A 40,517-nucleotide genomic window follows, 5' to 3' on the forward strand; every position below is an offset into this window, starting at 1 on the left:
GCTGGCCCGCATCGCCCAGCGCTACAACGCCGGCGGCGTGGTCGTCGCCAAGACCGACCTGCCGGCGGGCGGTCTGGATCTCGGCCGTCCGCTGGCGGTCGAGGTGACCCACTACACCCCCGACGGCGCGCGGGACCAGCAGACGGTCAACGTGAAGGCCGACATGGCCGACCGGGCCGGCGACTTCCTGACGCGCGCGACGACCTTCGTGTCGGCCGCCATCGACGAGTCCTACCGCCGCGACAACACCGTGGCGAGCGGCCCGGAGCAGGCGACGCTGGTGCGCGTGCCGCTGGCCAGCCTCAACGACTGGGTGGAGACGCGCAAGCGGCTGGGCATGGTCAACGCCGTGACCCGCACCGACGTGCTGTCGATCAGCCGCTACGAGGCGTTGGTCGCGCTGACCCACCGGGGCGACGTGGAGCGGCTGCGCCAGGCGCTGGCCCGCCGCGATCTCGGCCTCGCCCGCACCGGGGCGGTCGCAGCACCGGTTCCGGTGCCCGTTCCGGGCCAGCCGCTCCCGCCGGTCGCGCCCACGCCGGAATGGCAGCTCCAGGTGCTGGCGAAGGGCGCCGGGGCGTCGTCCCTGGCACAGCCCGCCGCCGTTTCGCCGGCATCCGTCCCGGCGTCTCCGTCCGCCTTCTCGCCGGCCACCGCCGCGCCGTCGGCCTATCCCGGCGTGGCGCCGGCCCCGGTCGGCGCGCCGCAGGCGGCACCGGGGGCGCCGCCGCGCATTTTGGGCACGCTGCCGGCAGGCACGGCGCGCCCGTGACGGTAGAGGGCGTGACGGCGTTACAGACGGGCCGGTACCGGCCCTTGACGGGGCGCCGGCGCAAGGGACAACGGCAGAAGGCACCGCGGTGAGCATCCCGAACATCATCACCTTCGGCCGCATCCTGGTGGTGCCGGTCGCCGTCTATTTCATCCTGGCCGGGGAGCTGGGGGTCGCCTTCTGGCTGTTCGTCGGGGCGGGGGTGTCCGACGCCGTGGACGGCGCGGTGGCCCGCATGTTCCGCGCCCGCACGGTGCTCGGCGCCTATCTCGACCCGATCGCCGACAAGGCGCTGCTGGTCAGCGTCTACGTCTCGCTGGGCCATATCGGCGTGCTGCCGCTGTGGCTGGTCATCCTGGTGGTCTTCCGCGACCTGATGATCATCGGCGGGGTGATGCTGCTCTACACGCTGAAGGAGTCGCTGGCCATGCAGCCGCTCTACGTCAGCAAGATCAACACGGCGGTGCAGCTTGCCCTGGCGGCGGCGGTGCTGGCCCCGTCGGGGCTGGGGCTGCCCGACTTCCACTTGTTCGGGTGGGAGTTGGTGCCGCTGCTCATCTGGGCCTGCGCCGGAACCACGGTGCTGTCCGGGCTGGCCTACGTCTACCGCGGCGGTCTTCTGTTCAGCCGGCACGGAGGGGTGCCGTGACGGCGGGCAAGCAGATCCGCTTCTGGCTGATCGGCCTTGGCCTGTTCGTGTTGGTCCTTTGGTTGCTGTCCGGCATGCTGCTGCCCTTCGTGGTGGGGCTGGCGGTCGCCTATCTGCTGGACCCGGTGGTCGACCGGGTGGAACGATGGCGCCTGCCGCGCTGGCTGGCGACGACGCTGGTGCTGCTGTCCTTCGTCCTGGTTCTGGTGCTGATGGTCCTGCTGTTGCTGCCGCTGGTGCAGGCCCAGGTCTCTCACCTGATCGAGGTGCTTCCGAACTACGCCAACGCGGCGCGGGACCGGCTGCTGCCGATGCTGGACCGGCTGGTGCATCGCCTGTCGCCGGAGGATGTGGAGCGGCTGCGCGGTGCCGCCGGCAACTACGCCGGCGACGTCGTCGGCTGGGTCGGCAGGATGCTGAAGCACATCCTGTCCAGCGGTCTGGCGCTGTTCGACGTGCTATCCGTGATGTTCATCACGCCCATCGTAGCCTTCTACCTGATGCGCGACTGGGACATCCTGGTCGCCAAGGTGAACGGCTGGCTGCCCCTGCACCACGCCGCGACCATCCGGGAGCAGGCGCGCGAGGTCGATGAGACGCTGGCCGGATTCGTCCGCGGGCAGGCGCTGGTCTGCCTCGTGCTCGGGGTGTTCTACGCGGTGGCGCTGTCGCTGGCGGGGCTGGATTTCGGGCTGGTGATCGGGCTGATGGCGGGGCTCCTGTCCTTCATCCCCTATGTCGGCTCGCTGTTCGGATTCGTGTCGAGCACCGGGCTGGCCCTGCTGCAGTTCGACGACCCATGGCGGGTCGCCTTCGTCATCGCGATCTTCCTGTTCGGGCAGGCGGTGGAGGGCAACGTCCTGACGCCGAAGCTGGTGGGCGAGAAGGTCGGGCTGCACGCGGTCTGGGTGATCTTCGCCCTGCTGGCCGGCGGGTCGCTGTTCGGTTTCGTCGGCGTCCTGCTGGCGGTTCCGGTGGCGGCGGTGATCGGGGTGCTGACACGCTTCGCGTTGGGGCGCTATCTTGAGAGCCCCTACTACCGCGGTACCCCTTCCTGATGGCTCCCGCCTCATGACCCTTGCGGCTCAGATACCGCTCGACCTCGGACACCGCGCCGCCATGGGCTGCGAGGATTTCCTCGTGGCGCCCAGCAACGCCGAGGCGGTGGCGTGGCTCGACCGCTGGCCGTCCTGGCCGGCGCCGGCCCTGACGCTGTATGGGCCGGACGGTTGTGGCAAGACCCATCTGGGCCATGTCTGGCGGGCGCGCAGCCACGCCCCCATCGCCATGGGCGAGACCCTGGACCAGATCGACCCGCACGCCCTGCTGGCCCGCGCCAACGCCGTGGTGGTGGAGGACGCGGACCGGGTGACCGGCGCGCCGGCGCGGGAGGAGGCGCTGTTCCACCTCTACAACCTCGCCCGCGACTCGGGCGGGCATCTGCTCCTGCTGTCGCGCCGCCCGCCGTCACGCTGGCGGATGAAGCTGGCCGACTTGCGCTCCCGCATCAAGGCGGCCCCCGCGGTTGGGGTGGATGCGCCGGACGACGCCCTGCTCGCCGCCGTGCTGGTCAAGCTGTTCGCCGACCGCCAGTTGCGGCCGGGCATGGACCTCATCACCTATCTGCTGACCCGGATGGAGCGGTCGCTGGAGGCGGCGGGGCGGGTGGTCGCGGCGCTTGACCGCGCCTCGCTGGCCGCGCACCGTCCCCTGACCGTGCCGCTGGCCCGCGAGGTGCTGGCCGGTCTGGAGGCCGGGAAGGGAGGGGACGAGGATGGATCTGGAAATCGCCGGACGCCGCGCCATCGTGTGCGCAGCCAGCAAGGGACTGGGTAAGGCCTGCGCCATGGCGCTGGCGCGCGAAGGGGTGCAGGTCACCATCACCGCGCGCGGCCGCGACCTGCTGGAGGCGGCCGCGGAGGAGATCCGCAAGGAGACCGGCGCCACCGTGATCACCGCCGCCGGCGACATCGCGACGGAGGAGGGGCGCGCCGCCGCTCTGGCCGCCTGTCCGGAGCCCGACATCCTCGTCAACAACGCGGGCGGCCCGCCGCCGGGCGACTTCCGTGATTGGGAGCGCGACGACTGGATCCGCGCCGTCGAGGCCAACATGCTGGCCCCGATCTTCCTCATCAAGGCGACGGTGGACGGCATGATCGGCCGCCGCTTCGGGCGGATCGTCAACGTCACCTCGGCGGCGGTGAAGGCGCCGATCCCGATCCTCGGCCTGTCCAACGGGGCGCGGGCGGGGCTGACCGGTTTCGTCGCCGGGCTGTCGCGCCAGACCGTGCGGCACAACGTAACGATCAACAACCTGCTGCCCGGCCCCTTCGAGACCGACCGCCTGCGCGCCACCATGGAAGGCGGGGCCAAGGCCAACAACCGCAGCCTGGACGAGGAGATGGACGTCCGCCGCGCCGGCAACCCGTCCGGCCGCTTCGGCGATCCGGCGGAGTTTGGTGCGGCCTGCGCCTTCCTCTGCTCCGCCCACGCCGGTTTCATGACCGGGCAGAACGTGCTGCTGGACGGCGGCGCCTATGCGGGGACGCTGTAGGCCGCTTGTGGCGGTGTCGGTTTAGCAACGCTTGCCCTCACCAGAACACCGGCCCGTCGCGGAAAGCCTTCCACAGCCCCGGCAGCGCCTTGCGGCGCTTGTCGGCCTGCTTGGCGAGCCAGCGGGTGGTCGCATCGGCGGCGGACCGCTGCTCCGGCCGATCGGCCGACAGGTGGCGCAGAAGATCGCCGGCCACCGCGGCGTCGTGCTCGGCGTCCAGAGCGCTCAGCAGGGCGTCGAGCGCGGCGATGAAGGGCACTGTTGCGGTTTCGGCGTAGAGGCCGCGGAAGAACTCCGCCGTGTGGCGCAGCTTGCGCAGGCGGCGGCGCAGCCGGTCGCGCGCCGCGGCGTCGGCACCCTCCAGGTCGCGCCCCGCCTTCGACGCCCCCGCCTTCAATACCTTGGCGTGCTGGGCGGCCATCCAGGGGCCGGACAACTCGGCCATCGGGCGGTCGAGCTGGGTGCGGACCTCCGGTGCGGCACCGGATTGCCACGCCCCGTCCTCCAGCCAGGCGCCGAGCGCCAGGATCAGCCCGGTGCAGCGCGGCGACTGGATGGCCTCCACCGCCGCCAGCGCGGGCGCTCGACGGGCTTCCCGCACCGCGGCGGTCAGCGCAGCGATTCCGTCGGCCGGGGACTTCTCCGTTGCCGCGAAGGGCGCGATCCCGTGGGAAAGCAGCACGTCCCAATCACGGGCGGGGCCGAGCTGGCGGGAAAACCAGCGGATGTCGTTCCCTGCGCGGCAGCCGTCCGGCACACCGGCCAGGGGACGGAACAGACGGATGGCGGTGCGCAGGCGGCGCAGCGCGACGCGCATCTGATGCAGCCCCTCCACGTCGCCTCCGGCCAGGGCGCAGGCCTCGTTGGAGAGCAGCAGGCGCAGACCGTGCCGCACGATGTGGCGATAGGCCTCGGCCACCGTGGTGACCGGGGTGAGGCCCAGCGGTTCCGGCAGGGCGGGGGCGGGCAGGCGTCCGGTGACGAGGCGATCGCCGATCTCCGCCTTGCTCTCCGTCCCGATGCGAACCGGAACGCGGCGCTGGAGCGCCAGCGCGAGGTCGAACAGGCGGCCGATGCGGCCCGATTTCAGCTCAAGCTCGACCTCGCTGATGCGGGCGCAGGCGTTGCCGGCGGTGATCTGGCCCTCGTCCACCGCCACCTCGATGGAGGTCAGGGCGTCCGGACGGATGAGCAGGGTGGTGCGCCGGAACTCCGTCGTGAATTGCGGAACCAGCGCCGCCCGCGCGTCCTCCGGCACCAGGGCAGCCACGCCCTCGGCTTCGAGGGGCGTCATGTCGGGGGCGGCCGTGGGGATGGTCCAATCCCACTTCTTGCGGATGGCCACGGCGGCCGAATCGCCGGGGGTGGCGGCGTTGAGGGTCTTCAGCGTCTGCACGAAGCGGTCGCCGTCCTGCCGCACCCGCAGGGCCACGCCCCCCAGGAACAAGCGCCGGTCCGGCGTGTCGTAATAGACGGTCCGCAGGTTGCGGACGGCCGGAGCACCTTCCGCCGCGCCCTTCAGGGCGGACAGGTCTGCAACGCGGGAAAGATCACGCGGGTCGAGGTGGAGCTTCATCTCCACCTCGCGCATAGCGGACACCGCGGCGGTTGCACCCGGAGGCGCGTTGTTCTGGGGCGCGGAAGACACGGGGGGCGACTCCTGCTCGGTTCCGGGCCTGCTCGGTTCGGGGTTGAAATACCCCATTTGGCAATAGGGCGTTAAGAGAGTTTCCGCGGCAGGATGAAATCGGTCAGCCGTCCCGCCCCGCTGTCCAGGTCGGCCCAGCGGGAGGCTTCGAACAGAAGAACCGCGCAGGCGCCGGTCGGAAACTTCTCCGCCAGCGCCGCGCGGTGCCGTTCCTCGCCGCTGCCGGTCAGCGCGCGGGCGAGGTCGTGGAGGTCCGGGTTGTGGGCGACCAGCATCAGCGACGACACAGAGTCGGGTGCGTCGCGCAGCCGTTCCAGAAGGACCCGCGCTCCGCACAGGTAGAGGCCGCGCTCGCGCTCCACAGGGATGTCCGGCGCGTCCATCACCTCCAGCAGCCGGTCGGCGGTGTCCGCCGCGCGCCGGGCGGTGGAGCACAGCACCAGCCCGATGCGCGCTCCGCGGTCCTTCAATTCGTGGCCGACCAGCCGGGCCGCCTTCCTGCCCCGCGGCGCCAGCGGGCGGTCGTGGTCGTCCAGGGAAGGGTCGTCCCACGCGGACTTGCCGTGGCGCATGAGATACAGGGTCTTCATCGAGGCTATCCCTTCCTGTCCGGATCGCGGCCCGGCGGGATGCGCGGGGGGTGCGACTGTTTTCGCAGCGGTATTATCGTGACGGCAGTATTATGCTGTCTGACCCAAAACCGTAACGTAGTTGGGGTAGGTTGCTTGGCCCACCGACCGCGGCGGGCGGTCCGGCCCGACCGGACTGTAGCGGCACCACCCATCACGCAAAAGCCCGAGGCTGCTGTGACCGAACTTCAGGACTTGGAAGCGACCTGCATTGAAGCGGACGCGCCGGAGCGCTTCATCAACCGCGAACTGTCGTGGCTGGCCTTCAACCAGCGCGTCCTGGATGAGGCGTCCAACCCGAACCACCCGCTGCTTGAGCGGTTGAGGTTCCTGTCGATCTCGTCCAGCAACCTCGACGAATTCTACATGGTCCGCGTCGCCGGCCTGAAGGGGCAGGTGGCCGCGGGGGTGAAGACCCCCAGCGCCGAGAACCTGACCCCGGCCCAGCAGCTCACCGCGGTGAACCAGCGCATCGTCGAGCTGATGAACGCGCAGCAGACCATGTGGCGCAGCCTGAAGCAGGACCTGCGCGAGGCCGGCATCATGGTGGTCGGCGCCGAGGACCTGACCGAGGGGGAGAAGGACTGGCTGGAGGCCAAGTTCCTCGACGACATCTTCCCCATCCTGACACCCATCGCCGTGGACCCGGCGCACCCGTTCCCCTTCCTGCCCAACCTGGGCTTCTCGCTGGCGCTGCAACTGCACGAGCCGGTGAAGGGGCGGCACCTCGACGCGCTGGTCCCGCTGCCGGCGCAACTCGACCGCTTCATCCGCCTGCCGGGCTCGGAGATCCGCTTCATCCAGCTGGAAAAGCTGGTGATGCTGTTCATCGACCGGCTGTTCCCGCCGTTCCAGGTGAAGGCCCACGGCGTCTTCCGCGTCCTGCGCGACAGCGAGATGGAAATCGAGGAGGAGGCGGAGGATCTGGTCCGCACCTTCGAAAGCGCGCTGAAGCGCCGCCGCCGCGGCAGCGTCATCCGGCTGGCGACGGACGCCGGCATGGCCGCCGACCTGCGCGAGTTCCTGCGCCACGAGCTGCGCGTGTCGAACGACGACGTGTTCGTGCTGGACGGGCTGATCGGTCTGTCGGACACCCGCCAGCTCATCGTCGACGAGCGGCCCGATCTGGTCTTCCGTCCCTTCAACGCCCGCTTCCCGGAGCGCATCCGCGACTTCGGCGGCGACTGTTTCGCGGCCATCCGCGACAAGGACATCGTCGTTCACCATCCGTATGAGAGCTTCGACGTGGTGGTGCAGTTCATCCGGCAGGCGGCGCGCGACCCGCAGGTGGTCGCCATCAAGCAGACGCTCTACCGCACCAGCAAGGACAGCCCGATCGTCGCCGCGCTGATCGAGGCGGCAGAGGCCGGCAAGTCGGTGACCGCCCTGGTCGAGCTGAAGGCCCGATTCGACGAGGAGGCCAACATTCGCTGGGCGCGCGATCTGGAGCGCGCCGGCGCCCAGGTGGTCTACGGCTTCGTCGATCTGAAGACGCACGCCAAGGTGTCGCTGGTGGTGCGGCGCGAGAACAAGGCGCTGCGCAGCTACGTCCATTTCGGGACCGGCAACTACCACCCGATCACGGCGAAGGTCTACACCGACCTGTCCTTCTTCACCTGCGATCCGGCGCTCTGCCACGACGCGGCGGTGATGTTCAACTACATGACCGGCTACGCCACGCCGAAGCTGCTGGAGAAGATCGCCATCGCCCCGATCACGCTGCGCCAGAAGCTGGGCCAGCTGATCGACGCCGAGGTCGCCAACGCCGCCGCCGGCAAGCCCGCCCACATTTGGGTGAAGCTGAACTCGCTGGTCGATTCGGAGATCATCGACCAGCTCTACAAGGCGTCGCAGAAGGGCGTGCAGATCGACATGGTGATCCGCGGCATCTGCTGCCTGCGTCCCGGTGTCAAAGGCCTGTCGGAAAACATCCGGGTGCGCAGCATCGTCGGGCGCTTCCTGGAGCATGGGCGCGTCATCTGCTTCGCCAACGGCCATGCGCTGCCCAGCCCGCAGGCCAAGCTTTTCATCTCCTCCGCCGACTGGATGACGCGCAACCTGGACCGTCGCATCGAGACGCTGGTGCCCATCGAGAACCCGACGGTGCACGAGCAGGTGCTGGACCAGATCATGGTCGCCAACCTGAAGGACGAGGCGAACACCTGGAAACTCGGCCCCGATGGCGTTTATCATCGGGTGGAGGCTGGTCCGGACGCGTTCAGCGCCCATAACTATTTCATGACGAACCCCAGCCTGTCGGGGCGCGGCAGCGCGCTCAGCAGCAAAAAGACGCCGCCGCGGTTGAAGCTGCGTACGGTCATTTGATTGAGGACATCGGTTGCCTATGACGCCGGCGCAGGAACACACGGTCGCTACCAAGGCCGTCGAGAGGGTGGTCGACAAGGGCGAGCGGATCGCCGTGATCGACATCGGGTCCAACTCGATCCGGCTCGTCGTCTATGACGCTCTGAAGCGGTCGCCCCTGCCGGTCTTCAACGAAAAGGTCCTGTGCGGGCTCGGCCGCGGCGTGGAGAAGACCGGCTGCCTGAACCCGGACGGCGTGGCCCAGGGCCTGGAGGCCCTGGAACGCTTCGCCCTTCTGGTCGCCGGCATGCGCGTCGGCCGGCTGGACGTCATCGCCACCGCGGCGGTGCGCGACGCCACGGACGGGGCGGCTTTCATCCAGCGGGTGAAGGACCGCACCGGCCTCGACGTCAGCGTCATCAGCGGCGAGGAGGAGGCGCGGCTGTCCGCCATGGGCGTGCTGTCCGGCACTCCCGCCGCGGACGGGCTGGTCGGCGACCTCGGCGGCGGCAGCCTGGAGTTGGTGCGGCTGGAGCGCGGCGTGATCGGCGAGCATCTGACGATGCCGCTGGGGCCGCTGCGCCTGATGGAGCTGAACCCGGCCAAGCCGAACGGGCTGGTCCGCGCCATCGACCAGCATCTGGAGAAGCTGGACTGGCTGGCCCAGATGCGCGGGAAGCCCTTCTTCCCGGTGGGCGGCGGCTGGCGGGCCCTGGCGAAGCTGCATATGGAGCATGTGAAGCACCCGCTGCACATCATCCACCACTACACGGTGCCCTTCGCCGAGGCGCGGGACTTCGCCGGGCTGATCGCCAAGCAGAGCCGCTCCTCGCTGGAGAAGATGTCCGGCTCCCGCCGCCGGATCGACACGCTGCCCTACGCGGCGCTGGTGTTCGAGCGGCTGCTGCGGATGGTCCAGCCCTCCAGCGTGGTGTTCTCGGCTTACGGGTTGCGGGAAGGGCATCTGTACGCGCTGCTCGATCCGGAGGGACAGCGGCAGGACCCGCTGATCGCCGCGGTGGAGGATTGGGCGCAGCGCTTCGTCCGCATCGGCGACCCGGCCCTTCTGGTGTCCTGGACCGGCAATCTTTTTGCCGGGGAGGACGACGCGGCCCTGCGGCTGCGGCAGGCCTCCTGCCTGCTGAGCGACGTCGGCTGGGCCGAGCATCCCGACTACCGGGCGGAGCACGCCTGCCTGCGCATCCTGCGCTACCCCTTCCCCGGCATCGACCATGACGAGCGGGCCTTTCTGGCGCTGGCCGTCTACGCCCGCTACGCCGGGTCCATCGACGGGCCGGGCACGCCCAACGCGGTCACCGCGGGGCCACGGTCGCTGCTGAGCGATGCCCAGGCACGCAAGGCGCTGGTGCTGGGGCTGGCGCTGCGGTTGGCCCACACGCTGACCGGCGGGGCCACGGCGCTGCTGCAGCGCACGGCGCTGAAGGTGTCGGGGGAGCGGCTGGTGCTGACCCTGCCGGACGATTTCAGCGTGCCGGCCGGCGAGACGGTGCAGCGGCGCCTGGACGCGCTGGCGAAGGCGCTGAACCGCAAGGGTGAAATCGTGCCGCCGGCCCGGCCGCAAGCGGCGGAGTAGGAGCGGGGGGCGGCGGAGGAACCGCCGCCCTCACGCCACCTTGGCGTGGGCGATGGCTTCGCGGACGCTCACGCCCTTGCGCAGGATGTTGTCCACGGCGCGGCCCTGCACCATCGTGATGCCGACCTTGTGGGCGTAGACAAGGCTCGACACGCTGTCGCAGCGCGCCAGGATGAACTTGCAGCGGTCCTGCTCCTGGATGCGCTCCATGAAGTATTTCTCGAAGGTCGGGTCCATCTCCAGCATGTCGTTGGACCAGAAGATTTTGGCGTAGTCGGCGTTCAGATACTCCAGGTCGAAGTTCGTCACCCAGAAGGGGTTCAGCCCGTCCACGGCGATCTGGTAGCGGCGGTCCTGGGCGAACTCCACGACCTCGTTGAACAGCGACAGATTCTCGATCAGGTCGCCCTTGGAGATTTCCAGCACCACCTGCCCGCGGAAATCGAGGGGAAGCCGCTCGTCGAACTTCACGAAGCCGGTGGAGATGACGGTGGACAGGTTGATGTTGATGCCGATGCGCCGGCCCCGCATGAAGCTGAGCCCGTGGTTCAGCGCGCGCAGCACCGACTGGTCGAGGTTGGCCGTGAAATAGTTGAACAGCCACTTGTTGGCCGTGATGTCGTAATCCGGGCAGAGCCGCTCCTGAAGCAGCTTGATCGAGATGTAGAGTTCGAAATAGGCCATGTCCTCTTCGGCGTTGCGACCGATGTTGGCAATGGCCTGGTTGAACAGGAAAGGCGACAGGTCGAACATCTGCATGGAGCGTTCGAGCTTGGCCATCTCCTCCAGCGTGATCGGCGGCTTCGTCTCGTTGGAATGATCGCCGGTCTCGTTGGCCTGCAATTCCTCGATGAAGCGGATGACGTTGATGAAGTTCAACGCCAGTTCCATGATCGAGTAGAGCGAGAATTCCTTGTACGGGTTCGCCCCGGTCAGCGTCGTCTTCGCCAGGAAGATCTGCTCCACCTTCTGGCAGACGTCGGTGACGCCGGTCAGCTTCAGCCCCTTGTAGAGGATGATGACGTCGCCGTTGGAGATGTTGAAGGATTGCAGATAGGAGGCCTTGCTCGCCAGTTCCTGGATGATCGTGCGGACGATCATCTGGCTTGACGGGTCCTTGTCCCGCAGCAGCGACAGGTGCATGTGGATCAGTCGCATACCCTGCAGTTCGGATTTCGCAGAGCGGAGCAGATTCAGCAGCTTGTCGTTGTCAAATTCGGGCTTCTGGTCCTTCGCGGCGGCGACGGCAGCCTGCTTCTCCGTCGTGGAGAGGCGGACGCGGTCGCGTCCCATGGGTGGTTTGCCGCCGAACCTGCTCATACGCGAAATCCCCCGGGTGTGCGCATAGGGCGTGTGCGCACCTTATAGGCGAGAATTCCATCCGCGAACCAAACCGCACCGATACACGGCATGGATACGGAGCCCGTGACTTATTAGCTCTGACCTTTTTTAACAATGCCTTAAAGCGCTGTTAATTGCGATGAATTGTTTCATAAATTTGGCTAAACGTCTCTGAGCCGCCTGAACCTGTAACGTCCCGGACCGACTCTTGGGCCATTCTGGAACGATTCTGGATGGGGCCGTTTACGACCCCTCTCCATTGCCGGCCGGAACGATGCGGACACGACGGTCGAGCACCGCCAATCCGATGCGTCCATGTTTCAGCGCCAACGCGTCTTCGCCGAACAATTCGCGGCGCCAGCCCTGCATCGCAGGGACATCGGCCCCATCGTCCGCGGCGATCGCCTCCAGGTCGGCGGCGGAAGCGATCAACTTTGACGCCACATTGTTCTCATCGCACTTCATCTTCAGAAGCACGCGCAGCAACTCAACCACTGGCTGCAGTCCCGGCGGCGGTTCCTCGCGCGGCTCGACGCGTGGCAGTTCGGAGTCCGGCAGGTCCAGACCCTTCTGAACGCAGGCCAGCACGTCGGCGCCCTGCCGTCCCTCGGCGAAGCCGCGGCCCATGCCGCGGGTGCGGGCGAGGTCGTCCACGCTGGTCGGGGCATGGGCGGCGATCTCCAGCAGCGCCTCGTCCCGCAGCACGCGGGAGCGGGGCAGGTCGCGGCGCTGCGCCTCGCGCTCCCGCCACGCCGCCAATTCCTTGAGGACGGCCATAAAGCGCGGCTTGTTGGTCCGCACCTTCAACCGCAGCCAGGAACTGTCCGGGTCCGCCTGATAGGTGGCCGGATCGGTCAGGACGGCCATCTCCTCTTCCAGCCAATGGGCGCGGCCGGAGCGGACGAGGCGGCGCTTCAGCTTCTCGTAGGCCGGGCGCAGGTGGATCACGTCGGATAGGGCGTAGGTCAACTGCCGCTCGGTCAGCGGGCGGTGCGACCAGTCGGTGAAGCGGCTGGACTTGTCGATGCGCGCCCCGGCCAGCTTGGTGACCAGCGTCTCGTACCCCACGCTCTCGCCGAAGCCGCAGACCATGGCCGCGACCTGGGTGTCGAACAGCGGGTGGGGGATCTGGCCGGACAGGTGCCAGAAGATCTCCACGTCCTGCCGGGCGGCGTGGAACACCTTGAGGATCGCCGGGTCCACCATCACGCGGAACAGCGGCGCAAGGTCGATGCCTTCGGCCAGCGGGTCGATGGCGACCGCGCCGTTCGGTCCGCCGACCTGCACGAGGCAGAGCTGCGGCCAATAGGTCTTCTCGCGCAGGAATTCGGTGTCGACGGTGATGTAGTCCACCCCGGCCAGCGAGCGGCAGAAGGCGTCAAGGTCTTCAGTGGTCGTGATCAGTGTCATGCGGGCTTCATACACGAGCGCGCGTCCGCGCGAAAGCTCGCCCTTCGGCAACTCTCCCGGCGTGCAGCGAACGCGGATGGCGGCTTGACATTCCCGCTCTGTCGGTGTGGTGTGTCGGGCCGCCTTTCCGCGCAGGATTCCGACCTTTTCCAAGGTGTTTCGACCCATGCACCCCTACCGCACGCACACCTGCGGCCAGCTTCGCGAAGAGAACGCCGGTCAGATTGTCCGCCTGTCGGGCTGGATAAACCGCAAGCGCGACCATGGACAGCTCCTGTTCATCGACCTGCGCGACCATTACGGCCTGACGCAGTGCGTGGTCGACACCTCCAACCCGGCCTTCCAGGCGGCGGAGCGGCTGAAGCTGGAATCGGTCATCACCGTGACCGGCAAGGTGGTCAAGCGCACGGCGGAGACCATCAACGACCGCCTGCCGACCGGCCGCATCGAGGTGCAGATCGCCGAGCTGACGGTGCAGGGCGAGGCGGAGCAGATCCCGCTGCAGGTCAACCAGGACACCGACGCCGGCGAGGACGTGCGCCTGCGCTACCGCTTCCTCGACCTGCGCCGCGAGCGCATCCACGAGAACATCCTGATGCGTTCGCGCGTCATCGCGTCGGCCCGCCGCCGCATGATCGAGCAGGGCTTCACCGAGTTCCAGACGCCGATCCTGACCGCCTCCTCGCCGGAGGGGGCCCGCGACTATCTGGTGCCGAGCCGCAACCATCCGGGCAAGTTCTACGCGCTGCCCCAGGCGCCGCAGCAGTTCAAGCAGCTGCTGATGGTCGCCGGCTTCGACCGCTACTTCCAGATCGCCCCCTGCTTCCGCGACGAGGACGCCCGCGCCGACCGCTCGCCGGGCGAGTTCTACCAGCTCGACTTCGAGATGTCCTTCGTCACCCAGGACGACGTCTTCGAGGCCATCGAGCCGGTGCTGCACGGCATCTTCGACGAGTTCGGCGGCTTCCGCCGCGAGACGCCGCCAGCCATCGACAAGCCGCCCTTCCGCCGCATCTCCTTCGCGGAGTCGATGCTGAAGTACGGCAACGACAAGCCGGACCTGCGCAACCCGCTGGAGATCACCGACGTCACCGCCGTCTTCAAGCGCGACGACGTGGAGTTCCGCGCCTTCAAGCAGACGCTGGAAAAGGGCGGCGTGGTCCGCGCCATCCGCGCCCCGAAGGTGTCCGACAAGCCGCGCAGCTTCTTCGACAAGCTGAACGACTGGGCGCGCGGTCTCGGTGCTCCGGGCCTCGGCTACATCATCTTCGAGGCGGCGGGCGGCAAGGGTCCGATCGCCAAGTTCGTGCCGGAGGCCGCCCAGGCGGAGCTGCGCACGGCGGCGGGCGTGGAGGACGGCGACGCGGTCTTCTTCGTCTGCGACCAGCCCGGTCCGGCGGCCAAGCTGGCCGGCTTCGCCCGCACGAAGATCGGCGAGGAGCTGGACCTGATCGAGAAGAACGCCTTCCGCTTCTGCTGGATCGTCGACTTCCCGATGTACGAGCTGGACGAGGAGACCAACAAGGTCGTCTTCAGCCACAACCCCTTCTCCATGCCCCAGGGCGGCCTGGAGGCGCTGAACACGATGAACCCGCTGGACATCAAGGCGTACCAGTACGACATCGTCTGCAACGGCGTGGAACTGTCGTCGGGCGCCATCCGGAACCATCTGCCGGAGCTGATGTACAAGGCGTTCGAGATCGCCGGCTACCCGCCGGAGGAGCTGGAAGCCCGCTTCGGCGGCATGCTCAGCGCCTTCAAGCTGGGCGCCCCGCCGCACGGCGGTTCGGCCCCGGGCATCGACCGCATCGTGATGCTGCTGGCCGACGAGCCAAACATCCGCGAGGTCATCGCCTTCCCGCTGAACCAACGCGCCGAAGACCTGCTGATGCAGGCCCCGGCCCCGGTGGATCAGGCGCGCCTGCGCGAACTGCATCTGAAGCTGGACCTTCCGAAGCCGAAGGTCGCTGCCGAGGCGCCGAAGGCCGCCACCTGACGGTCCGGGATCGTCCTTCCCCCTTCCCGCCGCGGCGGGGAGGGGGAGGAGCAGCCAACAGAAAAGCCCCCCGTCCGTGAGGCCGGGGGGGCTTTCTTGTTCAGGGGACCGGGAGGGCGTCAGGCCGCGACGGTGCCGGAGCCGATCATGCGGTAATAGTTGGAGTCGACCAGGACGAGGCAGCTCAGCGTCTTCGCGTCGCCTTCGTCCTCCGTGCTGACCACGCGGGCATGCGGGATGCCGAACAGCGTCACGGTCTCCCGCACGCGCCAGGACCGCCCGTTGGTCGCGCCAACGGTCTGGAACACCTGTCCCACCAAAACCTGCTTCTTGGCCATAGGAAAACCCTCATCCTGCTGTCGGTGCGCGACACGAATCCGCGGCGGTGTGACCGCGCACCATGCACAGTTTAGGCCAGTTTCCTCAAAAGATGGCAAAATGATTTGTAACGAAATGCGCCATGGGCTGTGACCTTTGCAATCGCGCCTTTGCGTTCGGCGGTCAGCAGCCCGATTTCGGCAGCGCCTCCACCTTCTCCAGGATGGCGTTCACGGTGAAGTCTCCGTAGTCGATCTGCATGGATTCGGCGACGCCGTTCTGCAGCAGCCGCAGGCTCATCTCATATTCCGGCTGGGCCGAATCGCTCTTCAACGGGAAGAAGGCCATGCGCACCGGCCACGCCTTCTTGCCCTTCAGCAGCGGGTCGGCGCCGTCCTCCTTGGTCTGGACCGCCGCGCCAATGACCGTCGACACTTCGGTCGCCCCTTCCGAATCGGCCCCGTCGAAAACGACCCGGTTGAAGAAGGTGTCGCCGGCGCCGGCGTGGTCGAGCACCGCCAGGGTGTGGGCCGTCGGGAACATGGTGTCGGGGGGCAGTTCCATGTCCTGGGGCTCCGGCTTCGAGAAGGCGGCGCTGCCGGTGCCGTCCTTGGCCAGCCGGGCGTCGCCGCGCACCTCCTCGTCCTCCTCCCCGTTGATCAGCTTGCGGACGTTGAAGCGGTAGCGCTGGCCGTCCTTGGCCTCCCACGTGGTGTAGTTGGTGGTCATCGCCATCTCGTCGCCCTCGGCATAGACGAAACGGAGCTGGAAACGTTGCTCCGTCGTCCAGCCGTCGCAGGCGTCGGCCCATTCGAACAGCATGCGGCCCCGCACGTCGCTGACCTTGGAACTGTTGCGGGCGGACAGCAGCGACATCTTGTAGACGGCGCGGTGAGGCTGGATGTTCGCCGCCGCCCCGGCCGCCGCCCCCACGGCCGCGCCGGCGGGGGCCGCCTGGGCCGGGCCGGTGGCGGGAAGGGCGGTCAGGGACACCAGGAACGCGCCGAAGGTCGCGCAAAGGGCGAGGCGGGCGGCGGAGCGGCGGTTCTGCAAAGCGACATCCACAGGTGATTGGCAGCGTCGGATGGATTATGGGTGTTTCGGCGGCGGAGCGGAAGGCCCGACCCCCCGAATAAACGGAAGGCTGAGGACAGAAACATGCGCAGCGACACCCCGGCATCACGGCCCGTACTCCTGGTGACCCGGCGCCTGCCCGACGCGGTGGAGGCCCGCGCCGCGCGCGATTTCAACGCCCGGCTGAACCCGCAGGACCGCGCGCTGTCCGGCGCGGACATCGCCGCCCAGGCGGGGGAAGCCGGCGCCCAGGGCATCCTGTGCACCGCCGGGGACCGGCTGGACGCCGCGGCCATCGCGGCCCTGCCCGAGGCTGTGCGGATCGTCGCCACCTTCTCGGTCGGCACCGACCACATCGACCTGAACGCGGCCAAGGCCCGCGGCCTGATCGTCACCAACACCCCGGACGTGCTGACCGACGCGACCGCCGACATCGCCCTGCTGCTGATGCTCGGCGCGGCGCGGCGCGCGTCGGAGGGGGAGCGGATGATCCGCGCCGGAGCCTGGAGCGGTTGGACGCCCACCCAGCTTCTCGGCACCCATCTGGGCGGAAAGCGGCTGGGCATCATCGGCATGGGTCGAATCGGGCAGGCGGTGGCGCAGCGGGCGCGGGCCTTCGGCATGACCATCCACTACTCCAATCGGCGGCGCCTGCCCGCGGAGCAGGAGGCCGGCGCCGTCTACCACGCCGATCCCGAGGCGATGCTGGCGGTCTGCGACGTGCTGTCGCTGCATTTTCCGGCGACTCCGGAAACCACCCATTGGCTGAACGCGGAGCGGATCGAGCGCCTGCCACCGGGGGGCGTCGTGGTCAACACCGCCCGCGGCTCCGTCGTCGACGACGAGGCTCTGATCGCCGCGCTGGCCTCCGGGCGGCTGGCCGCCGCAGGGCTGGACGTGTTCGAGAATGAGCCGAACCTGCACGCCGGTTACCGCGGGCTGGAGAATTGCTTCCTGCTGCCGCACATGGGCAGCGCCACGGTCGAAACCCGCAACGCCATGGGCTTCAAGGCGCTGGACAATCTGGACGCATTCTTCGCCGGGGCGGCGCCGCCCGACCGTGTGGTGTGACGTCGTCGCAAACGGGCCGGTCCGATCCTGGACAAGCCGATTGTTCGAAAGCCGTTCAAAAGAGAAAATAAATCAAAAATAGATAAAATTTTCCGTAATGGGCCGTTCTCCAGGCAAATTCTGCCTGGGGGCGACCGTGCCCGGCAGAAGTTGCCGGGACGAAAGACCTAGTCTTCTGGATTTCCTCATATGGCACGGCGATTGCTTCGAGTTCGGCGCAGCTAGTGCCGATCATGTGGAGAAAGCCCATGAGCGCCGTCGTGACCGCCCAGGATCTGAACCGGGATCTGGCCCGGGATCTGGAAGCCATTGCCGCCGACCACCACGACGGGCTGCCTTTCGACCGGGGGAACCACGACCGGTTGCTGCGGATGCCCCCTTTGCGCGGGAGCCGCATCGCCCATTCGGCGGCGGTCGTGACCGTCGAAGCACCGGCCTTGGAAAGCCAGCTTGCCGAGGCCCGCGCCACCATCGCCGAACAGCGCGACCGAATCGCCTACTTGGAAAGTCTGTCCATGACGGACGAACTGACCGGTCTGCTGAATCGCCGCGGCTTCTTCAGCCATTTCCGGCGTGAGATCGCCGCCGCGCGGCGGCAGAGGGCCAAAGGAAGCGGCAAGGGCGGAGGGGTTCTGGTCATCATCGATCTGGACGGCTTCAAGCGGATCAACGACACCCACGGCCATATGGCCGGCGACGCGTATTTGCGGCAGGTCGCCCGGCTGCTCGTCGGTGCGGTTCGCGAGGAGGACGTGGTGGCCCGCCTGGGCGGGGACGAGTTCGCTCTGCTGCTGACGAACACCGATGCAGCCTGCGGCACCGCCCGCGCCCGGCAGATCGCCGCGGTGGCCTGTCGGCGCGGCGTCCAGTGGAACAACGCCGACCTTCCGATCCGCTTCTCCTTCGGGGTGCAGCCCTATGGGGCCGACGACCGGGAGGAGGAGGTGATCCGTCTCGCCGACTCCCACATGTACAGCAACAAGGCGGGGCGCCGCCCGCGCTCGCCGGGACACAAGGCCGGACAGCCCGGCGCGCGTTCGGCAGCGAACCGTCGGGCCAGCGGCTGAGCTGGGGCGGGCCGCCGGAACCCGGATCGGTCAGCCTGTCGCACCCCCCAAGCCGCGCTTGACCGGACGCTGATCCCGCCGCAGCATCTGCACCTTTCCGTCGCAAAGGTGCCCGCTCTGAACACGTCTTCGGATCGCCCGAATCCCTCGTCACCCCAATCTCCGGCTGAGCAATCATCCACCTGCGCCGCCGCCGATGCGATACAGCCGCACGGCGCCCTGGTGGCGTTGCGCAGCGATGGCGCGACGATCCTTGCTTGCAGCGCCAACACGGCGGAATTCCTCGGCTTGGCTCCGGAGCGGCTGTTGGGTCGGAGCGTCGACGTGCTGGAACTGCCCGAGCTTGCGGCGTTGCTGACGGAACTGCACGCCTTGCCGCCGGACCTGCGGGCGTTGGGGTTGCATGCCGCCGTGACACCGCCGGGAGGAGAGCCGCTGCTGGCCTTCCTGCATGAGCATGGCGGGCGGGCAATCCTGGAGGTTGAGCGGCCGCCCGCCGGACTGGAGAGCCGCGCCGCCACGGCACCGCCGGCCGGCGTGCTGCCCGGGATCGCCGCCCTGCGCGACGCCGTGGGGCTGGAGGCCATCGCGGCTCATACCGCCCATACCGTCCGCCGTCTGACCGGGCTGGACCGGGTGATCGTCTGCCGTTTCGACGCCTTCGGCAACGGCGAGGTGGTGGCGAAGGACCAAGCGCCGGATTGGGACCACGCCGCCCCGGATCTTCACCCGGGCGCCGCCCTGCCGGCGACCGCCTTCGATGGCGCCCCGGACGGGAATCCGCGGGTGCGCGTGATCCCCGACCATGCGGCGCAGCCGGTTCCCCTGCTGCACGCCGACACCGCGGCCCCACCGCCCGATCTGGCCCACGCGCAGCTGCGCAGCCCACCGCCGGACCGGCTCGATTTCCTGCGACGGATGGGGGCGGGAGCCGCCCTGACCGTGCCGGTCGCCCACGGTGGCAAGCCTTGGGGGGTGATTTCCGGCCATCACCGGCGGCCCTATGTGGTGCCGTTCTCAACCCGGATGCTGGCCGCCATGGCCGCCGACGCGCTCAGCCTGATGCTGGACACCGCCGAACGCGCCGTGGAGCGGGAACGTCGCGTCGCTCAAGCCGCGCGGCAGGCGGAAGTGAACAGGGCCAAGTCGGACTTCCTCACCGGGATGAGCCATGAGCTTCGCACGCCGCTGAACGCCATCATCGGCTACGCGGATTTTCTGCTGCATCCGGGGACCGGTCCGTTGACCGACCGGCAGCGCGATTTCATCGGCAACATCCGCGCTTCGGGCGCGCATCTTCTGGAACTCATCAACGACGTGCTGGATCTGTCGAAGATCGAGGCTGGGCACGTCGAGTTGCACGACGAGGATGTCGATATCGCGGTTGTGGTGGGCGAGGTGTACGCCCTCCAGGAGTTGTCCCTGGCATCGTCGGGGCTTTCCTTCGACGCCTCGTTTCCCCGGCCGCTGCCTCGCCTGCGGGCGGACCGCCGGTCGCTGCGACAGATCCTGCTGAACCTGCTGTCCAACGCCGTGAAGTTCACCCCGGCGGGTGGTCGCGTCGCCATTGATGTGACGCGTACGGAGGAAGAGACCGGAACCGGGCTGCGCATCGCCGTGGTCGACACCGGAATCGGCATTCCGGAGGAGCACCGCCTCACCGTGCTTGAGCCCTTCCGGCAGGTGCCGGGCGAACGCATCCGCAGCGGCGCCGGGACCGGCCTGGGCCTGTCCATCGTGCGCTCCTTGGTGGAGGCCCATGGCGGTCGGCTGACCCTGTCCAGCGCGCCGGGGGAGGGCACGCGCATCGACCTGCATTTCCCGCCGGAGCGGCTGATCGCATGACGGAGTCTGTTGAATCCTCGGGACTTCGAGGGAAACAGCGGGCTGCGGGAGGCATCGCTAACGACAATTTAACCGTCGCGGCGGGACAGTGAACGGGCTATACCGGTCTCTCCGGGTGTGGTCGCTGCAAGCAGGAGCGCGGGTGGCACGATGCTCGCGGAACCGAACAGCCCCAAGAAGGCGCCGATGGACGACCGAACCGTGAAGCGTGTCCTGATCGTCGAGGACAACGAGCTGAACATGAAGCTCTTCCACGATCTGCTGGAAGCGCACGGCTACGCGACGCTTCAGACCAGCAGCGGGATGGATGCCCTGGCCATGGCGCGGGAGCACCGTCCGGATCTGATCCTCATGGACATCCAGTTGCCGGAGGTGTCAGGGTTGGAGGTCACGCGCTGGATCAAGGATGATCCGGCGCTCAAGTCCATTCCGATCATCGCGGTGACCGCCTTTGCGATGAAGGGGGACGAGGAGAAGATCCGCGAGGGCGGCTGCGAGGACTACATCGCCAAGCCGATCTCGGTGACGAAGTTCCTGGAAGCCGTTCAGAAGTTCCTTCGCTAACCTGTTACGGGATCGGTCGCACGTTCCATGTCCGCTCGCGTCCTCGTCGTCGACGATGTCCTTCCGAACGTGAAGCTGCTCGCGGCGAAGCTGACGCGCGAGTATTTCAACGTCATCACCGCCAGCAATGGTCCTGAGGCGCTGGAGATGGTCCGGCGGGAATCGCCGGACATCGTTCTGCTCGACGTCATGATGCCCGGCATGGATGGGTTCGAGGTGTGCGAGAAGATCCGCTCCGATCCCGCGACCATGCACATCCCGGTGGTGATGGTCACCGCCCTGTCGGATGGCGCCGACCGGGTGCGCGGGCTGGAGGCCGGCGCCGACGATTTCCTGACCAAGCCGGTCAATGACGTTGCGCTGTTCGCGCGGGTGCGGTCGCTTGTCCGTCTGAAGATGATGATGGACGAATGGCGGCTGCGCGAGACGACCTCCGGCCAATTGGGGGTTCTGGAGCCAACCGGTACGCTGAACAGCGAATCCTTCGAGGGTGCCCGCGTCCTGGTGCTGGAGGATTCGCTTCTTGATCTGGACAGGGTCACTGAGACGCTGAAGCGCGACCACGCCCATGTGATGGCCGCCGACACCTGCGCCACGGCGCTGGAGCGCGCGCTGGGCGACGATTTGGACCTTGTGGTCATCAGTCTGACCCTGTTGAACGAGGATGGCCTGCGCCTGTGCTCCCAGCTCCGCTCGCACGAGCGGACCCGGCAGGTGCCAATCCTGCTGATGGTGGAGGACGGCGACCTGAACCGCGCCGCCAAGGGGCTGGAACTCGGCGCCAACGACTACATCAGCAAGCCCATCGACCGGAACGAGCTGCTGGCCCGCGCCCGCACCCAGATCCGGCGCAAGCGCTACCAGGAGCGGTTGCGCGCGAACTACGAACACAGCCTGTCCATGGCGCTGACCGACAGCCTGACGGGCGTCTTCAACCGCCGTTACATCAACGCCCACCTGCCGCGGTTGCTGGAGAGGGCGATCGACAACCACAAGCCGGTGGCGATCCTGCTGTTCGACATCGACCATTTCAAGGTCGTCAACGACAGCTACGGCCACACCGTGGGCGACGAGGTGCTGAAGGAGGTGTCCAGCCGCGCCAGCCGCAACCTGCGCACCTTCGATCTGGTGGCGCGGTTGGGCGGTGAGGAGTTCGTGGTCATTCTGCCCGACACCGACGCGGAAGCGGCTCTGACGGTGGCCGAGCGGTTGCGCAGCCGCATCGCCGACACGCTGTTCAAAGTGTCCGCCGATGTGGGCGAGATCCCGGTCACGGTGTCCATCGGCGTGACGGTGGGCGGCCGGTTGGGCGACACCGCCGAAGGGCTGATCCGCCGTGCCGACGAGGCTCTGTACGAGGCCAAGCGCGCCGGGCGCAACTGCACCATCGCCGACCCTTCCGCCAACGCTCTGCTGGCTCCCTGACGGGGCGGCTGACGAAGCTGTCCCCTTGGAAAAGCCGGACAGCTTCCGGACAAACAAAAGGCCGCCAAAAGGCGGCCTTTCTGATTCCGGCAGTCCGGGAAACCTTACTTGATCTTGGCTTCCTTGAACTCGACGTGCTTGCGCGCCACCGGGTCGTACTTGCGGAACGACAGCTTCTCGGTGGTCTTCTTCGGGTTCTTCTTCTTCACGTAGAAGAAGCCGGTGTCGGCCGTGCTCACCAGCTTGATGAGGACGGTGTTCTGCTTCGCCATGATCTCAATCCCGACTAAAAATCCGAAACCCGCCAGCCCGGCGGGGCGGCGTCGTAGCGGGGGAAGATACCCGCTACAGCCGCGATGTCAAGCCTTTGTAAAGTGGTCGGAAGGGCCGATCGACGTCCTTGTTTTCGCCTGTATTCGGGGCGGAAAACGACTCAGCGCTCCGCCACCGTGTTGGTGGAGGACAGGGCGACCGCCCGCTGGTAGAGCGCCGGTTCGGCGAGAAGGCGCAGCGCCACCTTCAGGTCGAGTTCCGGCTCATGCTCCTTCCAGGGGCAGGCTTCGCGGAGGCGGGCCAGGGCGTCCTCGTCGTCGGCGGCGCGGGCGCGCCAGCCGGCGAACTGGGTCATCGGGCGCGCCCGGCCGTCGCGCAGGTCGGACAGCAGGGCGACGGGATCGTCCTGCCCGGTGCGGCTGGTGCAGACCGTCGGCTGCACGCCCTGGCGGTGCAGGGTGTAGCCGGCGGGCGTGTAGATGCGGCTCCAGGTCAGGAACAATTCGCCGTCGTTGGGCAGGCGGGTGACCGTTTGGACGCTGCCCTTCCCGTAGGAGGAGGCGCCCACCACCACCGCGCGGCCCGAGTCCTGAAGTGCCGCCGCCACCACCTCGGCGGAGGAGGCGGAGCGCCCGTCCACCAGAACGACCAGCGGCATCCCGTCGGCGATGTCGTCGGGACCGGCCTCGAAGCGCTGGCGGCTGTCGGGGTGGCGGCCTTCGGTGGTGATGATCTTGCCCTGGGCGATGAACAGGTCGGCCACGGCGACCGCCTGGTCGAGCAGGCCGCCGGGGTTGCCGCGCAGGTCGAGCACGAAACCCCTCAGGCCCTTGCCCATGCTCTGCCGCGTGGACAGGACGGCGTCGCGCAGGTTGGACGCGGTGGCGGCGTTGAAGCGGTCCACCTTCAGCACGCCGACCTGCTCGGACACGCTGGCATTCACCGTGTTGGGGACCACGCGCTCCCGCCGGATGGGGGCGCGGCGCGGCGGGTTGCTGTCGCGTGCCACGGTCAGCAGGACCATGGTCCCGGTCGGACCGCGCAGTCGGTCGCGCATATCCGTCTCGGTCAGGCGCGCGGTCAGGTCGCCGTCGATCGCCAGAAGCTGGTCACCGCCGCGGATGCCGGCGCGGTCGGCCGGGCTGCGCGGCAGCACGTTGCGGATCAGGGTGCGCCCGTTCGCCGTCTCCAGCGACAGGCCTATGCCGCCGTATCCCTCGCGCTGGGCACGCTCGCTGGTGGCGCGCTGGGTGCCGGTGTAGCGGGAATAGCCGTCCAGATCCGTCATCACGGAATCGAGGACCACCTGATAGACCCGCTCCGGCACCGCCTGATAGAGGGTGGGGGAATAGAGGCGGGCGCGTTCCACCGCCTTGGTGGTCAGGGCGGCCCAGCCGGCGGCGTCGGACAGGGACGGTGCGGCGTACTCTGCGATCAGGCTGCCAGACACGTACAGGCGTACGGAGTTGCCCTGGCGCTCGGCGCGGGCGGTCGGATCGATGGTCGCGAGACCCTTCAGCCCGTCCAGACCAAGGCGGCCGAAATCGACCTGTTGGAGATACACTTCGGCGATCTTGCCGTACGCGACGGCGAAGACCTGCTCGCTGATGAAGGCGGCTTCGGTCGCGGCTTCGGCCGGACGGGGCAGCGTCCCGCCGAGGCTTCCGAGGCCGACAGCGAGCATGGCGGCCGCGAGCGGGACCGAAAGACGCCCGCGCGGCGAAAATCCTCGTTTCCGTATGCCCATGGCGCGCCGTACGCGGCCTCCTTTCCCACAGGCGGACCCGGATGGTTGCCCACCGGATTCGAACGGATAAGGAATAGCACTTCAGAAATGAGGGCTGGCGGGACAAAAGACGGGGGCAAGACTCTTTGTCGTGGAATGTCCACCACTGTGACTCAGCGGCCACGCTTCCGTTGCTTCTGGGTTGCGCGGCCCGCGAAACGGGCACTCCGCGCGGGGTGAGCAGGGTGGCCGGATTGCAACGGATGATCTGTGCCCCCAGCAAAGCCCCCGGTGGGATCCCCCTCCGCGCGGGGCAGGGCGAACAGGGTGCTGCCGGTCAGCGGATCGGCCTCCATCAACACCACCTTCACCGCGGCGCCCAGCCGGTAGGTGCGGCCGGTGCGCTGGCCGACCAGGGCGTGGGCGCGCTCGTCATGCTCGTACTGGTCGTCGGGGAGGGTACTGGCGGGGATCAGCCCGTCGGCACCGTTCTCGTCGAGCCGGATGAACAGGCCGAAGCGGGTGACCCCGGAAATCCGCCCGGTGAACAGGGCGCCCACGCGGTCGGCCAGGAAGGCGGCGGTGAAGCGATCGATGGCGTCGCGCTCGGCCGTGGCGGCGCGGCGTTCGGTCGTCGAGATGTGCTCGCCGATGTCGGTCAGACCGGCCATGGCCGCGTCGTCCAGCCCGCCCGGTCCCAGCCCGTGCGCGCGGATCAGCGCCCGGTGCACGATCAGGTCGGCGTAGCGGCGAATCGGTGAGGTGAAATGGGCGTAGCGGTCGAGCGACAGGCCGAAATGGCCGATGTTCTCGGGGCTGTACTCCGCCTGCGACTGGCTGCGCAGGATGACCTCGCTGACCAGTTGCGAGTCCGCCGTGCCGGCGGCGCGGTCGAGGATTGCGGTGAAATGCGCCGGGGTCAGCCGCGCCACCCGCGGCAGCGTGTAACCGATGCCGGTCAGGAACTCGCGCAGCGTCTCCTGCTTGTCGAGCGATGGCTGGTCGTGCACGCGGAACAGGCCGGGCATGCCCGCCCGCTCCAGGCTGTCCGCCGCCGCGACGTTGGCGCAGATCATGAACTCCTCGATCAGCCGGTGGCTGTCGAGGCGTTCACGCGGCGCGATCTCCGCCACCCGCCCGCGCGCGTCCAGCCGGACGCGCCGTTCCGGCAGGTCCAGTTCCAGCGTGCCGCGGCGCTGCCGGGCCGTCCACAGGCAAGCGTAGGCGCCGTAGAGCGGGGCGATGACCGCCTCCATGAGCGGCTCCGTCGCCTCGTCCGGAGCGCCGTCGCGAGCCGCCTGCACCTGCTCGTAGGTCAGGCGTGCGGCGGAGCGCATCAGGCCGCGCACGAAGCGGTGCCGCAGGAGAGCGCCGTGGCGGTCGATCCACAGATGCGCCGCGAGGCAGGCGCGGTCCTCTTGCGGGCGCAGCGAGCAGAGGTCGTTGGACAGCGCTTCGGGTAGCATCGGCACGACGCGGTCGGGGAAGTAGACGGAGTTGCCGCGCTCGAAGGCCGCCCGGTCCAGCGCCGAATTTGGGCGCACGTAAAAGGCCACGTCGGCGATGGCGACCAGCAGGTGCCAGCCGCCCTGGTTCATCGGGTCGGGGTCCGGTTCAGCCCACACCGCGTCGTCGAAATCGCGGGCGTCGGCACCGTCGATGGTCACCAGCGGGAGGGCGCGCAGGTCGGTCCGTCCCGTCAGGGAGGGCACGGCGGCGAGCGACGCCTCGCGGAGGGCGGCGGGCGGGAAGTCGGTGGGCAGCCCGTGGGTGTGGACGGCGATCAGGCTGACGGCGCGCGGTTCCGCCGTGTGACCCAGCCGCTCCGCGACGCGGGCCTGCGGCAAGCCCAGCCGGGCAGCGGGCAGCAGGTCGGCCAGCACCAGCTCGCCCGGCTCGGCGTCGTTGCGGTTGGCCGGCAGGACCAGCAGTTCGGTCTTGTTGCGCTTGTCCGTGGGGATGACGCGTCCGCCGTCCGCCGACGGGTGATAGACGCCGAGAACGCGTCCAACGGTGCCGTCCAGCCGTCGGATGGTGCGCGCCTCGTACAGCCGGTCGTTGATGCGGCTCAGCTTCGCCAGCACCCGGTCTCCCGCTCCCAGTGTGGGGTGGCCCTTCTTGTCCGGCATCATGAAGATGCGTGGCGGGTTGCCCTCGCCCGTCCAGGTGATCGGGCGGGCGGTGACCTCGCCGTCCGGATCGACACCGGTCATCTCCAGCACGGCGACTTCCGGCAGCGACCGCGGCGGGGCGACGCGCTTGTTGCGCCCGCGCTCCACGGCACCGTCGGCCTCCAACTCCTTGAGAAGCTCCTTCAGTCTTTCGCGGTCGTCGCTGCCCGACAGCTTGAAGGCGCGCGCAACCTCGCGCTTACCGACCGGCGTCGAGCTGGAGCGGATGAAGGAGAGGATCCTGTCCTTATCGGGAAAGCTGCCGGAGCGGCGGGGCGTGTCGTTCAAGGGAATTCGTGCCGTGGAGGGTGGACCGCTTAAGTAAGCCCTGGACGCGGCGAATCCAACCGCGACGCCAACGCGCTGTTGCAAGAACGCTTCAAAAGCGTTCGTTGGCTGTTTTCAAAATGGAAAGGTGCTGCCGAGAGCGATGCCAACCGTCTTCAGGCTCGATGCAACGACGGAAAGGGCAAAAATTGGTTGGGGGACTAGGATTCGAACCTAGGCTGGCGGAGTCAGAGTCCGCTGTCCTACCGCTAGACGATCCCCCAGACCGTCACCGGGAGCGGCGCTGCGCCGCGTCCCGTCGTGGGCCGCCCTTTTAGCAAAGCGGACAGAGCTTGTATAGCTCTTTTTTCGCGGCTGGCACCTTGGTGTGGGCGCGCGGACACAAATCAATGCCATTCGTGGGCTTTCGCTGGGACGTGAAACCGGGTTAAGATGACTCCCTTAAGCATGGCGGGGAGGAGACGTGGACCTTCAGGTGCACAGTGAGCGGCAGAACGACACCGGACGGTTGCGTTCGTCGGCCCCTGCGCGCCCGGTCTTCGCAGCCCTCGATCTCGGCACCAACAATTGCCGCCTGCTGATCGCACGCCCGATTCCCGGCGGCTTCCGCGTCATCGACGCCTTTTCGCGGATCGTTCGGCTGGGCGAGGGGCTGACCCGGAACGACCGGCTGTCCGACCCGGCGATGGAGCGCACCCTCGCCGCCCTGAAGATCTGCGGGTCGAAGATCGAGCGGCGCGGCGTCACCGCCGCCCGTGCGGTGGCGACCGAAGCCTGCCGCCGCGCCCGCAACTGCAACGAGTTCATCGATGCGGTGGAGCGCGAAACCGGCATCGCCATCGAAATCATCTCCAGTCAGGAAGAAGGGCGCCTCGCGCTCGCCGGCTGCGCGTCGCTGCTCGACCCGAACGTGCCCTATGCCGTGGTGTTCGACATCGGCGGCGGCTCGACCGAATTGATGTGGCTGGCGGTGGAGCGCGGGCGGCCCCCGCGCATCCTCGACCAGACGTCCATTCAGTGCGGCGTCATCGGCCTGACCGAGCAGTTCGGTGGCGCGGACGCCGACCACGGCATGTACCGGCGCATGGTGGAGGCGGTGGCCTCGGCCATCGCCTCCTTCGAGGCGCGCAACGGCATCCGGGAGCGGGTGCTGGCCGGGCAGGTGCAGATGCTCGGCACCTCCGGCACGGTGACGACGCTGGCCGGCGTGCATCTCGGCCTCTGCCGCTACGATCGGCGGGCGGTGGACGGCAGCTTTCTGCGCATCGACCACGCCCGCGCGGTCATCGAACGTCTCGTCGCGCTGGACTTCGACGGGCGGGCACGGCATCCCTGCATCGGACAGGACCGTGCGGATCTGGTGATCGCCGGATGCGCGGTGCTGGACGCGCTGTGCGACTGTTGGCCGGTGGAGCGCCTGCGCATCGCCGACCGCGGCCTGCGCGAGGGCATCCTCGTGGAGCTGATCGGGTCGGCGCGGCAAATCTATTAAGGAAATGTGAGACCATGGTTGGAAAGCCTCCGTCCTCCTCGACGCCGGGTGGGCGCCGCGCCACCGTCCGCGTGAAGTCCGCGGCCAAGCGCACCACCTCCTCGGCCCGCTGGCTGGAGCGGCATCTGAACGACCCCTACGTGCACGAGGCGACGAAGCGCGGCTTCCGTTCCCGTGCGGCCTTCAAGCTGTTGCAGTTGGACGAGAAATTCCATCTGCTGGGACCGGGCAAGCGTGTGGTCGATCTCGGCGCGGCCCCCGGCGGCTGGACCCAGGTGGCGGTGGACAAGGTGCAGACCGGGCGCGAGGGCTGGAAGGTCGTCGGGCTCGACATCCTGCCCATGGACCCGGTGCCCGGCGCCACCACCATGCAGGCCGACTTTCTGGAGGAGGGTGCCGCCGAGCGTCTGAAGGAGGCGTTGGGCGGTCCCGCCGATGTGGTGCTCAGCGACATGGCGGCCCCGACCATCGGGCATCAGTCCACCGACCATCTGCGCATCATGGCGCTGGCCGAGGCCGCCTACGACTTCGCGGAGGAGGTGCTGGCCCCCGGCGGGGCGTTCGTCGCCAAGCTGTTCCAGGGCGGGGCGGAGAAGTCGCTGCTGGAGCGGCTGAAGCGCGACTTCACCACGGTGCGCCACGCCAAGCCGCCGGCCAGCCGTGCGGAATCCTCCGAAACCTATGTGGTCGCCACCGGTTTCCGTGGGGCCAACGCGAACGACTAGGTCCACCTCAGGCTGCGGCCCGTTCGCGCAGGTCATGGCTGGCTTGCGCGGATGAGGCCCGGCACACGACAGTTTGTGGTTCAGGCGCCTTCACAAGCCCACGGTCTTGTGTATAGTGCGCCAAATTTTTTTCCGGCCCCTTTTTATCTCCCGGGAGACCGCCGATGGCCCGCTCGTCCACGATCCGCGAAGCTCTGACCTTCGACGACGTCCTCTTGGTTCCGGCCGAAAGTTCGGTCCTGCCGAACGAGGTGGACACCCGGACGCGCCTGACCAAGACCATCGAACTGGGCATCCCGCTGATGTCCTCCGCGATGGACACGGTGACCGAAAGCAGCCTCGCCATCGCCATGGCCCAGGCCGGCGGCATCGGCGTGGTCCACCGCAACCTGACCATCGAGCAGCAGGCCGAAGAGGTCCGCAAGGTCAAGCGGTACGAGTCCGGCATGGTGGTCAACCCGATCACCATCACGCCGGGCCAGACGCTCGCCGACGCGCTCCAGCTCATGGCCGACTACCGCATTTCCGGCATTCCGGTGGTTGAGAGCCGCGACTCCCGCGGCAGCGGCAAGCTGGTCGGCATCCTGACCAACCGCGACGTGCGCTTCGCCACCAACCCGAACCAGCCGGTCAGCGAGCTGATGACCAAGGATGTGGTGTCGGTGCGGGAGGGCGTCAGCCAGGACGAGGCCAAGCGCCTGCTGCACCAGCATCGTATCGAGAAGCTGCTGGTGGTGGACGAAGCCCATCGCTGCATCGGCCTCGTCACGGTCAAGGACATGGAGAAGGCCCAGGCCTATCCCAACGCCTGCAAGGACGCCCAGGGCCGCCTGCGCGTCGCCGCCGCCACCGGCACCGGCTCGGACGGGCTGCGCCGCGCCGAGGCGCTGTTCGACGCGGGCGTGGACGTTCTGGTGGTCGACACCGCGCACGGCCACTCGCTGAAGGTGCTGGATCAGGTGCGCGCCGCGCGCAGCATGTCCAACTACACCCAGGTGATCGCCGGCAACGTGGCGACCGCCGAGGCGGCGAAGGCGCTGGTCGATGCCGGCGCGGACGCGGTGAAGGTCGGCATCGGCCCCGGTTCCATCTGCACCACCCGCATCGTCGCGGGCGTCGGCGTGCCGCAGCTCACCGCGATCATGGACGTGGTCGAGGCCTGCGAGACGATGGGCATCCCGGTGATCGCCGACGGCGGCATCAAGTTCTCGGGCGATCTCGCCAAGGCCATCGCGGCGGGCGCCAGCGTGGCGATGCTGGGCAGCCTGTTCGCCGGCACCGATGAGAGCCCCGGCGAGGTCATCCTCTACCAGGGCCGCTCCTACAAGAGCTACCGCGGCATGGGCTCGGTGGGCGCCATGGCCCGCGGCTCGGCCGACCGCTACTTCCAGCAGGAAGTGTCGACCATGAAGCTGGTGCCGGAAGGCGTCGAAGGCCGCGTGCCCTACAAGGGCCCGATGTCGGCGGTGATCCACCAGCTCGTCGGCGGCCTGCGCGCGGCCATGGGCTACACCGGCAGCCAGTCCATCGCCGAGATGCAGACGAAGTGCGAATTCGTCCGCATCACCAACGCCGGCCTGCGCGAAAGCCACGTCCACGACATCACCATCACCAACGAATCCCCGAACTACCGTCAAGGCTGATCGGGCGTCCGTCGGGCGGAGGTTTGAAGAGGCGAGGGGGGTATTCCCCTCGCCTTTTTCATGCCTGCGATTCAGCGGTCGGCGGTGAAGTGGCTGAACAGCGCCACGCTCGCCGCGACGGTGGCGTTGAGGGATTCCACGGCCCCGGTGGTCGGGATGGACAGGCGTTGAACGGGCAGGGTGGCGGGCACGCCCTGGCCCTCCTCGCCGAGAACCAGACGGACGTCGCGCGGCCAGCGGTAGCCCGCCATGTCGGCGCCCCCGGCATCCAGGGCGACCAGCGGCCCGGCGGCCCGTTGCACGTCCTCCCAACGGCCGCCGCGCAGCAGGGTCAGCTCGAACTGGGCGTTCGACGCGGCGCGCAGGCACTTGGGGTGGTAGGGGTGCGCCGCCCCGTCGAGCAGGATCACCCGGCGGGCGCCGAAGGCGGCGGCGCTGCGCAGCAGGGCGCCGAGGTTGCTGGGATCGCCGAGCGCGCAGACCAGTTCGAGTCCCTGCGGCGGTCGGGAAAGGTCGACGGGCGGCGTGTTGGGCACCGTGCCGACCAGCAGTGGAAAGCCGGTGCCCGAGGCGTCCAGGGTGCGGAACAGGGCGGGCGCCAGTTGGACGATCCCCAGCCCTGCGGGCACGCGCCAGCCCTCCGCCTGCGCCGGATCGGTGAGGAGCAGGGTGGAAAAGCGGTCCGGCCAACGGGCCAGTGCCTCCGGCACCGTCTTCAATCCGGCGAGCAGGAATTTGCCTTGTTTCTTCAGGCCACGGCTCTCCAGCAGCGACTCCCACAGCTTGAACTGCGGATTCTGCGGGCTTTCGATCAGGTGTGGCGGGCGGGGCATGAGGCAGGGGCTTTCAAGGGCGGTCGGTCGTCGTGGCTGCGGACCTTACGGCGCCGGCCGCCGGCTTGGGAAGGCCGATCCGGTATCACCTCCAGCACCACCGTCGCCTTGAACTCCGCTGAACACCGTTTCCGTTTCCCGGTCGTCGGGTCCGCCCTTCGTGCCGGGGCGAGCTTTGCATTCTTGAAACCTTAACCACGCCGGGGCTATCAGGGGGGCGGGGCGCGAACCAGGCGCCGGTTGGGGGAACAGCATGTCCGACATCGCCGGAGAACAGGCCGCCACCCTGAAGGCCCTGCTGGCCGAGCGCCAGTTCAACGCCGACCGTCTCAACACCCTGTCCACCCACTGCGAGCGCATGCGGCGCGAACTGGATCGGGACACCCGCTTGTCCATCGCAGAGGAGCTGCGCCGCGACCCGCCGAGCGGCGAGACGGTGCTGCTCCACTCCGTGCTGTTCCAGCTCACCGGCGACCTCTACCACTACGAGCGGATTCTGCATTACCTGTTGCTGGGCGGGGAGCGGGTCGGGCCGCAACTGCTGCATTACACCTACTGGTGCATGGCCCGGCAGCTGTTCCTGGCGGCATCGGCGCCGGAGAAGCTGGCCGCCTTCGGCCCCTGCGACCTCTTCCGCTTCTATGAGGAGCTGGTGCGGGCGGTGGCGCGGCGCTGGGGCGTCGTTCCGCCCCGCCGCGTGCCGCGTGACGGGCCGATCCGCCGGGTGGCCGTGCTGACCAACCAGTTCACCAACGACCAGCACCAGCCCTCGCGCGACTGCTTCGACTACGCCAGCCGGCTCCAGGACGACTTCGGGCTCGACGTCGCCATCATCAACTGCAACACCATGCCGCTGCGGGCCGAGAGCCTGTTCGTTCCGCCGATGATCGCGGAGTTGGTCGACGATTACGAGGGCGTCTTCGCGCTTAAGATGGTCGGGCGGCAGGTGAAGATGGCCTCCTTCACCGACCGCGCCTTTTCCAAGGACAAGCTGTCCACCATCGTCGGCGCCATCGACGGCTACGACCCCGACCTGCTGGTCACCTTCGGCGGGGCCAACGTGGTGGGCGACCTGTTCGCGGTGACCGACGCGCGGCCGGTGGTCTGCCTGCCCACCACGTCGGGGATGACCATCTCGCTGGCCCATCTGGTGCTGGGCTACGAGGAGGGGAACCACACCGACGCCATGCCGGCGCTCTACCGCGGTCCCTTCGCGCGGCGCTTCCGGCCCTTCACGCTGGGCTTTTCCCCGCCTCCCACGGCGGGCGTCGGGGGCGCTCTCGATCTGGGGGATGCGGCCTTCGTGTTCGCCGTGGTCGGCACCCGCCTGGATTTCGAGGTGACCGCGGAGTTCCTTGCGCTGGCCGAGTCCATCCTCGACCGCTGCCCCGGCGCGGTGATCGTCTTCGCCGGGCAGGTCGAGCACTTGCCCGACCGGCTGAAGGCGGCGCGCAACGGCGCGCGGATGCGCAGCCTGGGCCACCTGACCGACATCCGCGCCTTCTACCGGCGCTGCCACGCCTACCTCAACCCGTCGCGCCAGGGCGGAGGGGGCAGCGTCGCCTACGCCATCGCGGAAGGGTTGCCGGTGGTCACGCTGGCTTGGGGCGATGTCGCGAGCGTGGCGGGGGCGGAGATCCCCGTTCCGGACGCCGCCGCCTATGTGGAGCGCGCCGCCGCCCTCGTTGCCGACACCGCACTGCGGGAGCGGCAGGCGGAACTGTCGCGGATCCGCTTCCGAACCGTCGGTGACCGCCACCGCTGCACCGAACGGCTGCTCGCCTATGGCGAGGAGGCGCGGGATCTTCTGCGGGCTGCCGCACAAAAGAAAGACCCGCCGTCCGCTTCCGTGGCAGAGTGATTCGTGACCATCACAGCGAGACCGCCCTCCGTGCCGCGCGACGTCATCATCAACGGCCGTCCCATAGGCCCCGGCCATCCGCCCTATCTGATCGCCGAGATGTCGGGCAACCACAAGGGTGACCTGAACCGGGCGCTGGCCCTGGTCGAGGCCGCCAAGGAGGCCGGCGCCGACGCGGTGAAGCTGCAGACCTACACCGCCGACACCCTGACCATCGACCATGACGGGCCGGGCTTCCTGCTGGAAGGCGGGTTGTGGAAGGGCCGCACCCTGCACGACCTCTACCGCGAGGCCCACACCCCCTGGGAGTGGCACGGCCCGCTGTTCGAACGTGCCCGCGCCATCGGCCTGACCATCTTCAGCTCCCCCTTCGACGACACGGCGGTGGAGCTGCTGGAGCGGCTGGACGCTCCGGCCTTCAAGATCGCCTCCTTCGAGCTGAACGACCTGCCGCTGATCCGCCGGGCCGCCCGCTCGGGCAAGCCGCTGATCCTGTCCACCGGCCTCGCCACGCTGGGCGAGATCGCCGATGCGGTGGAGGCCGCGGGCGACACGCCGCTCGTCCTGCTCCATTGCGTCAGCGGCTACCCGACGCCGCCGGAGGACTGCAACCTGCGCACCATTCCGCATCTGGCGCAGGCTTTCGGCACCGACGTCGGCCTGTCCGATCACACCCACGGCGCGGCGGTGCCGGTCGCCGCGGCGGCGCTGGGCGCGGTGGTGATCGAAAAGCACGTCACCCTGTCCCGCGCCGACGGCGGGGTGGACAGCGCCTTTTCCCTGGAACCGGCGGAGTTCAAGGCGATGGCCGACTCCGTCCGCACCGCCTGGGCGGCTCTGGGCCGCGTGCATTACGGGGTGAAGCCGAGCGAGGCGGGCGGGCGCGACTACCGCCGCTCCCTCTACGTCACCGCCGAGGTGGCGGCGGGCGAGGCGCTGAGCGCCGCCAGCGTCCGCTCCATCCGTCCCGGATACGGCCTGGAGCCGAAACATCTCCCCGCCGTGCTCGGCCGCCGCGCCGCCCGCGCGCTGAAGCGCGGCGAGCCGCTGCGCTGGGACATGCTGGCCCCGGAGGAGGAATGAGCGCCACCAAGGCCACGCCGCGCGTCGTCTGCATCTCACAGGCCCGCATGACCTCGACCCGCCTGCCCGGCAAGGTGCTGATGGAAGCGGCGGGACAGCCGCTGCTGGCGCATCATCTGGGCCGGCTGGCGCGCTGCCGGACGCTCGACGCGCTGGTGCTGGCGACCACGGTGAACGGCACCGACGATCCGGTGGCGGCGTTGGCGGGATCGTTCGGGGTGCCGGTCTTCCGCGGCGACGAACAGGACGTGCTCGGGCGCTTCGCCGGGGCCGCGGCCATGGCAGGCGCCGACGTGGTGGTGCGGGTCACCGCCGATTGCCCGCTGATCGACCCGGCGCTGGTGGACCGCGTGGTGACCGCCTTCCTGGAGGCGGCGGCGCCGCTGGATTATCTCAGCCTGGACGTCACCCGCTTCCCGCGCGGCCTGGACACCGAGGTCTTTACCCGCGCCGCCCTGGACGAGGCCGCCGCCACCGCCGCCGAGCCGGCGGAGCGCGAGCACGTCACCGCCCATATCTACCGCCGTCCGGAACGTTTCCGCATCGGCGCCCCCCTGGCGCCTGAGGACGGCAGCGTCCTGGAGCAGCGCTGGTGCGTGGACGAGGCCGCCGACCTGGAATTGGTGCGCCGCCTGCTGGGCGCCTTGCTCCCCGAAAATCCCGACTTCGGCTGGCAGGATTGTTGCAATCTGCTGCGCCAGAACCCTGAATGGGCCGATCTGAACGGCAGCGTGCGTCAGAACACGCTCCACTGAAACGGAGACACCACCATGGACCGCAAGGAATTCCTGCTCGCGCTCGACGAGATGCTGGAACTGGACCCCGGCACCCTGACGGGCGCGGAAGAACTCGAATCGATCGACAGCTGGGACTCGCTGGCCGTCATCAGCTTCATCGCCCTGGTCGATGAGAAGCTCGGCCATGTGGTGGAGGGCGAGAAGCTCGTCAAGGCGAAGACGGTGGACGACCTGCTCGCTCTTGCCGGCATCGCCGTAACGGCCTGAATTTCCGGTGACCGGAAGGATTGAGCGCTCCCCCAGGCGCGGACGGGCGGACATCGAAGGCGGTCCGGCCTCCTATCTGTCGATTGGGCGGGGCGGCGTTCCGGCCCTGCTCCTGCACGGCTTCGCCGGGGATTCGCTGACTTGGCAGTTCAACGCCGCGGCGCTGGCCACCGACCGCCGGGTCCTGGCGGTGGACCTGCCGGGGCACGGCGCCTCGACCCTGGAGGTCGGGGACGGGCGGGTCGGCGCCTTCGCACCCTGGCTGCTGCGCCTGCTGAACGCGCTGGAGGTTCCGCGCGTCCATGCGGTCGGCCACTCGATGGGCGGCTATGTCGCGCTGGAGTTGGCGCGCCTCGCGCCGGAACGGGTGGCGGGCCTGTCGCTGATCGCCAGCGCCGGCCTCGGCCCTGACTTCGACCTGGAATTCCTGCGGCGGGTCGCGGCGCTGGAGACGGTGGAGGAGGGGCGGGACTGCGCCGCGCGCCTGTTCGCCCGGCCCTGGCTGCTGGCGGGGCGCGTCGGCGAGGTGATGCACGCCCAGGCCACCGATCCTCACCGCAGGGCCGCTCTTGAGCGGATCATCGCCGGCTCTTTCGCGGACGCGCACCGGTCGCCCGGTCCGGTGGACTGGACGGCCTTCCCGATGCCGATCCAATTGCTGTGGGGGCGGGAGGACCGCATCATCCCGGTGCCGAGCGCCGACCGCCTGCCCCCTGGCGCGCCGCTTCATCTCTTCGACAAGGCCGGGCACTTGCCGCATAGTGAGGCGGCAACCCCCGTCACGGCCACCCTCCGCGACTTCCTTTGCGCATGCGACCCCCAATGACCGACTCCATGTTCGCGCTGATCACCGAAGAGCTTGCCCGCATCGCCGCCGACAAAGGGGAAACCCTGCCGGCGCTCGGCCCGGACACGCGCTTCCTCGGCGGGGATCTGCCGATCGACTCCCTCGACCTCGCCACCTTGCTGGTGGTGCTGGAGCAGCGCACCGGCCAGGACCCCTTCCGCGCTGGGTTCATCCAGTTCAACACGGTCGGGGAGCTGGCGGCCCTCTACCGTCCGGTCCTCTGCCATCCGGGCGTGTCCGCCGGGTCCGCATGAGCCTGCCGCCACCGCCCTGCTGGCTGCATCCCGGCGTTCGCCTGATCGAGGCGGAGCGAAGCGTCGGCTGGGCGGAGATCGCCGCGGAGGCCGACGCCTTCGAAGGGGTGTTCCGGGCTGCGGGGGGGCGGGTGGTCCCGCCGAAGCGGGGCGTGCCGGCCCTCGTCGCCGCCCTTGTCGCCGCCGAGCGGGCCGGGGTGGAATTGCATCTGTCGCGCCGCGCCGCCTCTGCGGAAACCGGGCGCAAACCCCATGAACCGGGTTTCGCGGTGCTGCTGGAAACCTCCGGCACCACGGGAACGCCGAAGTTGATACGGCACGACTTCCAGCGTCTGCGCGGGCGGTTGCGCGGCGCCGCCGATCCGGACGCGCGCTGGCTGCTGGCCTATGAGCCGGCGGCCTTCGCCGGGCTTCAGGTGATCCTGACGGTGCTGGCGGCCGGGGCGACGCTGGTGTCGGCGCCCGGCGCCGGGGCGGCGGAACTGGCGCGCCTCGCCGTGAGGCACGCGGTGAGCCACATCAGCGCGACGCCCAGCTTCTGGCGCGCCTTCCTGCTGGCGCTCGATGGCGAAATGCCGACTCTGGCGGCCGTCACGTTGGGCGGGGAGGTTGCCGACCAGCCGCTGCTCGACCGTCTGGCGGAGCGTTTTCCGACCGCGAAACATCGGCACATCTACGCCTCGACGGAGGCCGGGGCACTCTTCGCGGTGGGCGACGGCAAGGCCGGCTTTCCCGCCGCCTGGCTGGACGGCGGCATCGATGGGGTGGGCCTGCGCCTGCGCGACGGCGTGCTGGAGGTGGAGAGCCCCCGCGCGATGCTCGGCCATGAGGGTGGATGGCTGTCCACGGGCGATGTCGTGGCGGTGCGTGGCGACCGGGTGCTGTTCGCCGGGCGCCTCGACGGACGGGTGAACGTCGGCGGGGTCAAGGTTTCGCCGGAGGCGGTGGAGCAGGTGCTGCTGGACGTGCCGGGCGTGCGGGATGCCCTGGTCCAGGCCGCGGCCAATCCGGTGACCGGCCACATCCTGACCGCCCTGGTGGTCCCGGCGCCGGGGGTGGAGGAGGCCGTTTTGCGCGCCGCGATCCGCGCCGCCGTGGCCGATCTGCCGGCGGCGGCGCGGCCCCGTCTGGTGACCATGACCGGGAGCATCGCCCTGGGGGCGGCGGGCAAGAAGACGCGGAAGGGACCGGTATGAGTGGCAAACGGCACGTCATCGTCACCGGCGGCAGCCGCGGGCTGGGGCTGGGGATCGTCGAGGCGCTGCTGGCCGAGGGCTACCGCGTCTCCACCTGCAGCCGCGCATCGAGCGAGGCGCTGGAGCGGCTGGCCGGGCCGGACCTGTTCTGGCGGCCCTGCCGCATCGGCGATGGGGAGGAGGTGCGGGCCTTCATGGACGCCGCCCTGGACTGGGGCGGGGCGTCTCCATTGTGGGGGCTGGTCAACAACGCCGGCATCGCGCGCGATGGGGTTCTGGCGACCTTTCCCGAGATCGACGTCGAGGAGGTCATCCAGGTCAACCTGACCGGCGCCATCCAGGTCGCCCGCGCCTTCCTGCGCGCCAAGCTGGTGAAGCGGGGGCCGGGGCGGATCGTCAACATCTCGTCGATCATCGGGCAGCGGGGCTACACCGGCCTGTCCGCCTATTCGGCGTCGAAGGCGGGGCTGGATGGGCTGACCCGCGCGCTGGCGCGCGAAGTGGGGCGGCTCCAGGTCACCGTCAATTCGGTCGCGCCCGGCTATCTCGCCACCGAGATGTCGGGCACGCTGGCCGAGGGGCAGCGCGACCAGATCGTGCGGCGGACGCCGCTGGGCCGGCTGGGCGAGGTGGCCGACGTGGTGCCGGTGGTCCGTTTCCTGCTGGGCGACGGCGCGGGCTTCGTGACCGGCCAGACCATCGTCGTGGACGGCGGCATCATCGGCTGACGGAAGGAGACGCCCCATGGTGGCCAGCGTGATCGAGGGCGTCGCTCTGACGGGAATCGTCGCCTGCGTTCCGGAGCGGCGCGAAACGGTGGAGGATCTGGCCGCACGCTTCGGCGAGGACGCCGCCCGGCGGATCGCAAAGGCCACCGGCATCGAGGCGCGTCACCTCGCGTCCCCTCACCAATGCACGTCCGATCTGGGGGAGGCGGCGGCACGACGCCTGCTGCACCGGCTGGGTTGGGCGGCGGACAGCGTCGATCTGCTGGTCATGGTCACCCAGACCCACGACCACATCCTGCCGGCCTCGGGCTATCTGCTTCACCATCGGCTGGGGCTGGGCAAAGGGGCGGCGGTGCTGGACCTGACACTCGGCTGCTCGGGCTACGTCCACGGCCTGTGGACCGCTTCGGCGATGCTGAAGGCGGCGGGCGGGCGGCGCGCCCTGCTGGTCGCGGGCGACACGACATCGCGTGTGCTCGACCCCGATGACCGCGCTGTGGCGCCCTTGTTTGGCGACGCCGCAACGGCGACGGCGCTGGTCGCGGGAGAGGGGGCCGCGCCCATGGCCTTCACGCTGGGCAGCGATGGCGCCGGCGCCCCCTACCTCGCCGTCCCCGGAGGCGGTCTGCGGCGGCCCGGCGAGCCTGCGCACCTGTTCATGGATGGCACCCAGGTCTTCGCCTTCACGCTGCGCGAGGTGCCGGGGAACATCCGCGCCGTTCTGGAACGCGCCGGTTGGACGATGGGAACGGTGGACCGGCTGGTCCTGCATCAGGCCAACGCCCAGATGATCCGCCACCTCGCGCAGAAACTCGGCGCCACGCCCGATCAGACGGTGGTCGGGCTCGCCGGATTCGGCAACACCAGTTCCGCCTCCATTCCCCTGGCGCTGGCCTCCGAACTGGGAGCATCGCTGTGCGGCGGTCCGCTGCGCCTCGTCCTGTCGGGATTCGGTGTCGGCTGGTCGTGGGGAAGCGTGGCGCTGACCGCCGGTCCACTCGCCGTTTGCGAGGTGATGGCGCTCGCTGCAAGCCCGGCAGATTCTGCCGGTCTCGACGATCAACCGGCAAACGGTGCCGGGTCCGCGGCAATTTCTGCCGGGTGATCGGCAAAATCTGCCGACCTCTGATTTGCCGAGAGGCAGAAACTGCCTTGCCTGGGCGGCAAATTCGATCTGGCCCATTTTTTGCCTACTGGTAGCCCGAGGGAATTAGTCCCTCTCCGTGCGCGCAACGTCGTACGGACTGACATCCTCCAAAAGGAGTGACTTCCATGGCTGCCAGCGACATCTCCCTCTCGTCGTCGATGCGCACGAACCTGCTGCAATTGCAGGGCGTGCAGGAGTCGATCGCGAAGAAGCAGAACATCCTTTCGACCGGCAACAAGATCAACACGGCCCTCGACGGCCCGACCTCGTTCTTCGCGGCGAAGGGGCTGACCCAGCGTGCGGGCGACCTGAGCGCGCTGAAGGACACGATGGGGCAGGCGATCAGCACCATCAAGGCCGCCGACAAGGGCTTGACCTCGATCGACGACATGATCGAGCAGGCGCGCGGCTTGACCACCGCTGCCTACTCCGCTCTGGGCTCCGACGCCGGCGCGGTCGCCACCCGCAAGACGCTCGCCTCGCAGTTCAACGCGCTGAAGGAGCAGATCGACAAGCTGGCCGGCGACTCCGCTTACGGCGGCAAGAACCTGCTGGCCGGCAACGGCCTGCGCATGGACTCCACCAGCGAGTCGCGCCGCGCCGTCAACACCATCCAGGGCATCGAGAACGCCCGCGTCACCAACGTGGTGTCGGCGGACACCTACACGGTGCGCATCAAGGGCGACGGCTCCATCGAGGGCGCGGCCGGCGAGATCAACAGCGCCGAAATGGCCCACGGCCTGGTCGGCCTGAAGCTGTCCGGCACGATGACCAACACGGCGGGCAGCTTCTCCGACGTGCAGATCGAAGTCCGCGGCGCGTCGGGCCGCGAGCGGTCGTTCATCGTCACGGACGGCAACGAGTCGCGCACGATCACCTACTTCGACAACAGCCAGACCATGGCCGCCAACACGACGACGGCGGCCAAGACGGGCACCGCGCAGGTCACCCAGGTGACGCTGGGCGGCACGATCGAAGCCGGCGA

36 protein-coding genes and 1 tRNA gene (1 of these 37 running past the window's edge) are annotated in these 40,517 nt (G+C 68.9%); 26 read left to right on the forward strand and 11 right to left on the reverse strand.

The annotated features are described in order from the left end of the window. From DS837_RS13915 to DS837_RS13935, 5 genes are all read left to right on the forward strand, one after another. A protein-coding gene (locus DS837_RS13915; RefSeq protein ID WP_149165297.1) for a DUF2066 domain-containing protein crosses the window boundary here: on the forward strand, nt 1-772 show its 3' portion. 683 nt of this gene lie to the left of the window's left edge; 772 of the gene's 1,455 nt are visible here — the last part of the coding sequence; the start codon falls outside the window, past its left edge; it ends in the stop codon at nt 770-772. Nucleotides 773-860: 88 nt separating this feature from the next. Next, nucleotides 861-1,421: a CDP-alcohol phosphatidyltransferase family protein gene (locus DS837_RS13920; RefSeq protein WP_149165298.1), complete on the forward strand. Its 561-nt coding sequence runs from the start codon at nt 861-863 to the stop codon at nt 1,419-1,421. Then, the gene (locus DS837_RS13925) at nt 1,418-2,479 is read left to right on the forward strand and encodes an AI-2E family transporter (protein ID WP_149165299.1); all 1,062 of its coding nucleotides are present in this window, start codon (nt 1,418-1,420) and stop codon (nt 2,477-2,479) included. Before DS837_RS13920 ends, DS837_RS13925 begins: the two co-directional genes overlap by 4 nt. Before the next feature lie 13 nt (nt 2,480-2,492). Beyond that, nucleotides 2,493-3,257 (forward strand): HdaA/DnaA family protein, encoded by a 765-nt coding sequence (locus tag DS837_RS13930; protein WP_247889927.1) that lies wholly within the window; start codon nt 2,493-2,495, stop codon nt 3,255-3,257. Then, complete coding sequence (locus DS837_RS13935; RefSeq protein WP_149165300.1) at nt 3,196-3,975, forward strand: SDR family oxidoreductase; 780 nt, start codon at nt 3,196-3,198, stop codon at nt 3,973-3,975. The genes DS837_RS13930 and DS837_RS13935 overlap by 62 nt, the downstream gene beginning before the upstream one ends. Before the next feature lie 37 nt (nt 3,976-4,012). Here DS837_RS13935 and DS837_RS13940 read toward each other — a convergent pair whose 3' ends face one another. Then, nucleotides 4,013-5,623, reverse strand: coding sequence for a CYTH and CHAD domain-containing protein (locus tag DS837_RS13940; protein WP_149165301.1), 1,611 nt, complete (start codon nt 5,621-5,623; stop codon nt 4,013-4,015). Nucleotides 5,624-5,694: 71 nt separating this feature from the next. Next, on the reverse strand, nt 5,695-6,213 hold the full coding sequence (locus DS837_RS13945; protein WP_149165302.1) for a SixA phosphatase family protein: 519 nt from the start codon (nt 6,211-6,213) through the stop codon (nt 5,695-5,697). Between the two features lie 216 nt (nt 6,214-6,429). On the opposite strand from DS837_RS13945, the gene DS837_RS13950 reads away from it, so the two are divergent. Continuing rightward, complete coding sequence (locus DS837_RS13950; RefSeq protein ID WP_145623822.1) at nt 6,430-8,577, forward strand: RNA degradosome polyphosphate kinase; 2,148 nt, start codon at nt 6,430-6,432, stop codon at nt 8,575-8,577. A gap of 19 nt (nt 8,578-8,596) precedes the next feature. Beyond that, the gene (locus tag DS837_RS13955; RefSeq protein ID WP_149165303.1) at nt 8,597-10,150 is read left to right on the forward strand and encodes a Ppx/GppA family phosphatase; all 1,554 of its coding nucleotides are present in this window, start codon (nt 8,597-8,599) and stop codon (nt 10,148-10,150) included. Between the two features lie 30 nt (nt 10,151-10,180). Here the strand turns inward: DS837_RS13955 and DS837_RS13960 are convergent, their stop codons facing one another. Beyond that, nucleotides 10,181-11,470, reverse strand: coding sequence for a hypothetical protein (locus tag DS837_RS13960; protein WP_040134396.1), 1,290 nt, complete (start codon nt 11,468-11,470; stop codon nt 10,181-10,183). A gap of 264 nt (nt 11,471-11,734) precedes the next feature. Then, on the reverse strand, nt 11,735-12,901 hold the full coding sequence (gene rnd, locus DS837_RS13965) for a ribonuclease D (protein WP_149165304.1): 1,167 nt from the start codon (nt 12,899-12,901) through the stop codon (nt 11,735-11,737). 166 nt (nt 12,902-13,067) lie between these two features. Between rnd and aspS the strand changes: the two genes are divergently transcribed. After that, on the forward strand, nt 13,068-14,897 hold the full coding sequence (gene aspS, locus DS837_RS13970; RefSeq protein WP_149165305.1) for an aspartate--tRNA ligase: 1,830 nt from the start codon (nt 13,068-13,070) through the stop codon (nt 14,895-14,897). A 119-nt stretch (nt 14,898-15,016) separates the two neighbouring features. Here the strand turns inward: aspS and DS837_RS13975 are convergent, their stop codons facing one another. Together DS837_RS13975 and DS837_RS13980 are read right to left on the reverse strand one after the other, a co-directional pair. Beyond that, a complete protein-coding gene (locus tag DS837_RS13975; protein WP_014197454.1) occupies nt 15,017-15,235 on the reverse strand; it encodes a hypothetical protein in 219 nt (72 codons plus the stop codon). A 163-nt stretch (nt 15,236-15,398) separates the two neighbouring features. Continuing rightward, nucleotides 15,399-16,268, reverse strand: coding sequence for a cell envelope integrity EipB family protein (locus tag DS837_RS13980; protein ID WP_247889928.1), 870 nt, complete (start codon nt 16,266-16,268; stop codon nt 15,399-15,401). A gap of 105 nt (nt 16,269-16,373) precedes the next feature. On the opposite strand from DS837_RS13980, the gene DS837_RS13985 reads away from it, so the two are divergent. The 5 genes from DS837_RS13985 to DS837_RS14005 all read left to right on the forward strand — a co-directional run bounded on the left by DS837_RS13985 (nt 16,374) and on the right by DS837_RS14005 (nt 22,261). Further along, the gene (locus DS837_RS13985) at nt 16,374-17,360 is read left to right on the forward strand and encodes a 2-hydroxyacid dehydrogenase (protein ID WP_149165307.1); all 987 of its coding nucleotides are present in this window, start codon (nt 16,374-16,376) and stop codon (nt 17,358-17,360) included. Between the two features lie 248 nt (nt 17,361-17,608). Then, a complete protein-coding gene (locus DS837_RS13990) occupies nt 17,609-18,427 on the forward strand; it encodes a GGDEF domain-containing protein (protein WP_149165308.1) in 819 nt (272 codons plus the stop codon). A 108-nt stretch (nt 18,428-18,535) separates the two neighbouring features. Continuing rightward, nucleotides 18,536-20,272, forward strand: coding sequence for an ATP-binding protein (locus DS837_RS13995; RefSeq protein WP_282187568.1), 1,737 nt, complete (start codon nt 18,536-18,538; stop codon nt 20,270-20,272). Nucleotides 20,273-20,458: 186 nt separating this feature from the next. Then, a complete protein-coding gene (locus DS837_RS14000) occupies nt 20,459-20,836 on the forward strand; it encodes a response regulator (RefSeq protein WP_149165310.1) in 378 nt (125 codons plus the stop codon). A gap of 27 nt (nt 20,837-20,863) precedes the next feature. Further along, a complete protein-coding gene (locus tag DS837_RS14005; protein ID WP_149165311.1) occupies nt 20,864-22,261 on the forward strand; it encodes a PleD family two-component system response regulator in 1,398 nt (465 codons plus the stop codon). Between the two features lie 104 nt (nt 22,262-22,365). On the opposite strand, the gene rpmG is transcribed toward DS837_RS14005, so the two are convergent. The 4 genes from rpmG to DS837_RS14025 all read right to left on the reverse strand — a co-directional run bounded on the left by rpmG (nt 22,366) and on the right by DS837_RS14025 (nt 26,982). Next, the gene (gene rpmG / locus DS837_RS14010) at nt 22,366-22,533 is read right to left on the reverse strand and encodes a 50S ribosomal protein L33 (RefSeq protein WP_012974790.1); all 168 of its coding nucleotides are present in this window, start codon (nt 22,531-22,533) and stop codon (nt 22,366-22,368) included. Nucleotides 22,534-22,694: 161 nt separating this feature from the next. After that, entirely contained in the window at nt 22,695-24,218 is a 1,524-nt protein-coding gene (locus DS837_RS14015; protein WP_149165312.1) for a S41 family peptidase, read from the reverse strand. Between the two features lie 215 nt (nt 24,219-24,433). After that, nucleotides 24,434-26,719: a ribonuclease R gene (rnr, locus tag DS837_RS14020; RefSeq protein WP_149165313.1), complete on the reverse strand. Its 2,286-nt coding sequence runs from the start codon at nt 26,717-26,719 to the stop codon at nt 24,434-24,436. Nucleotides 26,720-26,908: 189 nt separating this feature from the next. After that, nucleotides 26,909-26,982 (reverse strand) — tRNA-Gln (locus tag DS837_RS14025). A 200-nt stretch (nt 26,983-27,182) separates the two neighbouring features. Here DS837_RS14025 and DS837_RS14030 point away from each other — a divergent pair. From DS837_RS14030 to guaB, 3 genes are all read left to right on the forward strand, one after another. Then, nucleotides 27,183-28,211, forward strand: a complete 1,029-nt coding sequence (locus DS837_RS14030) for a Ppx/GppA phosphatase family protein (protein WP_149165314.1) — start codon at nt 27,183-27,185, stop codon at nt 28,209-28,211. Nucleotides 28,212-28,225: 14 nt separating this feature from the next. Next, nucleotides 28,226-28,936 carry an RlmE family RNA methyltransferase gene (locus DS837_RS14035; RefSeq protein WP_119510286.1) on the forward strand — a complete coding sequence of 237 codons (711 nt, stop codon included), beginning with the start codon at nt 28,226-28,228 and terminating at the stop codon, nt 28,934-28,936. A 164-nt stretch (nt 28,937-29,100) separates the two neighbouring features. Next, nucleotides 29,101-30,579: an IMP dehydrogenase gene (gene guaB / locus DS837_RS14040; RefSeq protein ID WP_149165315.1), complete on the forward strand. Its 1,479-nt coding sequence runs from the start codon at nt 29,101-29,103 to the stop codon at nt 30,577-30,579. 71 nt (nt 30,580-30,650) lie between these two features. Here the strand turns inward: guaB and DS837_RS14045 are convergent, their stop codons facing one another. After that, nucleotides 30,651-31,412: a TrmH family RNA methyltransferase gene (locus DS837_RS14045; protein WP_149165316.1), complete on the reverse strand. Its 762-nt coding sequence runs from the start codon at nt 31,410-31,412 to the stop codon at nt 30,651-30,653. A 253-nt stretch (nt 31,413-31,665) separates the two neighbouring features. Between DS837_RS14045 and DS837_RS14050 the strand changes: the two genes are divergently transcribed. The 10 genes from DS837_RS14050 to DS837_RS14095 all read left to right on the forward strand — a co-directional run. After that, a complete protein-coding gene (locus tag DS837_RS14050) occupies nt 31,666-33,273 on the forward strand; it encodes a glycosyltransferase (RefSeq protein WP_149165317.1) in 1,608 nt (535 codons plus the stop codon). A gap of 3 nt (nt 33,274-33,276) precedes the next feature. Then, on the forward strand, nt 33,277-34,356 hold the full coding sequence (gene pseI / locus DS837_RS14055) for a pseudaminic acid synthase (RefSeq protein ID WP_282187569.1): 1,080 nt from the start codon (nt 33,277-33,279) through the stop codon (nt 34,354-34,356). Next, on the forward strand, nt 34,353-35,111 hold the full coding sequence (locus tag DS837_RS14060) for a cytidylyltransferase domain-containing protein (protein ID WP_149165318.1): 759 nt from the start codon (nt 34,353-34,355) through the stop codon (nt 35,109-35,111). Before pseI ends, DS837_RS14060 begins: the two co-directional genes overlap by 4 nt. A gap of 15 nt (nt 35,112-35,126) precedes the next feature. Continuing rightward, nucleotides 35,127-35,360 carry an acyl carrier protein gene (locus tag DS837_RS14065; RefSeq protein ID WP_149165319.1) on the forward strand — a complete coding sequence of 78 codons (234 nt, stop codon included), beginning with the start codon at nt 35,127-35,129 and terminating at the stop codon, nt 35,358-35,360. Nucleotides 35,361-35,367: 7 nt separating this feature from the next. Next, the gene (locus tag DS837_RS14070; RefSeq protein ID WP_149165320.1) at nt 35,368-36,186 is read left to right on the forward strand and encodes an alpha/beta fold hydrolase; all 819 of its coding nucleotides are present in this window, start codon (nt 35,368-35,370) and stop codon (nt 36,184-36,186) included. Beyond that, nucleotides 36,183-36,461: an acyl carrier protein gene (locus tag DS837_RS14075; protein ID WP_149165321.1), complete on the forward strand. Its 279-nt coding sequence runs from the start codon at nt 36,183-36,185 to the stop codon at nt 36,459-36,461. The genes DS837_RS14070 and DS837_RS14075 overlap by 4 nt, the downstream gene beginning before the upstream one ends. Then, nucleotides 36,458-37,657: an AMP-binding protein gene (locus tag DS837_RS14080; RefSeq protein WP_149165322.1), complete on the forward strand. Its 1,200-nt coding sequence runs from the start codon at nt 36,458-36,460 to the stop codon at nt 37,655-37,657. Before DS837_RS14075 ends, DS837_RS14080 begins: the two co-directional genes overlap by 4 nt. Then, nucleotides 37,654-38,385, forward strand: coding sequence for an SDR family NAD(P)-dependent oxidoreductase (locus DS837_RS14085; RefSeq protein WP_149165323.1), 732 nt, complete (start codon nt 37,654-37,656; stop codon nt 38,383-38,385). The genes DS837_RS14080 and DS837_RS14085 overlap by 4 nt, the downstream gene beginning before the upstream one ends. Before the next feature lie 16 nt (nt 38,386-38,401). Further along, nucleotides 38,402-39,490 (forward strand): 3-oxoacyl-ACP synthase III family protein, encoded by a 1,089-nt coding sequence (locus tag DS837_RS14090; RefSeq protein ID WP_149165324.1) that lies wholly within the window; start codon nt 38,402-38,404, stop codon nt 39,488-39,490. A gap of 167 nt (nt 39,491-39,657) precedes the next feature. Beyond that, the coding region (locus DS837_RS14095; RefSeq protein ID WP_425599250.1) for a flagellin at nt 39,658-40,517 on the forward strand (860 nt) is incomplete at its 3' end.

This window comes from Azospirillum brasilense, assembly GCF_008365405.1.
Classification (GTDB): Bacteria; Pseudomonadota; Alphaproteobacteria; order Azospirillales; family Azospirillaceae; genus Azospirillum; species Azospirillum brasilense_D.

Coding starts and splice junctions, on each gene's coding strand:
- DS837_RS13960 (WP_040134396.1), bottom strand. CDS start 11,470: ATGAGCAGGTTCGGCGGCAAACCACCCATGGGACGCGACCGCGTCCGC.
- guaB (WP_149165315.1), top strand. CDS start 29,101: ATGGCCCGCTCGTCCACGATCCGCGAAGCTCTGACCTTCGACGACGTC.
- DS837_RS13930 (WP_247889927.1), top strand. CDS start 2,493: ATGACCCTTGCGGCTCAGATACCGCTCGACCTCGGACACCGCGCCGCC.
- DS837_RS14015 (WP_149165312.1), bottom strand. CDS start 24,218: ATGCTCGCTGTCGGCCTCGGAAGCCTCGGCGGGACGCTGCCCCGTCCG.
- DS837_RS14005 (WP_149165311.1), top strand. CDS start 20,864: ATGTCCGCTCGCGTCCTCGTCGTCGACGATGTCCTTCCGAACGTGAAG.
- DS837_RS13955 (WP_149165303.1), top strand. CDS start 8,597: ATGACGCCGGCGCAGGAACACACGGTCGCTACCAAGGCCGTCGAGAGG.
- DS837_RS14045 (WP_149165316.1), bottom strand. CDS start 31,412: ATGCCCCGCCCGCCACACCTGATCGAAAGCCCGCAGAATCCGCAGTTC.
- DS837_RS14065 (WP_149165319.1), top strand. CDS start 35,127: ATGGACCGCAAGGAATTCCTGCTCGCGCTCGACGAGATGCTGGAACTG.
- DS837_RS14075 (WP_149165321.1), top strand. CDS start 36,183: ATGACCGACTCCATGTTCGCGCTGATCACCGAAGAGCTTGCCCGCATC.
- DS837_RS13985 (WP_149165307.1), top strand. CDS start 16,374: ATGCGCAGCGACACCCCGGCATCACGGCCCGTACTCCTGGTGACCCGG.
- DS837_RS14060 (WP_149165318.1), top strand. CDS start 34,353: ATGAGCGCCACCAAGGCCACGCCGCGCGTCGTCTGCATCTCACAGGCC.
- DS837_RS14085 (WP_149165323.1), top strand. CDS start 37,654: ATGAGTGGCAAACGGCACGTCATCGTCACCGGCGGCAGCCGCGGGCTG.
- DS837_RS14000 (WP_149165310.1), top strand. CDS start 20,459: ATGGACGACCGAACCGTGAAGCGTGTCCTGATCGTCGAGGACAACGAG.
- DS837_RS14080 (WP_149165322.1), top strand. CDS start 36,458: ATGAGCCTGCCGCCACCGCCCTGCTGGCTGCATCCCGGCGTTCGCCTG.
- DS837_RS13975 (WP_014197454.1), bottom strand. CDS start 15,235: ATGGCCAAGAAGCAGGTTTTGGTGGGACAGGTGTTCCAGACCGTTGGC.
- DS837_RS13945 (WP_149165302.1), bottom strand. CDS start 6,213: ATGAAGACCCTGTATCTCATGCGCCACGGCAAGTCCGCGTGGGACGAC.
- DS837_RS13990 (WP_149165308.1), top strand. CDS start 17,609: ATGAGCGCCGTCGTGACCGCCCAGGATCTGAACCGGGATCTGGCCCGG.
- DS837_RS14090 (WP_149165324.1), top strand. CDS start 38,402: ATGGTGGCCAGCGTGATCGAGGGCGTCGCTCTGACGGGAATCGTCGCC.
- rpmG (WP_012974790.1), bottom strand. CDS start 22,533: ATGGCGAAGCAGAACACCGTCCTCATCAAGCTGGTGAGCACGGCCGAC.
- aspS (WP_149165305.1), top strand. CDS start 13,068: ATGCACCCCTACCGCACGCACACCTGCGGCCAGCTTCGCGAAGAGAAC.
- DS837_RS13935 (WP_149165300.1), top strand. CDS start 3,196: ATGGATCTGGAAATCGCCGGACGCCGCGCCATCGTGTGCGCAGCCAGC.
- DS837_RS14035 (WP_119510286.1), top strand. CDS start 28,226: ATGGTTGGAAAGCCTCCGTCCTCCTCGACGCCGGGTGGGCGCCGCGCC.
- DS837_RS14050 (WP_149165317.1), top strand. CDS start 31,666: ATGTCCGACATCGCCGGAGAACAGGCCGCCACCCTGAAGGCCCTGCTG.
- rnd (WP_149165304.1), bottom strand. CDS start 12,901: ATGACACTGATCACGACCACTGAAGACCTTGACGCCTTCTGCCGCTCG.